Here is a 57,671-nt window from a genome sequence, read left to right on the forward strand (position 1 = left end):
AAGGGTCAGCGTGAGTTCGCCACCACCTATCACTGGATGCTTTCAGCTCGCTCGGCAGCTTGTCCAGATCCCTGTATTTCCTCGCTGTCTTTTCATCCATGCCAGCTTGCAATGCCGAGATTACAAGGCTTTTTCCCGCGCTTAAATTTTTCTTCAATTTCTTCACCTGATTGTCAGTGATCATCCAATGATCCTCCATATCACAACATTGGATAACCGGGTTTGCATTAAGCGGGAATTCTAATTGTCGTCAGGGGGGATTTATAACTGTCGTTGATCACCCTTTGCTTTATTTCAACAATATTGCCTTTTATCCCTGTTTATTCAAAATTCAGGTCGGTATTTATGATGGACTCGCAAAAAGTCTAAAAATAGCTTAAGCGTCATGCCGGACTTGATCCGGCGCCCAGTAATTTCAGCCACTTCCGGATTCCGGCCTGCGCCGGAATGACGGTAATCGGACTTTTTGCGGCCTTGTCATTTATATGTCTCTTACGAGCCGGACATAATTGGTGATGCGGACAGCATCGCCCTGGGGGCCACGACCATTCGGGTAATTGGCCGGGTTGCCCGCCATGATATCCGACTTTTGTGAACCAGCTCCGTGAACGTCAATCCACGATCCATTTACGTATCCAATCGCTCGGCCAAAGGAAATATAAACACCTGAGGGACTTGGGCCTCCGTCGAGCAAGACTGTACCAGTCCAGATATACGGATAGTCTGATTGCCCTGCTTCGTTCGTTATGGCAGTGCTGTTAAAATAATTGATGTCAATGGCCGGGGAATTCGTTGTTGAAGGAGATCTTGTGTAATCCACGATGCTCTGAAGCTCCTTTGCATTGGGAAGTCTCCAGTCATTGTGACCAAGATAGTTTGCCGCGTTTTGTGCCTGCACCCAGGCTAAAGCGTCGGCCCAGTTCATCCCCTGCCTGCTGTCATCCTTAGACCACATGAGTCCTGTAGCCAGATCACTGACGGTAGAATCAGAATTTGCCTGAAAGGAATTTTTGCCATATTCAGGATTCCCCCTGACATAACGGACATATAATAGTTTGCCAACTGTTTCACCGCTGCTTGGCTCATACTTTGGATATCCTTTGATACGGCCATCGGCAAAGTTGACGCCAAATATAGTCGCATTGTTGTGCATTGTGGTGGTTACATAGGCTGTTGCTGACCAGTCCTGGCAATCAATGACCCGCTCAGACCCAATACCGCTTCCATAGACAAACCCGAAGTAATTGGTATCAATAAATGGAGTAAAGCCAGTTGTCACCATATTATCCGGGCCATTAACTCCGCTGAATTTAATGAGCGAGTAAAGCTCTTTGATTGTAGGCATACGCCAGTCGCTATATCCGCCGACGCGGCAAGAAGAAGCGCCTGAAACAGCATCGTCCCAGGAAATTCTATTTCCCCTTTCCTGAACCCATACAAGCCCGGTATTCAAATCAGTTATGGTTCCGTCTCCATTATTCTTGTACGAAGGCTGATTGCCCTGGATCTGGGAATCCTGGCCGGAAAATGCCTGGCCAGCCGCTGGAGGGCTGATTTCAGAAGTATTTCCATAGGTTTTAGTCTGCCCTGTATCCACTATTTTATAATTAACAGAAGATGACTCTGATGCCCCAACAGCAACATTTGTCCCAATTATTGGCAGCGCGGCAGGTTCATTTGCCGGATCTGTTACTGCTCTTGCCACAACAACGTAATTACCTGGATTTGAAAAAGCATGGGAGCAGGTATTGGCAGTTGAATATTCCTGCATGATTTCCCAGGTGCTTGTGGGATATGAGTATGTACCGTAATTACCGCAGCTATAGAATTTATAATATATCTGACTGTTATCAGGGGTGGAGGCATTCAGAAAAAAATTCACGGATTCCCCAGCCTTAAGAGATGGCGTAGCAGAGGAATTGAAATCCGCAATATTCACCTGGCCAGAGTCTCCGCCCACTGAAACAAGCCCGCCAATGATGGGAAGAGCGTCAGGTTCATTTGCAGGATCAGTTACCGCCCTTACCACAACAATATAGTTTCCTGATGACGGCACGGAATAGGCGGCTGTTTTTGCTGTGGAATAATCTTTGACAACAACCCATTCCGAGGTTTCATAATCAGAAGTCCCGTAATTAGGGCAGTAATAAAATTTGTAGTACATTTGTTCAGAATCAGAAGATGAAGCTTCAACGCTGACGCTGAAAGAATCTCCGGGCATTATCGGCGTTACGGAGCTATTAATGATTATTTTTGAGATAGCAATAGTTGTCCCTGCGGATACATTCACAGCCATCACAATGAACAGCAAAAAAGCCACAATTATTAAAAAAAATGATTTTCTGGTCATGGCCATTATTCTCAGGAGTTTATTGCTGCTGTTAATGAAGATGGAGTCGCAAAAAGTCCGGTTCCCGTCATCCCTGCGCAGGCCCAGATCCATAACTTACTAAAAATACTGAATACTTGATCAATCCGGCATGATCACAACGCTTTTATTTGTCTTTTTGCGAGTCCATCAATTTTGTTTTTTAATTTCAAAGTTTAACTGGAAGATAGACTTCTTTCAAAAGGGTTTCCAGAGATCAAATCTGAAATATAAATAATGATCCGTGGAAACCATTGCCCGAAATCACTTCTTTCCGCTCCGGCTGTCAGGCGATGTTATTCTGCCGGAGGCTCTTCCTCCCCCTTTGAAAGCATCCTGTCAGCTTCTTCTTGGGTGATAATTCCGGCTGTGACTCCATTTTGAATCAGTTTTTCCATGATTGCATGGCGACTGCCCTGCTTTTCAAGGGCCTCAAGAATAAGTGTTTCCTGGGCTGCGGTTATGCTGCCATCCTCGACCCTTTTGTGAACAAGGGCTATGAATTTGGGTTTCATGGAAGTCTGAAAAGTTTCTTTTGTTATATTGTATTCCTTTAGTACCTTTGGAAGCCTGTCTTGTTTCAGCTTTGCCGCCACAGTCTCAACCGGCTGGGATGATAGCTCGCTTATGGTCTGGGCAGCCATATTTTCAAACTGGAATCTCCCAAGCATCTCAAGTGGGCCGTTGTGCTTATCAGGATGCTTCTTCATCGCAGCGTCACCCTGTGTTTCCGTGGCAGCTGCGGTTGTGGTGTTCTGGTCACTTTCTTTCTGGGCTGCAAAGGCTGACCCCGAAGCAATGAGTGCCGCCATTAAAAAACCTGCCATAACTCTGTTGAATGCTTTCATGCTTGCTCCCTCCACTGATTTTGTTTGTTCAGTGATTTAATGTTTTCTTTTTTTATCAGACCTGACCCTCAATATATTAATCAGGGTCACCCGTTTTCCTGGCTACAAGATAGTCAAACAATGTGAAGAAAATCTGAAGATAAAATGGAAAGAATGTGTATTCTAATAATTCAAGATGAATTGTGTGGAAAATGTGAAGAAATGCCGGATTCTATGTGAACATCAACCAATCATTTGAAAACACGGCACAAATAACTTATCTTCAACTTAATTACTGATGGACTTCAGTTCATAAACATTTTCAAAAATGTTTTTTCATAAAGGAAACAAATCTGAAACTTAAGCTGTCATATAAACTTCTTGCCGCATTTTTGCTCAGCTCCCTTGGCATCATCATCATGCTGACCGGTGTTACTCTGTTTTTTTCGTTCAAAAATTTCTCGGAATACCTTGGAAACAGGGTACTCGAGAATCAGGACAATCTTATAGCAAGAATCAAGGATGAATACATACGACACTCAGGGTGGGAAAACCTTAAAAAGGACAGAGTCATATGGGAGAAAATGCTTGAAACTGCAAGGCCTTTTGAAGAAGAAAGGCCTGGTGGCCCTAAAATGGGACTTCCTGGAGACCCTCCTCCATTTGGAATCAAGGAGCCTGACCACCCAATGGAAGATGACGATATGCTTCCTCCGCCTGATCACGACCCGTCTTTCCATGATTCTGACAATATAAGGGAAGAACTGGAAAAAAGATTCCCCGAAAGATTCAAAATATGGGAAAAGACGGGCAGGCTGCCATTTATAGAAGAAAGAATCAAAAAAGACCTGGAAAGGCGGGGTTCTCATCCTTTGTTATCGAGGCTGAGCCTTTTTGATGAAAACAGCCAGCCAATTGCTGGCAAAGCAATCTCCATGGACAAGCACGTCCTGAGAAAAATTGAAATCAATGGAAAAACCATCGGATGGCTTGGTATAAAAACGAACAGGATGCCATCCCATCCCCTGGATTCGGACTATATGAAGAGGCAGTCCATAATTTTTCTTTTTGCGGGCATATGCGTACTTGCTCTATCAGGACTTGTTTCATACATGGTCTCAAGACATCTTATAAAACCTGTTAAAGAACTTGCCGAAGCTACAAAAGCACTGACTTCAAGAAATTTCGAAACAAGAATAGATGTAAAATCAGGAGATGAACTTGGGCAGCTTGCCGAAGATTTCAACATGCTTGCCTTTACCCTGAAAAGATATGAAGAACTACGCAGACAATGGCTTTCAGACATTTCCCACGAACTTAGAACCCCGGTTTCAATCCTGAGGGGTGAAATCGAATCCATACAGGATGGAATAAGGGCGTTCACTCCTGAAACAGCCGAATCACTCCATGCTGAAATAATGCGACTTGGCAGACTGATAAACGATCTCCATGATCTTTCGACAGCAGAATCAGGGGCCCTTAAAATCAGCAAGGAGCCTGTGAAACCATTGCAAATACTTAAGGATACGCTTGGAGTATTCAGCAAGAGGCTTATGGATCAAAGAATGAGTGTTTCGGATATGACAACAGGTACTCTGGAGATGGAAATAATGGGTGACCATGACCGTCTTGCCCAGGTTTTTTCCAATCTTCTTGAAAATTCACTTAGATATACGTTCTCACCTGGAAAACTTTTGCTGAACGCCGACGCAAAGGGACGCTTTCTGACCATAAACATCGAGGACAGCGCGCCTTCTGTCCCTTCAGAAGCCCTGCCAAAACTTTTTGACAGGCTTTACAGGGTGGATGAGTCAAGAAGCAGAAAAAATGGCGGAAGCGGCATAGGACTTTCAATATGCAAGCATATAATCGAGATTCACGGCGGCACAATAATGGCAGACGAAAGCGAGGCCGGGGGTGTAAAGATACAAATATGCCTGCCTTTAATTAACACATAAATGAACCGATTTGTAGGCCTGGTTAGAGCGTCCTTTGCCCGTAACCCGACATTATTCCGAATGCCAGAGGGTCGCTTTTTGAGAAAATCTCCGCAAAAAATTTAATAAAAAGGACGTACATGAGTTCAAAACATATTCTAATAGTGGATGATGAAGAAAAAATAGCTTCCTTAGTCTCTGATTACCTGAAAAATGACGGGTACGAAACCTTCATCCTTCACAGGGGAGATCTGGTCATTCCGTCAATCAGAAAAACCCCTCCTGATTTGATTGTCCTTGACATAATGATGCCTGGAATGGATGGAATTTCTGTGTGCAGGGAAATCAGAAAATTTTCCGAAATTCCCATAATAATGCTGACGGCAAAGACAGATGAAATAGACAGGCTCATAGGTCTTGAAATAGGTGCCGATGATTATGTCTGCAAGCCTTTCAGCCCCAGGGAGCTTGTTGCGAGGATAAAGGCTGTTTTAAGAAGAACTGAAAGAAAAACAGAAGAAAAAATCATCACCGAAGGCAACATAAGGCTTGAAACAGAAACAAGGCGTGTTCTTGTGAACGGATCTGAAATCAAGCTGACGCCAAGCGAGTTCGGCCTTCTTGCTTCAATGATGTCCCAGCCTGACAGGGTTTTTTCAAGAAACGACCTGTTAAGACAGGTTCAGGGCTATGAATATGAAGGATATGACCGAACCATAGATACTCACATAAAAAATCTGAGAAAAAAAATAGGTGAAAAAATTGAGGGTGAAAATCCGATAAGCGGAGTTTACGGAGTCGGATACAGATTCAGTATTGCATCAAAATAATTCGATTAAAATCGATCTGATATGCCGGGGCTTTCTCAGATTTGTTTGGCCTTGGGTTATTTATTTTTTATCCTGGACAAATGCATATAATCAAATCCTTCATGTTTTCATGTAATATGCTATCATTACGATATTTTTCTCGTTGTTTAAGATCGATGACCTCGCAAAAAGTCCGGTTTCCGTCATTCCGGCGCAGGCCGAATCCAGAATCAGCTGGAATTACTGGATACCGGATAAAGTCCGGCATGACGCTTAAGCCATTTCTGTATAAAAACCCAATCAAGTTCTTTTTCAACCCCCTCAAAAAAGGACAAAACAATGAAAATACCGAAATACTGGGCAAAAAAATCACTGCGGGTTCACAGCCACCCATCTATTACTGAAACTTCATGCTGGGGATACTCCCTTGAAAGCATGCGAGAAGCTGAAAAAATGGCAGAAGAAAAAGTCATGAAAGCGGCGGAAAGACTGTCCCTGGGGAAAATGCCGGACAGTTATTTCTATTCTGACAGACCAATGAGGGAAGAAATCATCGAAGAAAAAGTTTATCCGGAAAGTGGAGAATCCTATGTCATCACCAGAAACTCTTATGGCGCCCTTGTTCTCAATTCTGCAAAAGTAATGTTTGTTGATATCGACGAAATCAAGAATGAACAGGGATTTATTGAAAAGCTTCTCTCCATTATTGGACTCAAAAAAGCAGAACCCATTGCAGATATATATTCAAGAATAAACTCCCTGCTTTCTGAAAATCCTGGTTGGGGACTAAGGCTTTACGAGACATTCAAGGGCTACAGATTAATCGTAACCCACGATTTATTCGACCCGACAGACAAAAACACTACTTCAAGACTTGAGAAAATCGGTGCAGACAGCCTGTATCTGAAGCTGTGCAATGCCCAGGAAAGCTTCAGGGCAAGGCTTTCCCCCAAACCCTGGAGAATGGGCATGCCTGTTCCTCCTGGAAAATATCCAAGGGAAAGCCATAATCATGAGAATTTTTTATGCAGCTGGCTTCCACAATATGATAAGCTCTCGGCTAATTTTTCCATATGCAGATTTATCGGGGAGTTCGGCGCTAAAAATATGCACAGAGAAGTGGAAAAAATAGTAATGATGCATGACGAGCTGTGCAAAGTGAATTCAGATCTGCCTCTGGCATAATGTCTTAAAGGATAACTCTTTAGAAATCATAAATAGTATTTGCCTGTTTTTCGATGGATATCCTGCTAACAACATAGCCACTAAAACTTGTAATAATCTCAAGGGAAAGAACATGAAAAACAAGAAGAAACTAACCGAACCAGATTCCCAGTCAAGACACTATTTTCTAATAGCTCTTCTTGGAGTAGCGCTATTCGGTTGTTTCAAGATAATTCAGCCTTATCTCGGCCCGATAATACTTGCTCTGATCTTTGCTATTGTCTTTCACCCGATTCATGCACGAATCGAAAAAAAGCTCAAAAACAGAAAAAGCCTCACAGCCACAATTTCATGCGTTTTGCTCATGACAGCATTTGTCATGCCTCTATTCATGATAACCGCTGCGGCTATTCAGCAGGGCATTGAATCAGCGCGATCAATTATAGAATGGGTAAACCAGGGCGGAATAGACATATTAATGCAGAAACCCTTTGTTGCCACACTGATAGAACAATTCCACGAAAGATTCATTCAGTTTCAGAAGTTGTTCCCTGACCTGAAGTTCCAAAAAATGGATATAGCCGCCAAAATGATGGGCTTTTCAAGCTGGATGCTAAGTTTTCTGACTGATCAGGCTACAATAATTATAAAAAACCTGACCCTTATGGTCGGTAATTTCGTTCTTATGCTTTTTGTTTTTTTCTTTCTGATCAAGGATTATGATTCAATTGTTGATGGTATTCTGCATCTTTCCCCACTTTCCACAACCCAGGAACAAAGAATTCTTAACAGGATCAAGGATGTTTCAAGCTCGGCTCTTCTTGGAACTCTTGTAACAGGAGTGGCCCAGGGTGCGGCAGGAGGGTTTGCACTTTGGCTATGCGGTCTTCCTGGGCTTTTCTGGGGAGCAGTCATGGCTTTTGCGTCACTGATTCCAATAGTAGGAACTGCCCTGATATGGATTCCTGCAGCACTTTATCTTGTTATTGCGGGAAGATTGGGAGCAGGATTATTCATAGCCATATGGTGCCTCGTTATAGTCGGGATGATGGACAATGTCGTGCGGCCTCTTTTCATGAAAGGAGGAGCTGACATGAGTACAGCCCTTATTTTTCTTTCCATACTTGGCGGAATCAATCTTTTCGGGATAATGGGAATTCTTTACGGTCCGCTATTATTTGGCATCGCCCTGGTTCTTCTTTATATCTATGAAGCTGAATATGGCGAGTTCCTCAGTCATCAGGACAGAAACTGAATCCTGCTATTCCATTCGCATTCAAGATGAAACCAAGGCGCCAAGGAGGAGACCCGGAGGCGTACGTTGGTTGTTTCTACGTCGAGGACTTGACGACGCAGGCAACACAGGTATCGCTTGAATGCGGATGGAATTGAAAAAAGTATTAAAGAAAACCAAATACCTCTTGACGAAGAAAACCTTATATATAATTTTTAGAATGTTTATTCTTGGAATTTGGAATCTATCTTAATCTAAAGGGAGTCTTAAATGAGCGGGTACGAGTTTTATTCAGTTGAAAAAAAAGGCCAGATAGCATGGGTTTATCTTAACAGACCTGAAAAGAAAAACGCCATGAATCCTCCTGCGTGGATTGAACCTCCAAAAATTTTTGAGGAACTTGACGCTGACCCAGAAATCAGAGCCATCATACTTGCTGGCAAGGGCCCTGCTTTTTCAGCCGGAATAGACCTCATGTCCATGATGAATTTCATACCAGAGATACTTAATCCAGACCAGAAAGGCGGAGTCAAGCCCAAGCTCATAAAAAAAATCATGATGATGCAGGATACCATGACCTGTATTGAAAAATGCAGAAAACCAGTTATTGCAGCTGTTCACGGTTTCTGCATTGGTGCCGGACTTGACATGATAACAGCTTGTGACATAAGACTTTCCACAAAAGAAGCCGTATTTTCCCTGAGAGAGGCGGCAGTTGGCTTTGTTGCAGATGTAGGAGTTCTCCAGAGAATTCAGAATATATGCGGTCAGGGCATCACCCGCGAACTTGCTTACACTGCAAAAAATATAAGCGGAGCGAGGGCAAAGGAAATCCTTCTTGTGAACGAAACCTTCGACACCCAGGAAGAACTTTTTGCAGCAGCAGAAAAAATGGCCCTTGATATTGCAGCCAATTCTCCTCTTGCAGTCGAGGCAACAAAAGATGTACTTAACTTCGGGATAGGCAAGACAGTTGATGACGCACTGAAATATGTAGCGTCCATGAGTGCAAACATTATTCCTTCAAAGGATCTCTATGAAGCGGCTGCGGCCTTTGCTGAAAAGCGCAAGCCAGTCTTCACCGGAGAATAGATTCATACAGGGCCGCTTAATATGGCGGCCCTTTTAGGGAAGTTGATGAAAGTTTACATTGAAACGTTAGGCTGTGTACGCAACAGCGTTGACAGTGAAATCATGGCCGGCAGGCTTGAGTCTGCCGGCCATTTGGTTATTGATGAGCCTGAGGATGCAGATGCCATAGTGGTCAACACTTGCGGCTTTGTTACTTCTGCGGTGGAAGAAGCTATTGATGTGATTATTGATCTGTCTGAGCACAAAAAAACAGGCCGGTGCAAAAGATTAATAGTCGCAGGATGCATGGCAGAGCGTTACAAGGAAAGCCTTGTTGAAGAAATGCCGGAAGCTGATTTTTTCATGGGAACAGGCTGCTATCAGGATATTGTGGAAATAGTTGAAGGCAGAAAAACCGAAAATGGCATAATTCTTTTCCCTGACCCGTTAAAATGCACCCTTCAAAACGCCGACACCCCAAGAATTCTCAGCACCGGCCATATTGGATATCTCAAAATTGCAGAAGGCTGTGACAGACACTGCACTTACTGCATAATTCCAAGACTACGAGGGAAACAGAGAAGCAGGAAAATAAAGGATATACTGTCCGAGGCAGAATCAATGATTCAGGTTGGTGTGAAGGAAATCATCCTCGTAGCCCAGGACACTACTTTCTACGGCAAGGATCTTAATTCTGGAGAAAATCTTGGCAAGCTCCTGACAGAGCTTTCATCCATGAACAAATCCATCTGGATCAGAACCCTTTACGGCAACCCTGACACCCTTGACCTTGATGTTTTAAAGACATTCAAATCCCATGACAACATCTGTCATTATTTTGACCTGCCGATCCAGCATGCATCAGACAGGGTTCTCAAAAGAATGGGCAGACGCTATACCAATGAATTCATGAGCGATCTTTTCAAAAAAATCAGAAAAGAACTGCCGGACGCGGCCCTTAGAACCACTGTAATCACTGGTTTCCCAGGTGAGACAGACGAAGATTTCAAAATTCTTCTTGATTTTATAGAAGAAACAAGGTTCGACCATCTCGGAGCATTCATATATTCAGACGCTGAAGATATACCGTCACACAGGCTGCCTGACCATGTGGCTCCTGAAACAGCATCTTCAAGACATGAACAGATAATGGCGGTTCAGGCGGAAATTTCTTTCAAGAACTACCAAAAATATCTGAATAATACCCTTGAAGTTATGATAGATGATGACGATCCCAACGAGGACGGCCTGTATCATGGTCATACAAAATACCAGGCCCCTGAAGTAGACGGATACACATACGTCGACGGAGAAAACCTTAAATCCGGAGATGTTGTGAAAATAAATATTACTGACACTTTTGACTATGATCTGATCGGTGACCAGATATGACTGATTTGAAAAGACAGCTGGTTTCAAGACTATCTCCAGACCTTGAAAAGATTGAAAAGGCACTTGTGGCCAATCTTGATCCCAACATTGAACTTGTAAAAAAAATAGCGGGACATCTTCTCTTCAGCGGCGGCAAAAGGCTCAGACCCATATTGATGATGCTTTCGGCCCGCTCCTGCGGATATGAAAAAGAAGACGCTTCTGACTTTTCAGTTATTTTTGAATATCTCCACGCAGCGACTCTTCTACATGATGATGTTGTTGACGGAGCCCTTGTCAGAAGAGGGAATCCTGCCGCCCACACATTATGGGACGCGCCCGCAGTTGTTCTCACCGGAGACTTTCTTCTGGCAAAATCACTCGAACTTGCCGCCATGTCGAAAAACCCTGAAATAATAAGGGTAATAGCTTCAATAACCAGGGAAATGGCCCAGGGTGAAATCGACCAGATGACAAGAAAAGGAGATTTTTCACTTTCAGAAGAAGAATACATGTCTGTCATAAAAAGAAAAACAGCCGTATTGATTGAAGGTGCCTTAAAAACAGGCGCGCTTCTCTCGGGAGCAGAAAACGGGAAGACAGAAGCCCTGTCATCGTACGGATATCATCTTGGAATGGCATTTCAGATGGCAGATGATCTGCTTGACTATACGACCGATCTTGAGACCCTTGGAAAGAATCCCGGAGCAGATCTAAGGGAAGGCAAAATGACGCTTCCTGTGATTGAATCTCTTAAGAATGCAAAATATGAAGAAAAGGAGTTCATGCTTTCAATGCTTGGAAGCACCGATTTTTCATCGGATGATTTTGAAAAATTCATATCCCTCGCTGACAAGCACGGAGGCATTTCCTACACAAGGGAAAGAGCAGTATTCCATGTAGCGCAGGCAAAAAAAGCTCTTGAGTCCTTTAAAAGAAACACCGAGATAGAAACGCTTGAAATGTTAGCTGATTATGCATTACTCAGAAAGTCGTAAAAAATCAGGAGGAAAGAAATGAAGCTTATTATTAATCTGATAATATCTGTTTTTTTCACACTTGTCATTGCAGGGAATGCCTTATGCGAGTCAGGCCAGGATATAATCCAGGTTCCTGCTTTCGGTACATCCCAGATACAGAAAACAGACACAATGACAGCACGAAGCGAAGCTGTCAAAAAAGCCCTTTCCAAATCCGTTGAAACAGCTCTTTTTCAGATGATCCCCCATGAAAACCTCGCATCTGATTTCAAGAACATCGAATCAATTCTGACAGGAGATCCCGCAGCATACGTGAGGGATTATAAGGTCATCGGAGAAAACACTGTCGGCAAAGAATACAGGGTAATAGTCAACTCAAATATCATAAAGGCAAAACTTTCTGCCGCAACCCAGGCCAGCGGCATGGAATCTGCGGATTCTTTTCCTAAGGTACTCATACTTTTTTCAGAAAAACTTAATCCGGCAGATCAGGCATCATCTTGGTGGGCCGGAAACGGTGCCGGATCTTCAGTATGCGAGCCAGAAGCGGCAGCTTCCCTTATTTCAAAAAAGCTGAAAGCATCAGATCACTCCCAGCCAGCTCTTGACGAGACTGGAAAATCTGTTGTTATCTCCCCTTCCCCGACCAATGAAGAAGCTTTAAAGCTTGCCAGGGCATACAAAGCCGACATGGTTATTATCGGTCAGATCAGCGTTTCAGAGCCAGCCAACAGCGTTTCAGGAGGCCTTAAATCCTTCCCTGCCAAAGTCGAAGCAAGAATAATAAATGTAGCTGACGGAACAGAAATAGCCTCTGCTTCAGAAACTGCGTCTGCACTTAATGCCGACAGGATCGCAGGGAGCAAGCAGGCTGCAATACAGGCAACCAAACAGACAACTGCTAAACTTGCGACGGCAGCTTCCGCAGCCCTGAAAAAGACTCCCCAGACAGCACCAGCGGCAGCCGCATCAGCAACCGGATTAAAGACAATCCCTGTTTCCATAAATGGACAGGACATTCTGGGTAAAATGATACCTATCAGGACTGCCATGACATCAATCAAAGGAATGAAAGAAGTCAAGACCCTTGAAATGAATTACAGCAATGCAAAGCTTCAAGCATCATATGACGGGGATGCCGCGACCTTGTCCAACGAATTGGCGCTGAAAAATTTTGAAAATTTCAAAATGGAAATCAGCTCCTCCCCTGAATCAGGCATTGTGATAAACATACCTGATCAGAAAATACAGTAATTGAAAGGAAAATAATTTCTGAAAATAGAAAATAACTATTCAGCTTGGCATGTTTATTCTTGGAAAACCCTTTTTGCAAAAAGGGTTTTCCAAACCTTTCCCAAAAACTTTTATATTGTTTAATATCAGTATTCTGGAATCAGATCCAGCGGCCTTTTATAAGCGATATCTGAGTACAAAACGGATAATCCAACAAATCCAAAAGTTTTTTGCTAAGCTTTTTTTCAAAAAAGCGACCTTTAAAAGTTGATGATCTCACAAAAAGTAAAAAAAGGCGTCATGCCTGACTTGATCTGGCATCCAATATTTTCAGACACTTTTGGATTCCGGCCTGCGCCGGAATGACGGTAATCGGACTTTTTAAAACGTTGTCAAAGTTTATTTGCTGAATAATTACAATAGAAAAAATCAAAAGATTAAATGGTGATAAAATGCTGGGCCCTTTACGATTCGACTCCAAATGGAGCGTGCCAAATCTCCTGACAATTTTAAGAATTTTTCTTGTACCTTTTTTCATAATCATGGTCATCGAAAAAAGATTTGCGCCGGCTCTAAGCGCCCTGACAATTGCCGGAATAAGTGATGCCCTCGATGGTTTCATTGCCCGTTACTTCAACCAGAGGACAGAGCTTGGCTCGTATCTAGATCCGATAGCAGACAAGCTCCTTATGGTATCATCCTATGTTTGTCTTGGTTATACCGGAGTTCTTCCGGACTGGCTTTGTGTAATTGTCATAAGCAGGGATGTTCTTCTTCTGCTTGGAATAGGAATCTGTTCCGTTGCAAACATCAAGGTAGAGATAAATCCAAGCAAAATCAGTAAACTAAATACTGTTGCCCAGATTTCGACAGTCTTCTTTATCCTTCTGACAAAGGTTGTTGCCTGGAATATAAATCCGCTTGTTTATGATTTGTTCTTCTATACAACTGCATGGCTCACTTTTCTGTCTGCCTGCCAGTATGCATACAGAGGACTTAGCGTTATAGGGCCGGACAAGTAATCCCAATCATATTTGACAAGGTCGCAAAAAGTCCGATTTCCGTCATTCCGGCGCAAGCCTAAATCCAGAAGTACCTGAAAATACAAAGATGCAGGATCAAGTCCGGCATGACTCTGACGTTCTTTTCTGACTTTTTGCAAGACCATCATGTTTCAAAGAGCAATAGCACCGGGGAATTCTTAAAAAAGTTCCCCGTACTCCATCTATAAAAACATCTTGATAAATTCGTCCAAGGTAGTAATGATAAAAAATCATTCTGGGCTGCCCCTGCAATGATTAAGAATTTAACCAAGAATAATTTCAAAATGAAAATCAAATACAAATCAACTTTTTTCCGAATTGAGAATCCTTATACGGAAGCAGATCAAAAAAAAGTATCGTCAAAAATCCAAAGCCCTGAACCCAGAAGCATCATCAACCAAACCAGTACAGCCATAGCAACTCCATTCTGTTTGAAGGCCCGGCAGTCCACAAGCAAACCTTAATAAAAACGTTATAAGAACCAGGAGATCCCCATGTCCTTAATAAAGGAAGGATCATTTGCTAAAAAAGTTAAAAACATATTTATTGGCAAAGAATTAGACCCAAACGACCATACGGTTTTCCATCGCCTGTCCCTGATAGCCTTTTTTGCCTGGGTCGGACTTGGGGCTGACGGACTTTCATCATCATGCTACGGCCCCCAGGAAGCATTTCTTGCCCTTGGAGAGCATACCTTTCTTGCAGTTTTCGTAGCCCTGGGAACTGCACTTACAATTTTCATAATCTCTGCGGGCTACTCCCAGATAATCGAACTCTTTCCACACGGAGGCGGCGGGTACATTGTCGCAAGCAAGCTGCTTTCACCCAAGATGGGGATGGTATCAGGTTGCGCCCTTCTCATAGATTATGTTCTTACCATAACTCTCTCAGTTGCGAGCGGCGCAGATGCTATATTCAGTTTTCTTCCTGAAACATGGCTCAAATACAAGATCCTGTTGGCCATTTTCGGGGTGGTTCTGCTTACAATCATGAATATGAGGGGGGTCAAGGAGTCAATCATGGCCCTTGTACCTGTCTTCATGGTTTTCATAATCACCCACGCCATTGTCATAATATATGCACTTGTATCCCATTCGAGTCAGATCCCTGAACTCACCGCGCGAATAACGGCAGATGTAGGTCTTGCCAAATCCCAGCTGGGATTCGCAGGCATGGCCCTTCTTGTTCTACGATCCTACAGTATGGGAGCCGGTACTTATACAGGTATCGAAGCGGTCAGTAACGGCCTTCAGATACTCAGGGAACCAAGGGAGGAAACAGGGAAGCGAACCATGCGCTACATGGCAATCTCCCTTTCAATAACAGTTGCGGGACTTATCTTCGCATACCTGCTTTTTAATGTTAAATACGAACACGGTAAAACCCTGAACGCAACGCTCTTTGAAACCATAACCAGCGGATGGGGAAGCTTTGGATATGGATTTATGCTTGTGACCCTCATATCAGAAGCCCTGCTTCTTTTTGTTGCTGCCCAGGCAGGCTTCCTTGACGGCCCCCGCGTTCTCTCAAACATGGCCATTGACAGATGGTTTCCGGCTCGGTTTGCTCTCCTCAGCGACAGGCTGGTGACCCAGAACGGAATCCTTCTGATGGGAGTATCCTCACTTGTACTCATGATTGCGTCAGGTGGTTCCGTAGGCTGGCTCATAGTACTATACAGCATCAACGTGTTCGTTACATTTGTGCTATCCCAGCTTGGAATGGTTATTCACTGGTGGAAAGAAAGAAAAACAGCCTATCACTGGAAAAAAGGACTGGTCATAAATGGGCTGGGACTTCTTCTCACAGGATTCATTCTTATCACCGTCATAATGACAAAATTCTTTGAAGGAGGCTGGATTACAATAGTCATCACCGGATCCCTAGCCTTCCTCGCCCTTATGATCAAAAAGCATTATAAAGAGACTGGGCAGCTCCTAAAAAAACTGGATGTAATAGCAGATGCAACTCTGGAAGAAATCACGAGAAAGGAAAAAAAGGGCTATACAGAAGCAGAATGCGATCCCAAAGGTAGAACCGCTGTTGTCCTTGTAAACGGATTCAACGGATTAGGCCTTCATACGCTCATGAGCGTTCTGAAATATGATATAGCGGCTTTCCATAATTATATCTTCATACAGGTCGGTGTCGTCGATGCCTCTGTTTTCAAGGGAACCGAAGAAATAAAGCGTCTGAGTGACAAAATGGACGAGGATCTTGGCAAATATGTCCGGCTCATGAAGGCAAGGGGCTATCATTCCGAGTCCATGTCCATAATCGGGACGGATCTGGTTGCAGAGGTCATGGAACTGACGCCCCAGATAGTCAAAAAATACCCTAAAGCGATTTTCTTTGGTGGTCAGATAGTTTTCAGGGAAGACTCGATGTTCACGAGATTCCTTCATAATTATGCGGTTTTCGCACTCCAGAGGGAATTTTATAAACTTGGCCTTCCGTTCATGATCATGCCGATTCTTGCGGATAAGGCATAAATGATGGACTCACAAAAAATCAAAAAAGAGCGGCGGCGTCATGGCCGGACTTAATCCGGCATCTTTGTATTCTCAGATGCTTGTGGATTCCGTCCTGCGCTGGAATGATGGGAATTGGACTTTTTGGGATCTTGTCATAAATTTGGTGCCGTACTGCTGTATTTATTAATATTCCAAAACAGACCACGGGATTTACAATGGCATTCACCTTTTTTTTCAGAGATCTTGCTCCACTTGAGCTTGCAGTAAGTGAGTTCTGCCCGAGGACAAGCGGAAGAAGCAGGATAAGGGTATGGGACGCAGGCTGCGCAACAGGCCAGGAACCATATACACTTTCGATGCTGCTTGCGGAAAAAATGGGCAATTTCGCTTTCAGAAATCTTAAAATCTACGCCACAGACTATGACGCACCGCTTTTAAAAACAGTCAGGGAAGCTGTTTATCCTGCAAGCGAGCTTGAAAGAATTCCCCGCGAGTATTTCGAAAAGTATTTTGAACCTGTTGACAGTCAGGGTTTATGCAGGGTTGTGGAAACCATAAGAAACAGCCTGCATATTCAGGAGCACAATCTGCTTTCCTTTGCTCCTGTAAGCGACGGATTCAGCATGATTGTGTGCAAAAATGTACTTCTGCATTTCCAGCATCATGAACGGGTAAAAGTCATTGAGATGTTTCACTCTGCGCTCGAACCGAATGGAATCATCGTGCTTGAACACACGCAGAAAATGCCTGATGAGTGCACCCGCCTTTTCAGCCAGATATCTTCATCGGGACAGGTATTCCAGAAGGTTTAAATTTAAAATGAAAGTTGCAAACATGACGTCAAAGAGCAAGGTATACACTTCAAATGTATTCCTGTGCACAGGTGACTGGAATCGCATTGAGGACAGAAACACCCTGATTGACGTCGGTAACGACCCTTTGATAATTGATTACATTGAGAAGTATCCTTCAGGAATCGGGAAAAAAAGATTGGATCAGGTTATCCTAACCCACAGCCACTCTGATCATTCCGGCATATTGCCCCTGATAAAAAAAATATTCAACCCTGTGGTATATGCATTTTCACCATTCCAGGAAGGCGTGGACAGAACCCTCGGAGACGGGGATTTGATTAAAATTGCGGATCAGATGTTCGAGGTAATTCATATGCCAGGACACAGCGATGATTCCCTATGCTTTTTTTCCCCATCCGACGGGTCGCTTTTTGTGGGTGACGTTCCCGTAATAATAAAATCTTCAGGCGGGACATATGAAAAAGCATTTATTGAAAAGATGAAAATCCTGTCCGGGAAAAACATCAAAACGATATATTTCGGTCATGGAGATCCCCTTACAGAAAACCCGGCCCAGGCTGTCATGAATTCATACAAATACATATTGATGAATAATGCCACTTCCTGAACCAGAGTACCTGAATCAGAGCAATAATATATTCAATTTTTGATGTCAATTTTTGATGTTGCAAAACCCAGCGATAAAGGGTTAATATGTTTGAAATGTTTCAAAAACGCCATGACATTTTGTCATAGTGATCAAATCGCAAATCTTTTTTCTGCACTGTTTTTTCTGAAGCCTGATTTTTAAACGGCTGTTTTCTCCAAAGCACTTTTTATCAAATGACTGCCGTCTGTTTATGTTCCAAGCGGAAGATAAATTGGCAAGGCAATCAGGCTCAAAACAAAACATTTCATTAATCACAAATCAGGAGGCCAATTAAGCTTCATTTTTTCCCACAGAAACTTGCTGATTTTTGCCCCACCCATGATGTCGATATCTGATGAATAGCTCTATTTAATTACCCAAGATAATTATGGAGGAATACATGAGTTCAACAGAAACCATCCAGGCAGCACAATACCTTACATACAGATTAGAAGACGAAGTGTTCGCAGTTGACGTGGCCAAGGTCAGGGAAATACTTGACTACACTCCGGCAACCAAAATTCCGGGAACACCTGATTTTATTAGTGGAATAATCAACGTGAGGGGAAGCGTTATTCCCGTGGTTAACATGCGCATCAAATTCGGACTCCCGAATACAGAAAAAACCGTAAATACCTGCATAGTTGTCATGGAAATAGGAAGTGACGAAGAAAAGACCATACTCGGGGCTCTTGTTGATTCGGTACAGGAAGTATTTGAACTGGAAGCTGCCATGATAGAGCCACCACCTAAAATGGGCACAAGACTAAAAACCGAATATATTAAAGGCATAGGCAAGCGTAACAATGAATTAATTATAATCCTTGACATAGACAGGGTTTTTTCAAACAGCGAGCTTATGATCATAAAAGACAACAATGATATTCAGGACTGATTAAGCGGTCTCTTGCCTCCCAATATTGCTGAATTGATTATTCTCTGTAGGGTGAGTCCTGCCCCTTTCACGCACCATGCTTACTTAATCTGTGCGTGAAAAAAAACGCACCCACCCTTGATTTTGCCATATTTCAACAATATTGGCCTTAACCCAGTATTGATGAAGGAGATAGCATGCTCGCAAACATGAAAATCGGAAACAAGGTAATGATGGCCATGCTCGCCATGGCAGGTCTGTGTTTCGTTATTGGTGTAGTAGGGTATTATTCTACTTCCACGGTCAAAAACTCCATGAATGAGATTTCTGATGTCAGACTTCCGAGTATATTCGGCCTTGAAATCATTAACGAAGCCCAGACCGCTATCCAGAGAGCAGAGAGAAGCCTGATTCTGCCTGAAATATTCAACGACACAAAAGAGAAAGAAGTTCAGATCGCAGGCCTGAACGACGCATGGCAGAGAGTGGACAAAGGATGGAAAATATATGAACCTCTGCCCCAGACAAAAGAGGAGGAAATTCTCTGGAAAAAATTTGTGCCTGCATGGGAAGCCTGGAAAAAAGACAGCAACACAGTGGTAGATCTCATAAAATCAGGAAAAAGAGACGAAGCTTTGAAAATGTCCGTTGGCGAGGCAAGACAAAGCTTCTCTGCTGCTGAGACTTTGCTTGGAGAAATAATAGCGCTCAATGAAAAAGTAGCCAGCGAGGAATCAAAAGCAGCGCATTCCAAAGCTGCAACAATGACCTTGCTCATTGTCATTTTCGGAATATTTGCAATTCTTCTTGCAATCGGATTCGGGTTTATTTTCAAAAAAAATGTTGTTGGCATTATTAACTCCATTCTTGATGAGACAAAAAAACTCGTTGATGCAGCTGTATCAGGAAGACTTGCAACCAGGGCTGATCTTGACAAGGTGAATTTCGAATTCAGAGAAATAGCCATCGGCATAAACGAGACCCTCGATGCAGTTATCGGGCCACTGAATGTTGCGGCAGAATATGTCGACCGCATTGCCAAGGGCGATATCCCGCCCAAAATAACAGACACGTACAAAGGCGATTTCAACGAAATCAAAAACAATCTTAACCAGTGCATTGAAGCCGTTAACAATATGATAGCTGACGCAAATGCGCTTTCAAAGGCAGCAATCGATGGCAAACTTGCAACAAGGACAGATGCGACAAGACACCAGGGGGATTTCCGCAGAATAATAGAAGGAGTCAATGGAACCCTCGACGCTGTCATCGGGCCTCTTAATGTTGCTGCCGAATATGTGGACAGAATAGCAAAGGGCGACATTCCGCCAAGAATCACAGACTCTTACAATGGTGATTTCAATGAGATCAAAAACAATCTTAACCAGTGTATTGGTGCTGTAAACAACATGATATCTGACGCGAACCTCCTTTCAAAGGCCGCCGTTGAAGGCAGGCTTGCCACAAGAGCAGATTCAGCCAAACACCAGGGAGATTTCCGAAAAATTATTGAGGGAGTAAACAGCACGCTTGACGCAGTTATCGGGCCACTTAATGTTGCGGGAGAGTATATTGACAGAATCTCAAAGGGAGACATACCTCCTTCAATAACAGATAATTACAATGGTGATTTCAACACAATCAAAAACAACCTTAATATCCTGATTGAAGCCAACAACGAAATAACAACGGTTGCCGAAGAAATTGCGGGCGGGAACCTGACTGTATCAGCAAGAAGCAGATCAGACAGGGATAAACTGATGTTTGCCCTTGAAAGCATGCTTAAAAAACTCACGGAAGTTGTGGCAAATGTACAGCAGGCGGCAAGCCATGTTGCAAAGGGCTCAGAGGAACTGAGCGTCAAGTCCGAGCAGATATCGCAAGGCTCCACCGAACAGGCTGCGTCGGCCGAAGAAGTATCTGCTTCAATGGAAGAGATGACGGCAAATATTCTGCAAAATGCCGAAAACTCCCAGCAGACTGAAAAAATAGCTACAAAAGCAGCTGAAGACGCGCTCCAGGGAGGATCGGCAGTATCTGAAACTGTAAAAGCAATGCAGGAAATTGCGAGCAAAATTTCAATAATCGAGGAAATAGCCCGCCAGACTAACATGCTGGCTCTTAATGCGGCCATTGAAGCTGCAAGGGCTGGTGAACACGGCAAGGGCTTTGCAGTTGTTGCAGCTGAAGTAAGAAGACTTGCAGAAAGAAGCCAGAACGCGGCAGGAGAAATAAACCGCCTGTCCAGCTCGAGTGTTCAGGTTGCAGAAAAAGCCGGAGAACTGCTTGCGAGCATTGTCCCTGCCATCCAGAAAACCGCCGATCTTGTTCAGGAGATTACGGCGGCAAGCAATGAACAGAGAACAGGCACAGACCAAATCAATAAAGCCATTCAGCAGCTTGATCAGGTTATTCAGCAGAATGCGGCAGGCGCAGAGGAAATGGCATCAACAACAAGTGATCTGAGAGAACAATCGGAACAGCTCCAGGACGCAATAAGCTTTTTCAGGACAGACAGCTCTTCAGGAAGAAGAGTCCGCACAAAAGCTATAGCGCTAAAGCCTTCCCAATCAGGCAAATTTTTTCTTCAGCATGAGAAAGGATCAGGGCCAAAACCCAAAGGCGCCGGTATTGCCATTGACCTGATAGAAAGAGGCAGAAAAGACGACCTAGATTCGGAATTTGAGATTTACTGAAAACAGACTCAATAAGATCAATGATATTAAAGCCTTTCAAATCAACAACAATTCTCTAACCATAGTATACGTGCATTTAACCATTTTTTGATTCATGAAAACGAGGTGCTCTTTATGTTCAAAAATATGAAGCTTGCCACAAAAGTCATATCCGGTTTTATTACGGTCGCGCTGGTTGCCGGAGTAATCGGATTGATCGGCATCTTAAAAATCAAACAGATCAGTGATGCAGACACAATACTGTATGAAAAAGTCGCTAAACCGCTCGAAGAGCTTGCAAGTATATCCATTAATTTCCAGAGAGTCAGAGTCAATTCCCGGGATCTGATAAATGCCACTACAAAAGAGGAACAGGCCAATTTCACCAAGAGGATTACAGATCTTAGAAATGATATAAATGAAATAAGCGCGAGCTTTGAAAAAAGCATTATTTCAGATGAGGCAAAAAAACTCTTTGCAGACTTCAAACAGTCCAGAGCAGAATATGCTACCCAGCTTGACAAGATCGTCAGCTTTGTAAATCAGGGCAAGATTGATGAGGCTAGGGCCGTTCTTAAAGGAGATGCTGCTGTCGCGTCAAGAAACGAGCAAACCATTCTCGAAAAGCTTATGGAGAACAAAGTCAAACAGGGCAAGGAAATATCAGACAGCAATACAAACATTGCGAGCGCGGCATCTTATACCATGATAGCATTCGCGCTCTTCGGAATTCTTGCAGCTGTTGTTTTAGGCGTGTATATTTCCGCAATCATCAAAAAAATCATAAGCTCACTGCTTAATGAAACCAGAAATCTCGTAGATGCCGCTGTTAATGGCAGACTGGCCACAAGAGCCGATACAGACAGAATAAATTTTGAATTCAGAGGCATAGGAACAGGCCTTAATGAAACCCTTGATGCTGTGATCGGGCCTCTCAATGTTGCTGCGGAATATATAGACCGAATTTCCAAAGGCGACGTACCTCCTAAAATCACAGACACCTACAAAGGCGACTTTAACGAGATAAAAAACAATCTGAATCAGTGCATAGACGCGGTCAACAGCATGTCAGGCGATACCAGTTCTCTTGTCAAAGCAGCCGTTGAAGGCAGACTCGCGACACGCGCGGACGCTTCAAGGCACCAGGGAGATTTCCGCAAAATCGTTGAAGGCATTAATGAAACCCTTGATGCTGTCATCGGGCCTCTCAATATTGCTGCCGAATATGTTGACCGTATAAGCAAGGGCGACATACCTCCAAAAATTACTGATACTTACAAAGGCGACTTCAATGAAATCAAAAACAATCTGAATCAGTGCATAGAAAACCTAAATGGGCTCATCAACGAGATGAACAATATGTCAAGACAGCATGATCTTGGAGACATAGATGTCTTGATTGACGGAGGGAAGTTTACCGGCGCTTACAGGGAAATGGGCGAAGGTGTCAACAAGATGGTCACAGGCCATATAGCTGTGAAGAAAAAGGCCATGGCCTGCATTGCTGAGTTCGGAAAAGGCAATTTCGAAGCACCTCTTGAAAAATTCCCTGGCAAAAAAGTATTTATCAATGAAACCATTGAGGAGGTTCGCACCAGACTGAATGCCCTGATAGCAGATGCCAATACGCTATCCAAGGCAGCGGTTGAAGGCAAACTCGCAACAAGGGCAGATGCGACAAGACACCAGGGGGATTTCCGCAGAATAATAGAAGGGGTAAATGGGACCCTCGACGCTGTCATCGGGCCTCTTAATGTTGCTGCCGAATATGTGGACAGAATTGCAAAGGGCGACATTCCGCCAAGAATCACAGACTCTTACAATGGTGATTTCAATGAGATCAAAAACAATCTTAACCAGTGTATTGAGGCAGTAAACAATATGATAGCAGACGCAAATCTCCTTGCAAAGGCGGCAGTTGAAGGCAGGCTTGCCTCAAGAGCAGATTCTGCAAAACACCAGGGAGATTTCCGAAAAATTATTGAGGGAGTAAACAGCACGCTAGACGCAGTTATCGGGCCTCTGAACGTTGCGGGAGAGTATATTGACAGAATCTCAAAGGGAGATATTCCTCCTTCCATCACAGATAATTACAGTGGTGATTTCAACACAATCAAAAACAACCTGAATATCCTGATCGAAGCCAATAACGAGATAACGACGGTCGCAGAAGAAATTGCCGGGGGAAATCTTATGGTTTCCGCCAGAAGCAGGTCTGACAGGGATAAGCTGATGTTTGCCCTTGAAAGCATGCTTAAAAAACTGACTGAAGTTGTGGCAAACGTGCAGCAGGCCGCAAACCACGTTGCAAAGGGCTCAGAGGAACTGAGCGTCAAGTCCGAGCAGATATCGCAAGGCTCCACCGAACAGGCTGCGTCGGCCGAGGAGGTATCTGCTTCAATGGAACAGATGACGGCAAATATCCTGCAAAATGCCGAAAACTCCCAGCAGACCGAAAAAATAGCCACAAAAGCGGCCCAGGACGCGCTCCAGGGTGGCTCGGCAGTGGCGGAAACGGTCAAGGCAATGCAGGACATTGCTAGCAAGATTTCTATAATAGAGGAAATAGCCCGCCAGACTAACATGCTGGCTCTTAATGCGGCCATTGAAGCTGCAAGGGCTGGAGAACACGGCAAGGGCTTTGCAGTTGTTGCCGCTGAAGTAAGAAGACTTGCAGAAAGAAGTCAGAACGCGGCAGGAGAAATAAACCGCCTGTCCAGCTCAAGTGTTCAGGTTGCGGAAAAAGCTGGTGAACTGCTTGCGAGCATTGTTCCTGCCATCCAGAAAACGGCTGACCTTGTTCAGGAGATTACGGCGGCAAGCAATGAACAGAGAACAGGCACAGACCAGATCAATAAAGCCATTCAGCAGCTTGACCAGGTTATTCAGCAAAATGCCGCAGGTGCAGAGGAAATGGCTTCAACCACGAGCGATCTGAGGGAACAATCGGAACAGCTCCAGGACGCAATAAGCTTTTTCAGGACAGACAGCTCTTCAGGAAAAAAATCCCGCAGCTCAGGAGCTTCGAGGGCAATAGCGCCAAAACCGTCCCAGTCAGCCGGCCTCCTTCTTTCTCAAGGGAAAGGAGCAAAGCCTAAAGGAGCAGGGATTGCCATTGACCTTATAGAAAGAGGCAGAAAAGACGATCTTGATTCGGAATTTGAAGTTTACTAATTATATTTAATTACATCAAAGGGGTACGTGCATTGCTTGCACGCGCCTTTTGATGGGTAAATGTTGGGACAGTCACAAAGAATGTGATTAACCCAATCTAAAAGGCTCTGTTCCCGCTAAGTGTGGAATATTTATCATTCCAATAACCAACTAATACTTTTAATAAAAAACGCCTCCGGCGGGTCGCTTTTTGAAAAAAGCTCCGCAAAAACTTTCAGGTAATTAGACAGTGCATGCACAATTTTAGGGCATTTGCGTCTGATCATAATAAAAACATAAAGTTTTTGAGGTGACTTAAGGAACTTTTTACAAAAAGTTCCCCCAAGATCCATAAGTCCAAAAAGGATTATTATTTCGCTTTTCAACTTCTAAGGGGAACATAGCCAGCTAAAAAACCGATTTATGCGAAATTCTGCTCTGAAAGAACTAAATATAATAGCCTGGCGCAACGCTCAATATTGTTGAATTAGGCGTAAGTCGCGCTGCTCGACGTGAGAGGCACCATAAAAATCTTCTTTCTTATGGTGGGCTTCGCTGAAGCTCAGCACAACCTACATTTTTTAATTCAACAGCATTGTGGGACCAAGGGGCTGTTTCACTAATTATGCAACTTATTTCAACATCGGAGGACACACTCTCAACTCAATTATTTCCATGTACTAATTATATTTATGTTTAATTCAAAGAGGTGGATTTATGTTCAAAAATATGAAACTCGGAGGCAAACTGGCTGTTGGCTTTGGATTTTGCATCTTTGTAATAGTTGTTCTTAGTGGAATAACAATTACTCAGCTGAACAAACTGGCTCGTTTGCAGGATGAAGGAGCCAAGCTGGCCAAAGATGCCGTCATCACCATGGGGGCAGCCGGAATAGGAGAAGAAACCTATTCAGTAGTTGCCGACGCGATAATCAACCGAAATATTGCAGAAACAGAAAAAAACTGGGCCGCAATTAAAGAAAAAAACGACAAGGAATTCAAGGACGTCGAAGCAATAGTGGACACCCCGGAAGAAAGGGCTCTGCTGAAAAAGGCCGAGGGCGATTACGCAGAAATGGTAAAGCATTTCGAGAATGATCTTATGCCTCTGCTTAAATCAAATGGAGACGCTAAAAAAATATCGGATGTTGATGGAGAAATCGATCCACATAAAGTGGCCATCCATGAAAGCATGGTTGCCATATCCCAATCCATTGTAAAAGAATCGGAAAAAGGAGATCAGGTTTTTGATACGGCTCGTTCCGAGCTGACATGGCTTCTCATAATCTTTTCCATCATAGGCTCTCTGACAGCAGCTGGCTTTGCCTTTTTCATAACAGGCAACATCAAAAACATTATCAATATGCTTATGTCTGAAACCAAAACCCTTGTAGAAGCAGCTGTTAACGGCAGGCTTGCAACAAGGGCAGACACAGAAAAAATCAATTTTGAATTCAGAGGGATAGCAGATGGCTTTAATGAAACATTAGACGCTGTAATAGGGCCTCTCAATGTTTCAGCCGAATACGTGGACAGGATCGCCAAGGGTGATATTCCTCCGAAGATTACAGACATGTATAAAGGTGACTTCAACGAAATCAAAAACAACCTGAATCTCTGTATAGACGCCATAATAGCAATGATAACCGATGCCAATATGCTGACAAAGGCAGCGGTTGAAGGAAAACTAGCAACTCGAGCAGACGCCACCAAGCATCAGGGCGATTTCCGAAGAATCATTGAAGGCGTTAACAGCACCCTCGATGCAGTTATCGGGCCTCTCAATGTTTCAGCCGAATATGTTGATCGCATCAGCAAGGGCGATATTCCTCCAAAGATAACAGACAACTACAGCGGAGACTTCAAAGAAATAAAAAACAACATCAATGTTCTGATTGACGCAAATATCGATATCACAGCCGCTGCCGAAGCCATTGCAAACGGGGATCTGACCATCGACATACAAAAAAGATCCAACCAGGACAAACTTATGATTGCCCTGGATACAATGCTGAACAGGCTGACAGAAATAATAAATGAGGTTCAGGCCGCAGGGAATCAGGTCGCCCTTGGTTCTGATGACCTCAGCTCCAAATCAGAGCTGATATCCCAGGGAGCAACTGAACAGGCGGCTTCCGCAGAGGAAGTATCCGCATCCATGGAACAGATGACGGCAAACATCATGCAAAATGCCGAAAACTCCCAGCAGACAGAAAGAATAGCTACAAAAGCGGCTGAAGACGCCCTTGAGGGAGGATCTGCGGTTTCAGAAACAGTCAAGGCAATGAAGGATATTGCAAGCAGGATTTCCATAATCGAGGAAATAGCACGTCAGACAAACATGCTGGCCCTAAACGCAGCGATTGAAGCAGCTCGTGCAGACGAACACGGCAAGGGTTTTGCCGTGGTTGCTGCTGAAGTAAGAAGACTGGCGGAAAGAAGCCAGACTGCGGCAGGAGAGATAAACCGTCTGTCAAGCTCCAGTGTTCAGGTGGCTGAAAAAGCGGGCGAACTGCTTGCAAGCATTGTCCCTGCAATTCAGAAAACTGCTGATCTTGTTCAGGAAATAACAGCTGCGAGCAATGAGCAAAAATCAGGCGCTGATCAGATAAATAAAGCCATTCAACAGCTGGATCAGGTAATTCAGCAAAATGCGGCCGGAGCCGAAGAAATGGCAGCTACAACATATAAACTCAAATCCCAGGCAGAGCAGCTTAAAGAAGCGGTCGGTTTTTTCAGTACAGAAAGCACTTCAGGAAGAAAAAAACATGGCCAGCGTGGTTCTAAAGTAATTGCCCAAAGATTGCCTCAATCCAGAAACATCCTTCTTCCCCAGGGAAAAGGAGGCGGGGCAAGAAATTCAGGTTCCGGGACTTCAGGATCAGGGATTGCGCTTGATCTGACAGAAAGAGGCAGACAGGACGATCTTGATTCTGAATTTGAGGTTTATTAGTATTATTCAGCAACTATATGGTGCATGGGAAAAAACCACGCACCATAAGAAAAAATGGCTATGTACTATTTTCAGTATGATTGTCTGGTCTGAAAAAAGTGATTTACAAAAATATCGAAAGTATTGTTTTCCAAGCACCTGACATAATCATAAAGTTTTTGCGGAGCTTTTTACAAAAAGCGACTCGCCGAAGGCGCTCAAGCTAAAAATAAGACAGAGCCAAATAAGGAAATGCCTTATTTAATCACATTGCCAGATATACGCCTGCATTTGACGAATTATAAATACATCAAGGCTTAAGAATGGATTACAGAGATAAATATTCCGGAGGAGATGAAACGACTGAATTCCTGGAAAAAAAAGGCATCAGGACGACTCTTTCGGATTCGGATTTAAAACGGCTTTCTGAGTTTATATATACATATTCAGGGATAAAAATGTCTCCTGAAAAAAAGTCTCTGCTCGAAGGAAGGCTTAAAAAAAGGATCAGACATCTAAAAATAAAATCATACAGTGATTATTGCGATTATGTCTTCAGCAATGAAGGAATGAAGAATGAAATCATTCACATGGTCGATTCGATAACCACAAACAAGACAGATTTTTTCCGGGAGCCAAAGCATTTTGAATATATAACTAAAATCCTTTTGCCTGAAATGATCAAGAATAACAGCAGTCCTGATCTGAATCTTAAAATATGGTGTGCGGCTTGTTCTTCAGGCGAGGAGCCTTATACCCTGGCAATGGTCTTAAGCAGTTTTGCCGAAAAAAGACAGGGACTGGATTATGCGATTCTGGCTTCGGATATTTCCACAAATGTGCTTTATAAGGCTATCATGGGAATCTATGAAGAAGACAAAATATCTCCGATACCCATTTTTTACAAAAAAAAATATCTGATGCGAAGCAAGGATTCACAAAAAAAACAGGTTAGAATTATTCCGGGGCTCAGGGAAAAAATATTGTTCAAAAGAATAAATCTCATGGAGCAAAGTCTGCCTGTTATTAAAACAATGGACATTATTTTCTGCAGAAATGCCATTATATATTTTGACCGTAAGACTCAGGAAAAGGTCATAAATAATCTTTGCAATCATCTGAGGCCGGGCGGATATCTTTTCATGGGGCACTCGGAAACTCTAAACGGCATGAGGGCCCCTCTCGAAAATGTTGGGCACACGATATACAGAAAAATTCTTTAAAAAAGTCCGGTTTAAGTCATTCCGGCAAAGACCTGAATCCAGAACTATCTAAAATTGCTTGATGAGGGATCAAGTCTGGAATGACGCCGACGCCTTCTTTTGACTTTTTGCGGCCTTGTCAACATTTAACTGGAACATAGCCAAAAAGAAAGATCCATATTCAAGACGCTCAAACCTTCCTGGAATGAGACTTACTTGAAGTATGCCTCATTGTGCAGCGCAGAAACCGGACTTTTTGCGAAGCCATCCAAAATAATGATTCGACATTTTTATGTTTTTATCTGCATAGATATCAGATCAAATTGTATTAGCACTTTTTTGGCATTTGAGGCTGCAACATGACAGATATTCAGGCAAACAATAATCAAAAAAAACCTGGAGCCCTGAGGCTAAATCTGCCCGCCGTCTTTTTTATCGCTATTACATGCCTGATAGCGCTTTCAGGACTGATAGGCTGGTTTTCAGACAATTGGCATATGACTACCTTTGGAATAGGCTATGTTCCCATGGCTCCAAGCACGGCTATCCTCCTGTTGCTGCTGGCTTCGGGTGTGATGCTCTCTTCCAATAAGCCTCTCAAAAAGACCGCAAAATCTTTCTCGCTCTTTTCCATGGCAGTAACTGCGGTTGTAAGCCTCATGGTCCTTGGCGCCAATTTTTTTGAGAGTTGGCACTCTCTTCAAACTGCGATGATGGGAGCCCCTGAAACCATTAATAATATACCTGTGGGGAGGATGTCCCCTCTTACAGCCACGGTCTTTATACTGGGCGTAATTTCCATCATGACGAGCCTTAACATTTCAAAAGGAAACAGAATTCTTTCAAGTATCAGCACCATATCCTCTTTTCTGTCCGCATCCATCTGCTTAGCTGTTATTCTGGGATACTCAGTAGGCCTTCCCCTGCTTTACGGAGGAAAAATAATCCCAATGGCTTTGCTGACGGCTATTTCCTTTATTTTTTTTAACCTGGGCATCTTGATGTCTTCAAAATACGGGATCCTGTTTATTTCAGAATTCAGGTCAAAGGCCAAGGCTCCAGACCATTATCCTGATCCACAATGGGCAAAAATTCAGGTTATTTCCTTTCTGCTTATTTCGGCCATAATATTGGCATCAGGTTTTTCCCTGCTTCAAACCCAGATAAAGGACGCAAAAAATAAAATACACCAGGAACTCTCCCTGATCTCTGATTTCAAATCACGCCAGATTTCGGACTGGTATTACGAAAGAAAGGATGACGCAGGGATAATAATGGAAAGCCAGGCTCTACAGACCCAGATGTCCCGCTTTCTGAACGGCCAGGAAGATGATCAAGGATATGAGCAGGACAGACAGGAGCTTCTGAAATGGATGGGAACCATAGAAAAAGAGTCTGATTATGCACAGATTATTCTTTATGACGCAAAGGGTGTGGCTCAACTATGGACCATGAAACCGGATCTGGAGATAATAGGCAAGGATGAAATCAAACCATTCTGGGAGACTCTACACAGCAAAAAAATAGTGATTGGCAATCTGCATAATCATAACCCATCCATTAAAGAAACCCCGGCCCGTATTTACATGAGTATATTCATACCCGTGGGAATCATTTCTGATGCAGAGAAACAGGCTAAGGGCGTCCTTATGCTTCACATAGATCCATTCAGACACCTTTATCCCCTTATTCAGGCATGGCCGACCAACAGCGCAACGGCTGAAACGCTCATAGTCAGCCAGGAAGGCGATAAGGTGGTTTTTCTTAACGAGCTACGCCACATGAAAAATACGGCCCTGAGATTGAGGCTCCCGCTCAAGTCCGACCTCCCAGCGGCGATGGCGTTAAAAGGGATTAAAGGAGTTGTCGAAGGCATTGACTACAGAAACAGGCATGTGCTTTCCGCGCTTAATGACATTCCCGGAACAGGGTGGCATATTGTGTCCAAGATTGACATGGATGAAATTTACGCACCCATCATAAAAAAAATATGGACGGAAATATTTATTATAATTGCCCTCGTACTCATGACCGGCATGTTCTTTTTTATTATTGAGAATCAAAGAAGCGTGAAATTCTACAGAAGCACACTGGAAAAAGAACAGGAAAATCAGAAAACGAAGAATGCCTTAATAGAAAGCCAGCAACACTTCAGAACAATTTTTGACCAAGCTGCCGTGGGTATCTGCTACGTGGATCTAAGCGGAAAATTTCTTAAAGTGAATAACCGCTTTTGTGAAATCACGGCCTACACCGAAGAAGAACTGTACAATATAACTTTCAAGGAAATAACCCATCCTGACGATCTTGGGGCTGATCTTGAAAAGGTGGATGAACTTATTAGCGGGAAAATCCAGACCTATTCCCTCGAAAAAAGATATATTCGCAAGGATAAATCCATAGTATGGATCAATCTGACCGTTTCTCTCGATCGTTTTCCTGACGCCACTCCGAAGTCTTTCATATCTGTGGTCGAGGACATATCTAAAAGGATAAAAGCTCTCTCTGACCTCAAAGAGAGTGAAGACAGGTATGCAAAAACAATCGAAGCCCTCAATGACGGAATGTGGGACTGGAATGTCCCCAGCGGCAAAGCTTATTTCAGCGACCACTATTACACCATGCTCGGATATAAACCGCAGGAATTTACAGCCAATTACACCAAGTGGAAAACCATCGTCCATCCCGAAGACATAGACAGGGTCGAGCAACATCTCAATAACAGTATAATGGCTGACAAAGCATTTAACATAGATCTCAGGATGAAAACAAAAGACGGCGGATGGAAATGGGTTGCGACAAGGGGCAAGGCTGTTGAGCATGACAGCAGCGGCTCTGTGGTACGGATGATGGGAACCCTTAGCGACGTATCCGAGCGCAAGTCAATCGAAAATCAATTAATTGAAGAAAAGGAAAGGCTTCAGGTAACGCTCCGCAGTATTGGAGACGGCGTCATCACGACCGATACCTGCGCGAAAATAACAATGATGAACAAGATAGCCGAAGACCTTACCGGCTGGAAAATAAATGAGGCCGTTGGCAGATCCATAAATGAAATTTTATGTTTATCACATAAATATTCAAAAAAGGAATGTGAAAACCCAGCCCTTAAAGTTCTGGACACAGGAGAGATAATAGACTTTGAAAGCAACACGGTTCTGACAAACAGGAATGGGAAAGAAATAAGCGTGGAAGACAGCGCAGCTCCCATAAAAGACAGCGACAGCAAAACAATCGGGGTAATAATTGTTTTCAGGGATGTCACAGAAAAGCATAAAACAGAGGAAGCCCTTCAAAACGCCCAGAAACTTGAATCCCTCAGCATTCTTGCAGGCGGCATAGCCCACGACTTCAACAATCTTCTCGGGGGAATTTTCGGCTATCTTGACATGGCCCTCGAATTTGCCGGAGACAAGGACTTCAATGGAACCCAGGCAACCATTTCAAGCGCTCTCAGTGTTTTTGAAAGAGCCCGGGATCTGACCCAGCAACTTCTGACCTTTTCCAAGGGCGGAGCGCCTGTAAGAAGAACCGAATCAATATCCAAACTGGTCAGGGAGTCCGTATCTTTTGCACTTACAGGATCCAATGTCGCCATGATTTTTGAGATTCCTGAGAATATCTGGCCGTGCTATTTCGATACAAACCAGATAGGGCAGGTCATGGACAACATAGTAATCAATGCCAGGCAGGCCATGTTATCAGGTGGAATTCTAAAGGTAAATCTGACGAATATTCCACAAGACAAAGCACCGGCGTTATTAAAGCAAAAAAAATACGTCAAAATCTCCTTAAGTGATAATGGGCCTGGAATTCCAAAAGAAAGCCTGTCGCATATTTTTGACCCTTTTTTCACCACAAAGGCCCACGGAAATGGCTTAGGCCTCGCTACATGTTACTCCATACTAAAAAGACACGAAGGTATGATTGAAGTTGAAACAGAAAAAAACAAAGGCACTACTTTTCATATTTATCTTCCTGCTTCAACCGAGGACACAGTGATTATAAAGACAGAAACCAGCTACACCTTCAAAGGGCAGGGGAAAATCCTTGTCATGGACGATGAAGTGGCAATGCTGAAAGTGACATCCGCCATGCTTGGCAGATTCGGATATGAAACCCTAACTGCTGCGGACGGAGACGAGGCGATAAGAATCATCAGACAATCGGTTCTTGAAAATCAAAAAATTTTCGCGGCCATCCTTGATCTTACAGTTCCCGGAGGCAGAGGAGGCAAAGACATTATTAAGGAAATACAGACATTGGATCCGTCAATAAAAGTAATAGCTTCGAGCGGGTATTCAGGAAATTCGGTCATGTCAGACCCTGAAAAATTCGGCTTTGTCGCATGCCTTTCCAAACCTTTCAGAATTTCAGAGCTTGCCAGAATACTCGAAGGGCTATCTGACTCAGATAGAATTTTTGATTTTGAAGAAAACAGTCCAACCTGATGGAAACAGGACTGTCTGCTATACTCATCAATGTCACAGCTTGAACATTTGAAATAAGTCAGGCTGTTTGGATGGCAAGCCTGTTGTTGCATCATTACTGGAAAACCCTTTTGAAAAAGGGTTTTCCAGACCTTTCCCAAAACTTTTATGTTTTTTTATGACGAGTTGATAACATATGTTTTTAAAGCAAAAGAATCCATAACCGAAAAGTTTTTGCCAAGCTTTTTTCAAAAAGCGGCCTTTGACCTTTTATCTAACAGAAGAGTTCAATTTATGACGATGTGAAGTATATCTTTTCAAGGACAGTTTATAACTCTTTACACCGCTCTGTTCGGCCTTTACCACTTTGACATATTGGGCATGGATTCAAAAAGCATTTAACAAGGGGAGAATTTCTGTTATTGTGATTGACTTGTGGCGGAGTATTCAGTTGTCCGCCCCGGATCAGGCTCTTGCAGAAAGGCCTTATCATTTGGCGTTCAGAATAACGCTGGGAATACAGGCACTTAAGGCCATAGGAGTACATTGCTTTACCACTTGAGCTGACACGATGCGCTCAAACCCTGAAAGCAAAACGGGGTAGCGCTTGAATGCGGATTGGAAGTTATTATGATTACAGGGCACGGCGGTGATATCCAGGAAACTGCGGCAAGACTTGGCTGCGCAGTCACAGAACTCGTGGACATGAGCAGCAATCTTAATCCGATTGGCCCTTTACCAGGCCTTGAGGAATTTCTCTGCAAAAACATCAGATCAATCATTACTCTGCCAGACGCCGACACTGATCGGGTTTCAAGTTCGCTGGCAAGGCTGTATGACTTGAGCGCCGAAAACATCTCTGCAGGGAACGGCACTACGCAATTCATCTATAATCTTCCTCTTGCCCTGAAATTCAAAAAGGTTCTCATTTTAGGGCCAGTTTATGCAGACTACGCAGACGCATGCGCAATGCACGGAGCAGAAACGACCCTGTTCATGGCTGACAATGACAAAGGATTCGAATGGGATTACAAAAAGCTCGACCATGAGCTAAAAATTCGCGACGCCGTCTACATATGCAACCCAAACAGCCCGACAGGAAAACTGACAGATGCGGCTGAGATAGCCAAACTTGCCGCCCAAAATCCTGATAAATGGGTGATCGTCGATGAGACCTATCTTCCTTTTCTCAAAAACTGGAAAAAACAATCCCTGCTCTATTCAGACCTGAAGAACCTCATAGTGTTTCACTCCATGTCAAAAATACACAGGCTTCCGGGTCTCAGGATAGGATTCATGAAGGCGGACAAGGATGTGGTGAGCAAATTCATGGATTTTTTCATGCCATGGTCCATAAACAGCCTTGCCCAGTCCGCCGTTTTCCATCTTGCGGAAAGAAAAACCGACGTTGAAAAATTCATTAAGGACTCCGCCAATTACGCGTATGAACAAAAACAGATAATCATGGATGGCCTGAAAGGAACAGGAATCGATTTTTTTGCAAGCAGCTCGGTTTTCATGCTTGGCAAAACTGGCCCAGGACTTCCTGATTCTGCAACGCTTCACAACATGATGCTTGAAAAAAAAATCATGATAAGGGATTGTTCCAATTTCAAAGGACTTTCCGGAAGACATTTCAGAATTTCGCTTCATACACAGGAGAACAATCTGAACTTTGTAAAAGCAATCCGGGAATGTATTGGTCCTAAATAGGCACCGAAAATATTTGTTTATGAGGTTTATATGGAAATAACACCATACTGCATGATAATAACAACCTGCTCCACATATGATGAAGCAGCCCATATAGCGAACGGCCTGATAGGGAACAAGCTGGCCGCCTGCGTTCAGCTTTCCGAAATCAAGAGTTTTTATTCATGGGAAGGCCAGATCCAGCATGAGCCAGAAGTAAGACTGATGATCAAGACAAGAACCTGGCTTTATCCTGAAGTTGAGGATTTTATAAGAAAAAATCATTCATACTCCATTCCTGAGATTATTTCTGTTCCCATAGACCGGGGAGAGCTTAAATATCTCAGCTGGATGGATGAAGTGACAGGGAAGACAATAACAGGCTGATTTAAAAAATTACAAGGCAGGCTGACGTCGGATTACGGGCAAAGGACGCTCTAATCCGTCCTACGAACTAAAAAATAGCCTGAATAACAAATACATTTTAACGACTACACAAACAAGGACTCCTAAGTGTCAAACAGCAGATTCGGAAAAACAGGCAAAAAGTTGACATCCGTTCTGATTATTGCGTGTTTTCTTGGTTTTACTGGCTGCGGTGGAAGCAGCGAGGTTTCATCTCCAAGAATGGGCAAAATCATGGGTGGCAAGATAATTGAAAAAACAGACGCAAATGGCCACATCCTTAAAACAGTTCCGCTTGCAGAGGATATTTCAGGCCTTACATACAGAAGTGGACGCAGAGTGGGCGTGACTGACAAGGATGGCTTTTTTTTCTATAAGCCAGGTGAGACAATAGAATTCGCCATAGACAGAGTTCTTGTGGGCAAGCTTGACATAAGCGAAACCGAAACAGGCTACGCATATACAAGAAAAAATCTGAACACCACGGAATACAAATATTACATACCCACAGCAAGCACGGATGAGGATAGAATCCTTCTGGTTTCCATGAGGGATGTGGCAGCAGGGTGGGATGCCGAGCTTAATGAAGCAAAGGTCATTAATATGATCAGATTCCTTGAAAGCCTGGATGAGGACAAAAATTCCTCAAACGGGATCAAAATCTCAAGCAGCACTGCAACCCTTGTGCAGAATACATGCGATTCCCTCGGAATAACAGAAATTGATTTCTCATCCTCGACCCAGTCAGAAGCAATTATTTCAGGAATGAACTCGGTCGCAGGATCCGGTTCTTATATTCTGAACCCCGATAACGCAAAAATGAAAGACTGTCTCTACTCCGCATATTCCAAATACAGAGCCATGCCGCTCGCCCTTTTCAGCCTTGGAGACGGGTTCATGGCAGGTGCCCAGAGCGGCATCACCAACATCCATGAAGCGACCCAGAACAGAGGAGTTGCAAGAATAACGTCTGATCTTCTGAATGAAGCAGGAGACAACGGCATATGGGTAGCTCCCCTCCTTTCTATGAATGCGGACAGATCTGTCGTAAGAAAAACAGAATATGACACAAATGGCAATGTGGTATTATATATACCGTCCAACGTTTCCGTTCCCACAGCCACAAGTGAAGACATTCTTGCAAAATACACCGGCTCGGGAGACTCTCTGCTTGACGAGCTTCTTAAACCTGTCACATGGGCAGACTGTCTCAATGCCCCGGCAACACAGCTCGATGCAGTTCTTTATTCTGCATCCCAGGATACAGCCAAAGGCAGACTCAAGATATTCACAATCTGGACAGGAATGCAGGACGTTTACAAAAACGTCGTGCCTGGCACATCAGCGAACCTTGACAACGTGACAGCCGGGCTAAGCGATATAGAAACAGTAAAAAGCAGCATTAACCAGACCGTCACAAGAATAAAAAACAAGTATCCTGATGCCAAGATTTTCATAGCCACAATCCCTGATATTGACACCATGGCTGTTTCCCTGTCGTCCGAAGACCTTGCGACATTTGTATCAAACAGCAATCTGAACGCCATAGAGTCGCCTGTCATTATTGGACTTGAGCCCGGCTCAAGAGTTGGCCTCAATGCTTTCATAAACAAAATAGCCCCGACCCTGAATCCTGGGATGACCTTGATCAATGTCAACGCGGCCATTGCCGGCCTTTCTTCCTCGGAAATACTGAGTTCATCCGAGCAGGCCGAGCTAAAAACAAGGTCAGACGCATTGAACTCATACATTTCAAGTCTGGCAGACAGCAAAACCGTATATAAAGTTGATATAAACGGTCTCTTTAAAGACTATAAAAACAATAAATTCGCATATATAGACGAAAAATATTTTGTAAGGGTTCCGGCCGAGGGATTTGAGGATACAACATCATCCATAAGATATATCACTCCTGTGTGGGGAGGCGGTCTTTTCAGCTCCGACGGCTATTACCCGTCACATACAGGAAACGCCCTCATTGCCAACAGCTTTTTTACCCAGATGACAAAAGCGGATCTGGGCTTTGATCCTGAAAATATTCAGAAGCCAACTGCACTTACGCTTAATCACGAAGAAGAATACTGGTACATAAATGTTGAGGCTGCCTGGGACATAGACCCATACAGGGACTTCGACAGGGACGGATTCCCAGGAGGGCCTGGATTGATGCCCCCCACAGATGACCTTACCAACTATATACCTGTGGCATCTCCTGAATTCTCGGCTGTGGAAGACTGCGATGACGCAACAACAACATCCGGCAAGGTAAACAAGCTGCCAAAGGCTGTTACTGGCGTAGACTGCCAATAATATAATGCAAATATAAACAGGAAAGACTGACTGATGAAATTAAAGAACAAGCTGAAAATATACGGAATGGCTTTTGTGTTCCTGACTTTGTCATCAAGCCCTGCATTCTCTGGCGAATACGGCCAGTTTGCCATAGGAGCAAGACTCTACAATTTTGAAACAGGCACAAGCGATATGAATGAAGTCGACATTGCCTTTGATTCGGCTTATCCCATAGACCTCAATCTTACGTGGAAATTCATGGACAATCTATCTCTTGAATTTTCAACTACCCAGTTCAAACAGGAGGTTGATGGTCGAATTGATGATTTTTCAGGTTATATGGGAGAACTCACCCAAACTCCGGTGTTTTTAACCCTGAGATACGAACAGCAGATTCATGAGAGTGACATCAACATGTATTTCGGTGTTGGAGGAGCTTACATAATGAACGATTTCGACTTCAAAAAACGTGAATTTCCGGATTCTTTTTTTGGTGTAAACTATAAGAATGTGGATATTGATGACAGTTTAGCATTAACCCTGAGCATAGGAGCTGAATACAAATTCAGAGAAAATCTTGCTATGTGCGGAGACATCAAGCTCATTCTGAACCAGGCTAATTTCACAGTGGATTATTTTGACAACACAACAGGAGAGGAAGATGTCGGACTGACATCTTCCATGTTCGGTCTCGGCCTGAAGTATTATTTCTGATACAAACACTGATTCGCAGGCAATCCCTGGACTGGCCATCACCTGCCCAGGGATTATTAAACAATTATTCATTTATTGATGAACTCGCAAAAACTCAAAAAAGGCAACGACGTCATGCCGGATTTGATACGGCATCCATTATTTTCAGTAAGTTCTGGAGTCCGGCTTGCGCCGGAATGACGAGAATCGGACTTTTTGCGACCTTGTCATTTATTGATTTCATGCTAAAAACAAAAAGAGTATAGTAAAAATATCTATAAAGTTAGGCCATTCTGACATTAACCATTATCAAGGAGGCCTCGTATGTACAAATCCATAAAAAACATACTTTTTGCCACAGATCTTTCAGATTCTGCCAAAGATGCCCTCAAGTACGCAATCAGCCTTGCTGAAAAACACCAGGCGAAAATAACCGCATTCCATGTACTTCCTGATGTGATGGAAAATTTCTTCTGGGGTGCCGGATTTGAGATGGACATGCATTTTGACGCAGAAGCATGGAAAGAGGTCACAGAAGGAAGGCATGCCACTGCATTAGAAATCATTTCCAAGCATATCGAGGAAGTCAGAAAAGGAATAGAAGAAGCCAAGGACGTATCAGTCAGGGTAAAGGTGGAAATCGGCCACCCTGTTAAAAATCTGCTCGAAGAATCCGAACAGGGCTATGATCTGATCGTCATGGGCACAATGGGTCACAGCAAGTTTGAAGACATGATACTGGGAAGCGTTGCAACAGGTGTTGTCAGAAGATGCAAGATACCGGTCATGGTTGTACCTCTTGCCGATAAAAAGGAATAATGGAGTTAAGGTTTGAAGCTTTTTTCAAAGAAAACAGATACCATGCACTGGGAAAGCGAAGCAGAAGAAGCTGTCGGAAAAGCGCCTTTTTTCATAAGGCCTAAAATAAAAACGAAAATAGAGGAATTCTGCAGGGCCGAAGGCAGTAGTAAAGTAACCCTTGATATAGTCAACAGGGCAAAATCCAGTTTTACCGAAGAGATGCATAAAAACGTCAAGGGTTACCAGATTTCCTCATGTTTTTCATCCAGCGGATGCCCGAACAGAATTTTTTCAACTGAAAACCTTCTGGCAAGGCTCGAAGAAGAATTGAAAAATGCGGACATATTAGGCTTCCTTAAATCAAATATTAAAGACGGACTGAAGTTTCACCATGAATTCAGACTGACCATTGCCGACTGCCCCAACTCATGCTCCCAGCCCCAGATTGCTGATTTTGGAATAATAGCAGCCTCGGTGCCAAATGTTCTCGGAACAAACTGCACCCTCTGCGGGGAATGCACATCTTCCTGTCCTGATAAGGCAATCACCCTCGACCACAATAGTTTAATCCCGATTATTGATTTCAGTCATTGCAGCAAATGTGGCATCTGCTGCAAAAAATGCGGTTTCGGAGAAATAATTGAAGCAAAAAGGGGTTACAGAATACTTCTTGGGGGCAGGCTTGGTCGCCATCCGAGGCTTGGCATGGAACTTTCCGGTATTTTTTCTGAAGCTGAAACACTATCCATTTTTAAATGGAGTGTTGATTTTTATCTAAGAAATAGTAAAGACGGAAAGCGATTCAGCCATATTTTCACGGACAAGGACTTTCAGGAACTTACAAGAAAGATTGACCAAGACAATTTTTCATCATAAAAGACTGGTACATCAGTAATTATGGCAAATGGCTCATTAAAAAACCAATATAGTTTGAAATTTTTCAGCTCGGAGAAACAGTAATGAAAAAGCTTTTTTTTTCGGTTTGCCTGACATTTTTATTAACATCAGGAGTATGTTTTGCTGCTGACCCTTCTTTTGAAGCAGGTGTCAGAGTCAACCACGAGACAGTTGAAGGCAATTTTGACGCTATAATCCCAACAGGCATAGGCTCCATTGTGACAGGTCTCGGAGGCACTTACAATGAGGAGGACTTCAAATATTGGAATGCCAAGTTTGCGGCCAAAAACAGTAATTTTACGCCTGGTCTCCAGTATATTCTCGGATTCAAAGGACTATACGGAATTGCCTATGATAATAAAAAGGGCGGACCTAATAAGGACAGTGATCTGGCGGTAATAGGTTTTCTTTTCGGAGCTGACTATGAGATCCCTGGTAAAATGAATCCTGTCCCAATACCAATAACAACAGGTTTTTCAGTTATTGCAGCCCCCAAACCACTCTGCTTTCAAGATACCGACACTTATTTCGAAATCGGAATGGGCATGAAATTCCATGTGATCAAAAATGCCATGGTAACCCTGGACTACCGTTTTGCTGACATGGAATTCGAAAAGGATAACGGCTATGACTGGGGGAAAGAGCATCATATGTTTCTTGTGGGTTATGCTATGAAGTTCTAAAGGCTTATTTAATGGCCTTTAAGGGGTTAAGAGCGCATTTTTTCTGCGCCCGTTTTTCCGGATTATGTTTTTGATTTGGTTTTTTGCAATCTGTTACCTGTTTTCTCTATTCTGCCTGACATAAAACCACGAGGCGCTCATTTTATAAGCGCCCATAATCTATGAGAGTATAATAAAATGCTTATGAAATTCGACTGCCCCAAATGTCAGAAGCCTTACAAACTCAGCGAGAACTTCTCGCCTCCAAGCCCCAAGGTGATTTTCCCTTGCAGAAAGTGCGGGCATGAGATCATCCTGAATTTTTCAGACTCAACTGAAGCTCCTAGCGATTTCAAACTGGGAGAGGCGGCTAAGGAAGAAAAACCAGACAAACTTGTAGAAAAGATCATTGATCATGTAAAAAAAATCAAACCTCTTCCCAACGTTGTCCTAAAGGCAAGAAAACTCCTCAAAGACGAAGACGCTACACTCTCCGATATATCGACCCTGATTGAAACAGATCCTGCAATGGCAACAAGGGTTCTAAGATTCGCCAACTCAGCCTATTATGGAATGCAGGGCAAGGTAGCTTCACTAAAGCATGCCGCGCACATCCTGGGATTTACCCAGATTGCCCATATGTTCGAAATAGTCGGAAGTGTGGAAATGCTGGGTTCAAAGCTTAAAGGCTATGGCTTTGACGCTATGACCCTATGGAAGCACTCCCTGTTTACGGCATCGGCCGCAAGGCAGATAGCAGAGGCTATAAATCCGGCCCTTGAGGGCGAGGCATTTACCTCCGGACTGATCCACGATGTAGGCAAACTGGTGCTGGATCCTTTTGTCCAGGAACAAAAAGAACTATTCGCGCGGAAACTGGGCGAAAAAAAAGTATCAATGCTAAATGTTGAAAGGGATCTGCTTGGTATTGATCATGCCCAGGCAGGATACGCAGTTTGCAGAACATGGAACCTCCCGAAACTCCTGAGCAATGCAATATTGTATCATCATACACCTGACAGAGACACAAACAGCCCTACCCTGTCCACAATTCTTTCAATTGCAAATATTCTTGCCGTAAAAAGCGGGATGGGACTGGATGAAGAGCACGCCCCTGTCTCAAATGAAGCCATAGACGCCATAGGGCTCGAGCTTGGTGATATGATGAGGATTGCCTCTGATTCAGCATCGTTTGTGCAGGAAGCATCTGAAACTCTGAAGGTTGCATAAATAACTGTCAGGAACGCCGATTATTGAACCAGTCGTCGAGTCTTTCATATGCGGAATTAAGTATCTGCATGATCTGCTTGGATGTTTCCAGCTTTTCAGGATCATGCATGAACCTATCTGAATGATATTTTCTTATTTCCCTGTTTCTGGCCTTTTTAACCTCGTCAAAACTTGACGGAGGCTGGAGTCCGAAGGTTTTCAAATCTTCGACAACCTGCGGCGGATATCCTCCGAAACCAGAACGCCCTCTCTCATATGAAGTATCATGACTGAAATTTTGTCCATCCTCTGACGAATAATGTTCGTCCTCATGGTATTTTTTTCCTGGCCCTTTTTCTCCATAAACTGATTGATCGGCATACCTGTCAATCAAATCGCCAGCCTTTGAACTGGCAATATTTATTATTCTTTTTATTATTCCCGGCACTGTTTTTGCTCCTACAGTTTTCAAGGTGTTATTCCGATTCATAAATTCATACTGAGCCTTTTCAGAGTTTTAACAGTCTGAAACCGACTCCATTCAGAAAGAACGAAAGGAGATAAATTATGGGACACGCCATTGACTTCGCAGCATATGCCAGCAGAAAAAAAGATGAAAACGATGCACTGGAAGCACGGAAAGAAATGTCAGATTTCCGTGAAGCCTGGAGACTTATAAATAATCTTCCCACTTCAAAAATTGTCAGACTATTCCGCCGTGCTCTTAGACTCAGGCTTATCACAATGGCGAATATTCAGGCTGATACAACCGAACCGTAAATATTTTTGAAACATGATTTTTGATTATGGATATTTTCTCCATAATCAAAAATCTAAATTCATCAGTTCGCATTCCAAAATTCGCTTCATTCCTGAATAATCAAGCACCCTTATCTGAACCTATGAGCTATGGGGAATCTGCGTCCGAGTCCAAACGCCTTGGTTGTCACTCTTAAGCCGGGAGGAGCCTGCTGGCGCTTGTATTCGTTATTCATTATCCTGCGCATCACATCTTCGGTAATCTTCCTGTCATAACCAGCTTCAACAATTTCATCAATTCCTTTAAACTCTTCCACCGCAAGCTTCAGGATTTTGTCAAGAAGATCATATTCAGGCAGATCATCCTGATCCTTCTGGTCATGTTTGAGCTCAGCTGAAGGAGCCTTGTCAATTATTCTTTGCGGTATAATCTCCCCATTCTTATTCAGGTCATTGCATATTTCATAAACCTTGGTCTTGAATACGTCTGAGATTACTGCAAGCCCTCCATTCATGTCTCCATACAGAGTGCAGTAGCCGGTCGCCATTTCAGACTTGTTACCTGTTGTCAGAAGAATGCGGTTTTCCTTATTTGAAATTGCCATAAGAATGACGCCCCTGATTCTTGCCTGGAGATTCTGCTCCGTGATCCCCGGATTCTCTGGATCAAGATTTCCGTGGGCTGTCAAAAAGGCCTCAAAAAGCGGCTTAATGGGCATTATCCTTCGCTCTGTCCCAAGATTTGCGGCAAGCTTTTCAGTGTCTTCAAAATTGTCTTTATCAGTATATTCGGAAGGCATGAATACGGTCAGAACATTTTCAGGGCCAAGTGCATCTGCCGCAACCGCAGCTACGATGGCGGAATCGATCCCGCCGGAAAGCCCGATTACAGCTTTTGAAAATCCGCATTTGCGTACATAATCCCGCACTCCGCATGAAAGTGCCTTGAAAACGGATGAAGACTCATTTTCGGATACAGAATGAATTTCACCCTCGCCTGCCGCAAAATCAACGCAAACAATATCCTCCTCAAAATCAGACGCCCTTGACAGCATTCTGCCGGAAACGTCAAAAGCCATGCTCATGCCGTCAAAAAGAAGACTGTCGTTGCCGCCTACCTGGTTTGCATAGACTATGTTCATCCCATATGTTCCTGCAATATTCTTCAGGATTTCCTTTCTCAAGTCTTCTTTGCCTGTATTGTAAGGGGAAGCCGAAATATTTATCATCAGGCTCGCACCGGTTTCCGCAAGCTGGCTTACAGGATTCACGGAGTACATCGAAGTCTGGAAATAATCCTTGTCATTCCATATATCTTCACAAATTGTCAGGCCCATGCTTACGCCTTTATACAAAAATGCCGAATACGGCCCGCCTGAATGAAAATATCTTTTTTCATCAAAGACATCATAATTAGGAAGAAGCTGTTTGTAAGCTTTTTTGATAATTTTGCCGTCTTCAAAAAGAACTGCTGCGTTGAAAAGATCCTTTTCCTTTCTGTCAACAAAACCAAGAACAACTCCGATGCCCTTGATTCTGGACACAAGCTTTTCAAGGGCCTCAATATTGGCATCCACAAAATCAGAGCGCTCCAGAAGATCCCTCGGAGGATATCCGAGAAGAGCCATTTCCGGAAAAACAACGAGGTTGCACCCCATTATCAGAGCTTTTTCAGAAAACTCGACTATCTTTAATGCGTTACCTTTAAAGTCACCGATTGTAGGATTTATCTGGGCTATGGCTATTTTCATGTATCATGTCTCTCTGCTGGGTTGTTCAAGCTGTTCTAATCAGGCAAAGGGATAGCATAAAAGAGGATGGGGTGAAACGGATTTTGATCAGGCCGCAGGAAAAATCCATGCGGCCATTTTAGTCTCTGTTCCACTAAGGGCCCGTAAAATAATTACATGGCCGTTTGTTTGATGAAGGGGATAATGGAATAGTTCCATTCACCATGAAAATCATCACGTTGAATGCGTATTGCCGTAAATTCCTCATCAGTAACTTTGATGCCCTTGGGATAAAGTTTAGAATCGATACTTGCCCTTACTTTTAATCCTTTTTGAGTAGTGGTCGCAGCAATCAAGTTGACGATTACTTCATGGCTAATCAATGGCTGTCCTCGCCAATTCATGCTTATGTGCGAAAACAATCGATGTTCAATCTTGTTCCACTTGCTTGTTCCTGGAGGAAAATGACTAACCCTTATGAGAATGCCAAGTTCATCAGATAATTTTTGCAATTCAAGCTTCCAAAGTCGTACGCGGGAGCCATTGCTGCCGCCTCCATCCGCCATGATTACAAGCTCTTTAGCATCATTATAGAGTGGAGCCCCCATTGCAAACCACCATCTTCGAATAGTTGCCACGGCAAAGCTTGCCGTATCGTGATCCGTGCCGACACTTACCCATCCGGTGTTGTTTGCCAGATCATAAACACCGTATGGATTCGCTCTTCCCAACTCTTTATCCACAAAATCATACACGTTAACTTTTTCTGGATCTCCCTGAGGTCGCCATTCCTTTCCGCCGTTTTTATATTGCCAAACCAGCTCTTTCTTCTTGGTATCAACTGAAATCACCGGCTGGCCATTACTAATCGCCTCTTCCGCAATCGTATTTATATACTCAAATTGTGCGTTGCGATCAGGATGGCTGCTTCCCTCCAGTGTCTTACGATTGCCCTGCAGGCTGTATCCCAGATTTTTAAGCAGATCGCCTATCGATGTGTGGCTGACAATATGTCCTTGCTTCTTCAATTCAGACTCTAACTGTCTCAGACTTTTGCAGGTCCAGCGCAAGGATGAATCAGGATTACCGCGAGTTACAGGTTCCACAAGGCTTTCCAAAGCTGCGGTTAGAGCTGCGTTCACTTTTACGGTAGCTTTTCTACCAGCACCCTCTCGTCTTATTCGCTGGCGCCCGCCACTCTTGTTTTCCAGTCGCTGACATAACTCTTTCAGACCTTGCTTTATCGAGCCTATAGCTACTCCTGTCGCTTTACTTACAAGCGTTATTCCTCCATGGCCAATTGCTTTCGCTTCGGAAGCAGCATGCAAGCGCCTTAATCGCTCATCCAGCGTCCATTCAAGATTCTGAAAACGTTCTCTGATTTTTAATTCACTAGTCATGATCCAATATTAACACATGTTGTTAAAATAGCTATGTTATTATTTTACAATGCCTTAGTTGTTGGAAAACGAAATAATAGACTTTTCTATCGTTCTTGATTTTGGGGAACTTTTTGAAAAAAGTTCCCCAACCCCCTCAAAAACCTAATGTGTTTATGATAGCAATACGTATTGGTACTTTTTCTTATCTCCGCTCTTTCATAATATCTAAAAGTTTTTGCGGAGCTTTTTTCAGAAAGCGGCCCGCCGGCAGATTTAAGTTGAAATATTAGACACTTATTTAAACAATAATATTTCAGTATTTAACAGGAAGATAGCCTTTTATAATGACTGACTCTTTTCAGTTCACAAGCTCTTTCCTGAAAAGCTCTTCATTAAAGCTGCAACCAAGAAAATCCACAATAATCTTCAGATCCTTGTAAGCATTGTCGAGGCAAACAGTACCTCCTGGTGAAGGAGTCATGTTAAAGGTGATACCCTTCCCAGTGTTTATCTTTGCTTCGCCCAAAAGAAGTTCCTTTTTCTTCTTGTCAATAAGCTGTGGCCTCAGACCACCGAAACCCTTTGCAAACTGAAGATCCTTGAGCTTCACCGAAGGCATTATTTTTCTTACATCCTTAAGGAAAAGCCGTCTGTTAACGAATGGAATCTCAAACAGGAAATTCTTGAAAATATAATTTCTGATGTCGCTCACGCTGTAAAGATCCATAAGCACCTTGAACACAGACTTGTCCAGTTTCAGAACCTTGAAAAACTCGACAACTGTGCTGATATTGTAGCGCTCAAGCATTGGAAGCATAAGGGCCGTAGGCCCGATGCGGGTAAGGCCTGGAGTCGTGACATCAGGATCGCCATGAATTGCGGCAAAAGGAAGTTTGTCGTTCTGTACTGTATATACCTTTCCGTTAAGATACTGAGGCGTGAAGTAATAAGAGCCGCCGACAGGAAGGCAGCTGAATTCATGGCCATATCCCATGCTCTGGGCAAAAAGCAGAGAATGTCCGCCAGCAGAGACAACGACGAATCGTGCCTGAAGATCACCTTTTCTGGTCTTTACGACATATTCCCCATTCTTCTCACGGATCGATATGACTGCTTCATTCAGGCGGACATCGACTGTCTTTCCGGTCTCTTTCTTAGCATTCTGAACAAAAGAATGGGCCATGGTATAATAATCCACGGCTGTGTACTCACCCTCAACTCCTATTGCAACAATCTCTTCTTTTCGGCCGTCTACGACTGCAGGCTCGATCCTGGCGATATCTTCCTTTTCCCACAAACGCATATTCGGGAAGTGGGGGCTGAAAAGCTCGAACCTTTTCCTGATAAGATCGCACTCCTTTTTCCCAACTCCAAGAACCATCTTTGAATATTTCGTCATCAACCCGGCTGTATTTTTCTGGGCTTTGGCATAGTTTATAAGCATGCGGGCGGCCTTATTCACATTTATGGCCTTTTCGAGCGAGTAATTAGTCTCGATGTCCCCGCAGTGCAGGGTCTGTGAATTGTTTGTTGCCGCAGAATTGACCTGGGAAAGATCGTCGTACTTTTCAACCAGACCGATTGCCTTGAGGTCCGTATATCTTGCCAGCTCGTAAAGAAGCGAGGTTCCTGAGATACCTCCGCCAATAATCAGAACATCATACCGGGTTGTTGCCATTTTAAGACCCTTTTTATTATTAATCCTTAATTAAAAAAACAGATGCCTTTTATTAAAAAGGTATAAATAGATTTTTTTATCGGGAATTTCAAGCATTCACAGAACTTTAAAATTAAGAATCAGGCTATAACTGAAAGGCACATGGCTTAAAGTGATTTTACAAGCCTTTCTCCTCAAAAATTTTCAAATTTTACGGGGAATAAACTTGTGTTGAACCATGCAAAAGCAACATCCTCGATTATTGACAAAAAGGCATATAAAATCATATATATAACATCAGATCCAATACTTATTAATATCTCCTTATTCTCAAATTAGAATCATTGAATTATCGGTATGATAGTAAAGATTAAACAGACTGACAAACTCGTCAGAATACTTTTAAAATTATAGAAAATTGCATTAAGGTTTTATCTTTTCGAATTTAAATAGGAATTCAGGGCTTTATATCAAATTTAAAAACCAGGGAGGCTTCTATGATTTGTCCAAATTGCGGCGCACAATCACCAACTGATGATTGCATCAAATGCGGGGTAATAATCAGCAAACACATTGCTCTTGAGGCAAAACATCACGAAGGAGAGGAACAGCCGCCCCAGAGAAAAAAAATGGACATTTATGTTGAAGAGAAACCAAGCGCTACAAAAGCGATAGTACTTAATATCCTATTTCTTATTACCTGCCTCGTCGTATATATAGTTGCCTGCCCGTTTCTGACCGTAAACAATCTTAAAAAAGCCGTGGAACAACAGGATACAGCTGAAATGGCTAATTACATTGACTATGATTCACTCCGCGAAAGCCTTAAAAAGCAGTTCGACGACAAAATACTGCAAAGTAAAACAAAGGCAGGGGATCCGACTGCATCCCTGGCTGAAGCCTATGTATCAAAACTGACAGAGCCGATGCTTGATGAAGCTGTCACCCCTGAAGGCATTTTCAAGATGATGACAGGTTACAAACAGTTCAAAAACAAAAAAGTAGATCCGACTCTTGCCGAAGTTGGCGGTGGCGAACAAAAGGCCTTGTCAGGAATATTGATGGAGGCCAGAAGCAACTACGATTCTCTGAATGAATTTTCCATGGTAATTTCAACCGAAAAAGATAATGAAACGAGGATAGTCATGAAAAGATACGGAATTTTTTCGTGGAAAGTCGGTGAAATAATTCTGGGCGCCGAATAATAATACTGGTCATAATTAACTAATCTGGCAGCCAAATATTTGCTGCCAGATTTTCAGACCCTTTGCGCAGCAAGCAGCAAACTCATTTAAAAAGTAGTCCTTCCATGCATAATGATTACAAAACTTCAAACGTCTTTCACCATCCTCACCATTTCATAAATCATGATCACCATTTGGTTCCAATTCCAAATACAAGAGCGTAATTTGTCGTGTATGCCCCCTCTATGCTACCTGCCAAAGGAACATCCTGAACATTGAATCTGCCATCGCCAAACTGCACATAGGTTAAATCAAAGGACAGACTTTTCCCCTTGCCGTATCTGTAATCAAATCCCATGCCTGCTCCCCATATCTGGTCTAAGCGCATGAATACGGTATGGTCTTCTTCATCCATTGGAGCAGAAACATAAAATGCTCCGCTCTGGAGTGTTATCTGGGATGAAAGTCTGTAGTTGACCCCAAGAGTTGCTGCCCACAGATCATTATAATCCGCAGGTCTTGTCGCTATACTGGAATCCCCGATCTCTACCTCTTCAAATCCGAAATCAGAAAAATCAACCCAGGCGACATCAAGAGAGAATGACCAGTCGTTCTGAAATTCATGATAGATGCCCCCGGCAAGAACCTGTGGAGTGCCTGTATCAAAGGAAACATCCTGATTAAGGAGATGTCTCCTTTCTTCGGTTATGCCTGACAGATCCGGGCTTCCGTCCATGCTGACCGAAACCTTTGATCTGTATACAAGGCCTAAGCGAGTCATTTTTGTCGGTTCGTATAGTATTCCAAGATTAACTCCAGCGCCCCATCCGTCTGCTTCAAGCTCAAATGAACCGTCACTGGTGTCTGCGCCATTGAAAATGGCTTTTTCCAGCGAGTACATGGAATACATAAGCGGGATTGAGGCTCCTACGGAAAGCTTGTCGTTCACTCTATATGCGGCCGAAGGTGCAATTCCTGCAAAATTAAGAGACCATTCTTTAAGGAAATAACGGCCAAGCCAGTCGTTGTCGTATGATGCTCCAAGCCCTGCGACCGCGTTCGGCCCAACGCCTATGGCCCATTTCTTATCAATAGGCTGAATATATGAAAAACCAGGAGCCGGAATCACGGACTCATCACTCAATGACTGTTTGCGCCCTGTTTCGGTTTCAGTAATTTTAGTCTCGCTCTTCATATATACAACCATGGGACTTCCGTATCCGCTTGCCTTCTTGAATCTCGTCATTCCGGCAGGATTGGTTACCACCGTTTCAGCAGTATCTGCGTTTGCGGTAACGCCTGCAAAACCAGGGCCTAAGGCGAATGACTCACTTGCTATTAAAGATACAAAAAGAGTAAAACCAGCGACAAAACCCAAAAACTTCATCAGTCCTCCAGGAGCCAGAGCAATTCTTAAAAAAGGCTTCAAAACGATGCGCCAATGACTTTCAATCTGGCCATTTCCGGCAATGCTTGCACAATCAGAATAGTGCTTAACTAAATTAGCCAACAACTATCAGGTTAGCCTCTGTTTTCCATAGACAAACAAACATTATTGAGGATTGCCAGAATTTATTCTGTCACCAGAAGTAAGCAGAGATTCTATCGTATAGTTCACTTTAGGGCGCCCTTTAGAATATTTTTTCAGAAATCTAATATTGCACGCTATATCGCCTGAATCAAGATTTTCTGTCTCGAAGCTGACCTCCGCGCCCACGCAAAAATCAGCTCTGATACAGTCGCTGCTGACTGATGTAGCGTCAAAATAGATTTCTTTACCGCATTCAGCCTCAATATAACCGAAAAGAGGGCGCCTCTTGTTAAACCATGTGATATGGCCGTTTGGCATAATATGGCCTCGCAGACAAAAGAATAGGGCAGATTTAGGAAACTCAGGCTATCAGATTTGAGTCCCCTGTATGAAAAGAGAATAATTTGAAATTTTTTACATCAGCCGTCGCTTAAGGCTGGTAGATTACACACCCAAGTTCCCCTAAAAAATAAAACTCGCCCTCATGAATGTAAAATCCTTCTGATTGAACTGGCCAAAAAGATCGTTGAGCGTTCCTCCGTCATAAAAAAATGCGCCTACTGTAAGCTGGGACCAGCTTGAAGGCTTATAGGAAAGCTCAAGCTGATTCTGTCTGTCGTGGGTTCCGAGATAAGCCATTATTCTCCACATGGCATTAATTTTTGAATCAAATGCCGAATATTTCAATGTAAAGGTAAGGCCCTGGCTGAGTTCTTCGGCATCGAGATAGTCCTTATGCTCCGGGATGAATTCTGCCACATACTGAATGTTCATGAAAAGATTCCTGAACAGAAGATCGTTTTTATCTATTCCAAAAAGAATCTGGCCCTTGTTCATTTCCTCTAAACCTTCAGGAAACCGGGCAAGAAGCATAGGGTCTAAAGCATATTTTACAGGAATGAATGCGCCCTCGCTTTGGTATGCAGCCTCTCCGCGCAGAACAAAATCGCCTGCAACCTTCTCGAAATCAGCGCCAAACACCACCGCAGTCGGATGATTATATGAAAGTTCGATGGGAGTTGGCGGGATTTCCATATAATAAGGAGGCTGGGCAATGGGCATCATGGTGGTAAACTTCGAAACCCTGAAACCAGGGGCCGGATCATGCCCGCGCCAGGCATAAAGCGAAACATCTGCGGTAGATACTGGAAATGCGAATTTCATTCCCATTGATGCATCATTTTTCCATGTCCATTCCTCGTCCTCATCTACAATTCTGCCACCTGCGGCAGAAAATGAGGCAAGGCGCGGAGGCTCAAAGTACCCGCCCTTTTCCGGCATTTTTGAAGGATTGAAAACCGGAGACCAGAATGTTTCGATCCTTACTCCGCCATTAAAGGCGCCTTCGAGGAACAAACCCGGAAGTCCGGTCTTCCGATCATTTTTGTCGTAATAGAGGAATGTTGTCAGATCTTCCGGGGATACGCGGTCAATCGGCCGTATTTCATCGCCTTTACCCCAGTTTACTATTTTTCTGCCAATTGAAAAGGACATGGAATCAGTTCCATTTATATCCATATTAAGCTGGCCATATAGCTCCCTTAAATCAGCAGAAACTTCTTCATCCTGCTCAAGATTCTGATAATCACTCCTGAATCTTCCAAGGAACTTAAAATTCGCGATATTTTTTTCAGCAAGAAGATCGAGCCTGTCGGTTGTTTTGAAATCATGGGGTTCCTTTAGTTCATACCAGACAGAAGGTCTCAGTTCTCCCTCAAACTTGCCGCTGCCGCCTGATTCAATGTTGACCGTCTTTGCCGGTTTTGCATCAGCCTTTGATGTTTTTTCAAGCAAGGCGCCAAAATCTTCTTCATCACCGCCAGGTTCAGCTGCATAAACTGCGCATGGGAGCAAAACAAACAACATTATAAAAAGCAAAACCATCTTAACCGAATTTTTTCTACCATCTACTTCCATGTTTCCCCCATCTTTTCCTTGTCAAAATCCGCAGAATTTATTCCTGAATCAACCTTTACGTCTGAAACTTCTATCAATGTGGAATGATTAGCCCTAAGATCCTTTGCCGCTGTTTTGAATGGAACATTGATTCCCTTAACATTCTTGATGTCTCCGGCCACAAGAACCCTTTCAAGAGTCCCTTCTTTCCCGAAAAATTTCACCTGAAGCGGAACAAACGAATTCTTGTCTATCCAGCTTATCTGCTTGGGATATTTGGCAGAGGCATCCTTTGAAACAGCCTCAACCTTGTAACAGTCTGTTCCGGAAAATGCGACGTCTGCCTTGCGCTCGTAATTATAGTCGTCAATCTTCCTGCCTCCGAGGTCTTCATTGCTGAAGTCCGTATCTTCGAATGCGTTCTGCCTGTCGTTGACGGCAATTTTTCTCGATCTGCCGAGGGAAGGGATATAAAGGTACTGGTCATTATCAGCACCCTGGTTTTCTATTGTCATGAAAGTCACGCCGCGTTTTGTGGAATCCATGAATCTCAATGCATAACGGTCTGTTGCTCCGTAATTTTTCTGGCGGATCACGAGCTGACGTGTGTCGGTCTTTGAACCACCGGACATCAGATTCATAACGGCATTTATGGACAAATCCTGCTTTGGCCTGTTTGTTTCATCAACTTTTTCAGCAATGGCCCTGCCGTCTTCCTTTGCCTTTGCAGCGTCAAACTGCCCTGGTTCTCCCGCAAATACGCAACCAGCCATCAAAATACAAATCATCGCTTCCGCTAAAATTATCCTTCTAAGCATTTTTTTATTATCTCCCTGTTATATTTTTTTATTGAAACCATCAGACTCCATTGGGTCGCTTTTTTGAAAAAAAGCTCCGCAAAAAACTTATGGTTTTTTTGAGCTGTTTTGTTCTATCTTCTCTCTTTTTTTGCCGGGCTTGGTCAGAAAATATGGAAGGAATCCTGACCGTATTGATTCCAAGACCTCTAAATTTGTGGGTAAAAGCCTGAAAGACACCTTTTGCAAATGGTGTCGTTCAAAGATAGCAAACTGCATATTTACGATGGCTTTGATCATCTATTCAGCCACCTGCCCTTCAACGCCTGACATGAATTCTTCATCCTGCGAATCCTTCGCAACCGTCTTTTCGGCAGTATAATGAAGCTTTGATTCCACGAGGCTCAAAAACGCAGGAAGCAGAGTCATCGCAGCAAAAGCCGAGCTGATCATGGTCAGAGAGATAAGGATTCCGAGATTGACAAGGGGAACAAAAGCAGATGCAAGAAGCACTATAAATCCGGCTGCAACCGCCACTGCATTGAAAATTATGGCCTCACCAGAACCCGCAGCTGTTGCAAGGACAGCGGCTCCATGATCAAGTCCCTGTTTCCTGAAATCCCGATAATGGACAAGATAGTGAATTCCGTAATCGACACCTATGCCTATGGCGACGCAGGCTGTTATGGATGTTGCTACATCAAGGGCAATATTGAAAAATCCCATGATCCCGAAATTGATCATTATGGTTACTGTCAGGGGAACAAGGCTGAAAAACCCGTAAATAAATGATCTCATGATCCATGCGACCACAAAAAAGACAAGCACTACTGAAACCACGATTGACCAGAGCTGGCCAGACACAACCAGCCTGTTTGCCTCAAGGTACATGGAGCCCGTGCCTGTGCATCTGAAGGTCATACCCTTGTCCCTGAGGGGCTTTCCCAATGGGCCGGAAAGAATGGACTCTACGTTTGCGGCAACCCTTTCCACGACAGAGCTCGATGAAGTCCTCATCTGGACGGCAACAACCGTCTCTTTTTTTTCATTGTCAATCAGGCTTTTTGTGTCTTTTTTCTGATACTTGTCCATGTATGCTTCGTACTGGGACTGAAGCGCGGCATGGCTTTTTTCACCAGAAAGATCATTTATTACGGGGAGCCTGTAATAAGCCGGATCATTATAAAAAAATGCCTGATTCATTTTCCTGATCAGATCCGCAATGCTTATGATCTTTCCGATTTCAGGATTTTCTTTAATCAATCGATCGGACAATTCTCCGATCACGGATACAATTTGTGGATCAATGGCATCACCAGGCTTTTGACCTGTCATGACAACCGAAAAGCCAACTGTTCCAGCAAATGTGCTGTTCACAAAAGTATCAGCTATTCTGATCGGAGAGTCTTTCTTGAAAAAGGTGATATTGTTCATCTCGACCTTGAGCATGAAAAGCCCGGCTATCGAAATGGCAAGGATTATGGAATAAGCTGCAATGACAGTTTTGGGGCGATTAAAGCAGAATGATGACACAGCATTTACGATCCGGCTGTAAGCTTTTGGTGGAACATCAGCTTTTTTATCCAGATTCTTTATATTTTGGGACTTTTTACCTTCCCCGAATCTGATCATCATGGATGGAACAAGATACATCGTGATCATCAAGGCGAAGACAACTCCCAGGGCCATGAATATTCCGAAATCCCTTAAAGGAACTATCTTGTTTGTGGCAAGAGATGCAAAGCCTGCGACGGTGGTAAGCCCCGCCATCATGACGCCTTTTCCTGAAAGATCAAGGATGCGTTCGGCCTTCTGAATCTGGCTGCAGCCTGTTTCATCATAATGCTGAAAAGAATGGGTAAGATGAATGGCGTAAGCTGTGCCTACGGCAACAAGCAGCACTGGCAGCGCAGAAGCGACAACTGAAACAGGCGCGTCCGCGTATCCCATCGAGCCTGCGCACCATATGAGAGAAATCATGACCGTAAGAAGCGGATAAAACACTCCGGGCAGATTTCTGAACATGATGAAAAGAGAGGCCATCACTATAAGAGTCACGACGGGAAAGAGGCTCCTGATATCTTTGACCATAAGCTCTCCGATTTCATCATCCACAACAGGCTCGCCTGCGATATGATACTTAAAACCTGAATCCTTGAATACAGAACCAAGAATTCTTCTTATTTCGTCAAGCAGAAGAGCCTTGTTTGCCTTGTCGAGATTTGGCGCAGTCTTTACAAGAACAAGGGTGCTTTTTTCGTCTTCCGAGAAAAGCGTTCCCTTAAAAATTGACCAGGAATTAAGCCTTTGTTTGAGGCTCGCCAGAGCATTTTCATCTGACTGAAAAAGCCTTCCCGTCCGTATCTGTTTTGGAGCCTTTTGAATTGTTTCCGAAAGTTCCCGTGCAAAACTTTCGCCTGAATCCAAAGATATGGCGTTTGCAAGATTTGTATAAAAACCGTTTGTTGATCCAGCAGCCACAATTTCATTTCTTTGTGAGAAAATGAATCTTGAAATCGACGCAGGGTCTGCAATCCCTCTTTCAAGAAGAAGGCTGGAAAAGATTCGTGATGAGGAAACATCTTCAAATCCTTTTCCTTTAAAAAAGGCATCAATACTTTCAAATCCGTCAAACTCCGGCCAGACAGTATCTGTCTCCATTAATGACGATATTTGATCAACCCACACGCCTCTGTTAAACCCGCGTTTGTCTGTTGGTGCTGTAACGGCTGCTGCAAGTTTTCCTGCGATCCCAGGATCTTTTTTTATGGCAGAAGATACGGCTTCCGCAGTTTCTGAAACAAGAAGCTCTGTATCTCCAGAAGAAAGATATGACGGCAAAGACTCGGAAAGGGCCTCGGCGAGAGAACCTCTGTCAGACAGACTTGGCGTATCTAACTTGAAAGCTTTCCCCTCTTCCTTTGACCGGTTCCGGAGATATGATGTGAGGACAAGAGCCTGGGTGTCTCCTAATGGAACAAGTTCTTTTATGCTGTTTGCCGGAATCTGCTGATTGGCTCTTAAAATCAGATCCCCGGCAGTTTTTATTCTTTGCAGCAGATCTTTATCGTAAATGCCTTTTTCAGTCTCAATGGCAATAACAACTCCGGTTGATGATCCGAATTTTTCCTGGGCATCAAGAAAAAACGTCTTTGCATCGTTTTCATCAGGCAGCATGAACATTATGTCGTTTTCAATCCTCAAGCGTCCTGTTCCGTAGATCAGAATTCCTGTCAGGACAGCAAAAGCAGTAACAAGAAGCTAGAATCTCCTGGCCAAAGGCACAATCAGGCTGGAAAGTTGTTTTTCTTTCATTCTCATTATCCATTCAAAAGGGTTATGATTATATGACTGACTCATCAGTCATGTACTGCTTCAAAAAAACCGATTCAAATGCATAGCCTGCATAGAACCGGATTAAGTTTGTGGATCTATTCCTATTCTATCTTCTCTATCTTCAGAACCCTTGAGAGAGTTATAGCGCACATCGATATTCCCGCGCTGAAAAGGGCTCCCATTTTTGCAGCTCCCTGGACATCCCCGGTAAAAGCCTGACCAGCGACAAATAGAGCCACAGTAAGTCCTAATGCAGCAACGTTGGCAGCTACAAAAAGCGATCTTGAATCCATTCTGTCCGGCAATGGAAACCCCATGGCCATTCCAATTCTGCCAAGAATAAATATTCCGAACGTCTTTCCTATCAGAAGAGAGCAGAATACAAGCCAGGTCGCAGTGGAAATTCTGGCAAACTCAACACCTGCGTTAGAAATTCCAAAAAACAGGAGGCCGAAATCTACGATTGTTTTCCAGTCATGCTCAAAGCTGGCCATTGTTGAATGATCATCTTTGACTTCTTCGAATATTTCCCCTGTTGATTTCACAGGCCAGGGCATGAAAGGAACTATAAAAACAAGGGCAAGAGCAGGATGCATATGGGCTTTGAAAAGACCTGCCCAAGCTGGCACCCCTCCACAGATAAGATATGCCCAGTAGCTTCTGATATTGAATCTTCTGAGCATATAGGCGATGCAAATTCCCGCCAGAAGCAACAAAAGCCATAAAGGAGCGACAGGGTTATTCAGATCAGGATAGAATATTGCGATGATTAAAAGGCCTATGCCGTCATCAGCGATTGCAAGAAGCAGAAGAAAAGATACGGCTGGATGCCCTGCTCCGAATATGAAACGGGCAAGCAGCCATGCAAGGGCAATATCTGTTGCGGTCGGAATCCCCCATCCATTTGCAAGATCCGATGATCCTATGAAATAATTTAGAGTGACATAAACAATGGCAGGCCCGATAACTCCACCAAACGTCGACATTATGGGATTTATTGCTTTTCTGACCGGATTCAGATTGCCACCGGGAAGAAAGCTTTTGGTGATCTCAATTGCGGCCATGGCAAAGAAAAACACCATAAAAATGTCATTTACTAAAAAATGGAAATCAAGCCCCCAGAGCCATTTACTTTCATTAATATGATGATAGGTATCAGGCGAAACATTGGCCCAGATCAGACCTATTACCACACCTGAAATCAGCGGGATTGAGAACTCCCTTAAAAGATTGATGGTCTTTTGCATTCTGTTCCCTTTGAAAATTTGCGCTCATTTTATGACTGACAGATCAGTCATATACATTATCAAAAAAATAACTGACAAATCAGTCATCAATCATCCTTAAAAAAGATCTTCTATTTTCTGATTGAAAGTCCGTTAAGAATAAAATCCGTCATGTCACTGGCTATTTTTTCCACATCAAGCTCTTTCAAAACAAGCATGAAAAAGAAAAAGCTGCGCTCGACTAGTCCAACAATAAACACAGCCGCTGTTTCGGGATCAGATGCTTCGATCATTCCTCTGCCC

41 protein-coding genes and 1 pseudogene (1 of these 42 running past the window's edge) are annotated in these 57,671 nt (G+C 43.4%); 28 read left to right on the forward strand and 14 right to left on the reverse strand.

Features of this window, described 5'->3' with window-relative positions; translation table 11 throughout:
* The 3 genes and pseudogenes from K245_RS22340 to K245_RS0100015 all read right to left on the reverse strand — a co-directional run.
* Positions 1–184: pseudogene (locus tag K245_RS22340) on the reverse strand (IS21 family transposase); the annotation flags it as partial.
* 297 nt (positions 185–481) lie between these two features.
* Positions 482–2,350, reverse strand: a complete 1,869-nt coding sequence (locus K245_RS0100010; RefSeq protein ID WP_198013777.1) for an Lcl C-terminal domain-containing protein — start codon at positions 2,348–2,350, stop codon at positions 482–484.
* A 314-nt stretch (positions 2,351–2,664) separates the two neighbouring features.
* Positions 2,665–3,216: a hypothetical protein gene (locus K245_RS0100015; protein WP_027357658.1), complete on the reverse strand. Its 552-nt coding sequence runs from the start codon at positions 3,214–3,216 to the stop codon at positions 2,665–2,667.
* Between the two features lie 398 nt (positions 3,217–3,614).
* On the opposite strand from K245_RS0100015, the gene K245_RS22345 reads away from it, so the two are divergent.
* From K245_RS22345 to K245_RS0100180, 26 genes are all read left to right on the forward strand, one after another.
* Entirely contained in the window at positions 3,615–5,153 is a 1,539-nt protein-coding gene (locus tag K245_RS22345; RefSeq protein ID WP_051283711.1) for an ATP-binding protein, read from the forward strand.
* 119 nt (positions 5,154–5,272) lie between these two features.
* Positions 5,273–5,962, forward strand: a complete 690-nt coding sequence (locus K245_RS0100030; protein WP_027357659.1) for a response regulator — start codon at positions 5,273–5,275, stop codon at positions 5,960–5,962.
* Between the two features lie 318 nt (positions 5,963–6,280).
* Entirely contained in the window at positions 6,281–7,126 is an 846-nt protein-coding gene (locus tag K245_RS0100035; protein WP_027357660.1) for a hypothetical protein, read from the forward strand.
* Between the two features lie 112 nt (positions 7,127–7,238).
* Complete coding sequence (locus K245_RS0100040; RefSeq protein WP_027357661.1) at positions 7,239–8,360, forward strand: AI-2E family transporter; 1,122 nt, start codon at positions 7,239–7,241, stop codon at positions 8,358–8,360.
* Between the two features lie 249 nt (positions 8,361–8,609).
* The gene (locus tag K245_RS0100045; protein WP_027357662.1) at positions 8,610–9,431 is read left to right on the forward strand and encodes a crotonase/enoyl-CoA hydratase family protein; all 822 of its coding nucleotides are present in this window, start codon (positions 8,610–8,612) and stop codon (positions 9,429–9,431) included.
* Between the two features lie 45 nt (positions 9,432–9,476).
* Positions 9,477–10,802, forward strand: a complete 1,326-nt coding sequence (gene rimO, locus K245_RS0100050; protein ID WP_035276268.1) for a 30S ribosomal protein S12 methylthiotransferase RimO — start codon at positions 9,477–9,479, stop codon at positions 10,800–10,802.
* On the forward strand, positions 10,799–11,779 hold the full coding sequence (locus tag K245_RS0100055) for a polyprenyl synthetase family protein (RefSeq protein ID WP_027357664.1): 981 nt from the start codon (positions 10,799–10,801) through the stop codon (positions 11,777–11,779). The genes rimO and K245_RS0100055 overlap by 4 nt, the downstream gene beginning before the upstream one ends.
* Before the next feature lie 18 nt (positions 11,780–11,797).
* Positions 11,798–13,015, forward strand: a complete 1,218-nt coding sequence (locus K245_RS0100060; protein WP_027357665.1) for a hypothetical protein — start codon at positions 11,798–11,800, stop codon at positions 13,013–13,015.
* A 431-nt stretch (positions 13,016–13,446) separates the two neighbouring features.
* Positions 13,447–14,016 (forward strand): CDP-alcohol phosphatidyltransferase family protein, encoded by a 570-nt coding sequence (locus tag K245_RS22350; protein ID WP_035276243.1) that lies wholly within the window; start codon positions 13,447–13,449, stop codon positions 14,014–14,016.
* A 515-nt stretch (positions 14,017–14,531) separates the two neighbouring features.
* Positions 14,532–16,529: an APC family permease gene (locus tag K245_RS0100080; protein ID WP_027357668.1), complete on the forward strand. Its 1,998-nt coding sequence runs from the start codon at positions 14,532–14,534 to the stop codon at positions 16,527–16,529.
* Positions 16,530–16,726: 197 nt separating this feature from the next.
* Entirely contained in the window at positions 16,727–17,323 is a 597-nt protein-coding gene (locus K245_RS0100085; RefSeq protein WP_027357669.1) for a CheR family methyltransferase, read from the forward strand.
* A 7-nt stretch (positions 17,324–17,330) separates the two neighbouring features.
* Positions 17,331–17,933 (forward strand): MBL fold metallo-hydrolase, encoded by a 603-nt coding sequence (locus tag K245_RS0100090; protein ID WP_027357670.1) that lies wholly within the window; start codon positions 17,331–17,333, stop codon positions 17,931–17,933.
* A gap of 421 nt (positions 17,934–18,354) precedes the next feature.
* The gene (locus K245_RS0100100; RefSeq protein ID WP_027357672.1) at positions 18,355–18,849 is read left to right on the forward strand and encodes a chemotaxis protein CheW; all 495 of its coding nucleotides are present in this window, start codon (positions 18,355–18,357) and stop codon (positions 18,847–18,849) included.
* A gap of 176 nt (positions 18,850–19,025) precedes the next feature.
* On the forward strand, positions 19,026–21,524 hold the full coding sequence (locus K245_RS0100105; RefSeq protein ID WP_027357673.1) for a methyl-accepting chemotaxis protein: 2,499 nt from the start codon (positions 19,026–19,028) through the stop codon (positions 21,522–21,524).
* Between the two features lie 114 nt (positions 21,525–21,638).
* Positions 21,639–24,677 carry an MCP four helix bundle domain-containing protein gene (locus K245_RS22355; RefSeq protein WP_051283712.1) on the forward strand — a complete coding sequence of 1,013 codons (3,039 nt, stop codon included), beginning with the start codon at positions 21,639–21,641 and terminating at the stop codon, positions 24,675–24,677.
* A gap of 696 nt (positions 24,678–25,373) precedes the next feature.
* A complete protein-coding gene (locus K245_RS22360) occupies positions 25,374–27,608 on the forward strand; it encodes a HAMP domain-containing methyl-accepting chemotaxis protein (protein ID WP_051283713.1) in 2,235 nt (744 codons plus the stop codon).
* 302 nt (positions 27,609–27,910) lie between these two features.
* The gene (locus tag K245_RS0100125) at positions 27,911–28,810 is read left to right on the forward strand and encodes a CheR family methyltransferase (RefSeq protein WP_084156065.1); all 900 of its coding nucleotides are present in this window, start codon (positions 27,911–27,913) and stop codon (positions 28,808–28,810) included.
* 338 nt (positions 28,811–29,148) lie between these two features.
* Positions 29,149–33,240, forward strand: a complete 4,092-nt coding sequence (locus tag K245_RS26080) for a PAS domain S-box protein (protein ID WP_051283714.1) — start codon at positions 29,149–29,151, stop codon at positions 33,238–33,240.
* Positions 33,241–33,849: 609 nt separating this feature from the next.
* Positions 33,850–34,932, forward strand: a complete 1,083-nt coding sequence (locus K245_RS0100145; protein WP_027357677.1) for a pyridoxal phosphate-dependent aminotransferase — start codon at positions 33,850–33,852, stop codon at positions 34,930–34,932.
* A 30-nt stretch (positions 34,933–34,962) separates the two neighbouring features.
* Positions 34,963–35,298 (forward strand): divalent-cation tolerance protein CutA, encoded by a 336-nt coding sequence (gene cutA, locus K245_RS0100150; RefSeq protein WP_027357678.1) that lies wholly within the window; start codon positions 34,963–34,965, stop codon positions 35,296–35,298.
* Between the two features lie 126 nt (positions 35,299–35,424).
* Positions 35,425–37,626, forward strand: a complete 2,202-nt coding sequence (locus K245_RS0100155) for a hypothetical protein (protein ID WP_027357679.1) — start codon at positions 35,425–35,427, stop codon at positions 37,624–37,626.
* 33 nt (positions 37,627–37,659) lie between these two features.
* On the forward strand, positions 37,660–38,322 hold the full coding sequence (locus K245_RS0100160; RefSeq protein ID WP_027357680.1) for an OmpW family outer membrane protein: 663 nt from the start codon (positions 37,660–37,662) through the stop codon (positions 38,320–38,322).
* 303 nt (positions 38,323–38,625) lie between these two features.
* A complete protein-coding gene (locus K245_RS0100165; RefSeq protein WP_027357681.1) occupies positions 38,626–39,120 on the forward strand; it encodes a universal stress protein in 495 nt (164 codons plus the stop codon).
* Positions 39,121–39,132: 12 nt separating this feature from the next.
* Positions 39,133–39,978 carry a hypothetical protein gene (locus K245_RS0100170; protein WP_051283715.1) on the forward strand — a complete coding sequence of 282 codons (846 nt, stop codon included), beginning with the start codon at positions 39,133–39,135 and terminating at the stop codon, positions 39,976–39,978.
* Between the two features lie 83 nt (positions 39,979–40,061).
* On the forward strand, positions 40,062–40,682 hold the full coding sequence (locus K245_RS0100175; protein ID WP_027357683.1) for a hypothetical protein: 621 nt from the start codon (positions 40,062–40,064) through the stop codon (positions 40,680–40,682).
* Between the two features lie 177 nt (positions 40,683–40,859).
* Positions 40,860–41,891: an HDOD domain-containing protein gene (locus K245_RS0100180; RefSeq protein WP_027357684.1), complete on the forward strand. Its 1,032-nt coding sequence runs from the start codon at positions 40,860–40,862 to the stop codon at positions 41,889–41,891.
* 7 nt (positions 41,892–41,898) lie between these two features.
* Here the strand turns inward: K245_RS0100180 and K245_RS0100185 are convergent, their stop codons facing one another.
* Positions 41,899–42,342 carry a J domain-containing protein gene (locus K245_RS0100185; RefSeq protein ID WP_027357685.1) on the reverse strand — a complete coding sequence of 148 codons (444 nt, stop codon included), beginning with the start codon at positions 42,340–42,342 and terminating at the stop codon, positions 41,899–41,901.
* Positions 42,343–42,437: 95 nt separating this feature from the next.
* On the opposite strand from K245_RS0100185, the gene K245_RS0100190 reads away from it, so the two are divergent.
* Positions 42,438–42,650 carry a hypothetical protein gene (locus tag K245_RS0100190; protein WP_027357686.1) on the forward strand — a complete coding sequence of 71 codons (213 nt, stop codon included), beginning with the start codon at positions 42,438–42,440 and terminating at the stop codon, positions 42,648–42,650.
* A gap of 110 nt (positions 42,651–42,760) precedes the next feature.
* On the opposite strand, the gene K245_RS0100195 is transcribed toward K245_RS0100190, so the two are convergent.
* The 3 genes from K245_RS0100195 to K245_RS0100205 all read right to left on the reverse strand — a co-directional run bounded on the left by K245_RS0100195 (position 42,761) and on the right by K245_RS0100205 (position 47,419).
* Positions 42,761–44,380: an NAD+ synthase gene (locus K245_RS0100195; protein ID WP_027357687.1), complete on the reverse strand. Its 1,620-nt coding sequence runs from the start codon at positions 44,378–44,380 to the stop codon at positions 42,761–42,763.
* Positions 44,381–44,532: 152 nt separating this feature from the next.
* A complete protein-coding gene (locus tag K245_RS0100200) occupies positions 44,533–45,759 on the reverse strand; it encodes an ISAzo13 family transposase (protein ID WP_027357688.1) in 1,227 nt (408 codons plus the stop codon).
* A 340-nt stretch (positions 45,760–46,099) separates the two neighbouring features.
* Complete coding sequence (locus K245_RS0100205) at positions 46,100–47,419, reverse strand: FAD-dependent oxidoreductase (RefSeq protein WP_027357689.1); 1,320 nt, start codon at positions 47,417–47,419, stop codon at positions 46,100–46,102.
* A gap of 476 nt (positions 47,420–47,895) precedes the next feature.
* On the opposite strand from K245_RS0100205, the gene K245_RS0100210 reads away from it, so the two are divergent.
* Positions 47,896–48,603: a DUF2939 domain-containing protein gene (locus K245_RS0100210; RefSeq protein ID WP_027357690.1), complete on the forward strand. Its 708-nt coding sequence runs from the start codon at positions 47,896–47,898 to the stop codon at positions 48,601–48,603.
* A gap of 166 nt (positions 48,604–48,769) precedes the next feature.
* On the opposite strand, the gene K245_RS0100215 is transcribed toward K245_RS0100210, so the two are convergent.
* From K245_RS0100215 to K245_RS26085, 7 genes are all read right to left on the reverse strand, one after another.
* A complete protein-coding gene (locus tag K245_RS0100215) occupies positions 48,770–49,969 on the reverse strand; it encodes an OmpP1/FadL family transporter (protein WP_156906657.1) in 1,200 nt (399 codons plus the stop codon).
* A 165-nt stretch (positions 49,970–50,134) separates the two neighbouring features.
* The gene (locus tag K245_RS0100220; protein WP_027357692.1) at positions 50,135–50,431 is read right to left on the reverse strand and encodes a S1 domain-containing protein; all 297 of its coding nucleotides are present in this window, start codon (positions 50,429–50,431) and stop codon (positions 50,135–50,137) included.
* A 144-nt stretch (positions 50,432–50,575) separates the two neighbouring features.
* Positions 50,576–52,030: a DUF1302 family protein gene (locus K245_RS0100225; protein WP_027357693.1), complete on the reverse strand. Its 1,455-nt coding sequence runs from the start codon at positions 52,028–52,030 to the stop codon at positions 50,576–50,578.
* Positions 52,021–52,827, reverse strand: a complete 807-nt coding sequence (locus K245_RS0100230) for an outer membrane lipoprotein-sorting protein (RefSeq protein WP_084156066.1) — start codon at positions 52,825–52,827, stop codon at positions 52,021–52,023. Before K245_RS0100230 ends, K245_RS0100225 begins: the two co-directional genes overlap by 10 nt.
* A 279-nt stretch (positions 52,828–53,106) precedes the next feature.
* Positions 53,107–56,010 (reverse strand): efflux RND transporter permease subunit, encoded by a 2,904-nt coding sequence (locus K245_RS0100240; RefSeq protein WP_027357696.1) that lies wholly within the window; start codon positions 56,008–56,010, stop codon positions 53,107–53,109.
* 233 nt (positions 56,011–56,243) lie between these two features.
* Positions 56,244–57,389, reverse strand: coding sequence for a Na+/H+ antiporter NhaA (locus K245_RS0100250; RefSeq protein WP_027357697.1), 1,146 nt, complete (start codon positions 57,387–57,389; stop codon positions 56,244–56,246).
* Between the two features lie 110 nt (positions 57,390–57,499).
* Positions 57,500–57,671: the end of a TetR/AcrR family transcriptional regulator gene (locus tag K245_RS26085; RefSeq protein WP_198013778.1), read on the reverse strand. Its footprint extends 440 nt past the window's final position; 172 of the gene's 612 nt are visible here — the last part of the coding sequence; the start codon falls outside the window, past its right edge; the stop codon is at positions 57,500–57,502.

Source organism: Desulforegula conservatrix Mb1Pa (assembly GCF_000426225.1).
GTDB lineage: Bacteria > Desulfobacterota > Desulfobacteria > Desulfobacterales > Desulforegulaceae > Desulforegula > Desulforegula conservatrix.

What these genes read in the sequence shown, in the direction of transcription:
- K245_RS0100045 (WP_027357662.1), top strand. Translation starts at nt 8,610, where the DNA reads ATGAGCGGGTACGAGTTTTATTCAGTTGAAAAAAAAGGCCAGATAGCA.
- cutA (WP_027357678.1), top strand. Translation starts at nt 34,963, where the DNA reads ATGGAAATAACACCATACTGCATGATAATAACAACCTGCTCCACATAT.
- K245_RS0100215 (WP_156906657.1), bottom strand. Translation starts at nt 49,969, where the DNA reads ATGAAGTTTTTGGGTTTTGTCGCTGGTTTTACTCTTTTTGTATCTTTA.
- K245_RS0100225 (WP_027357693.1), bottom strand. Translation starts at nt 52,030, where the DNA reads ATGGAAGTAGATGGTAGAAAAAATTCGGTTAAGATGGTTTTGCTTTTT.
- K245_RS0100210 (WP_027357690.1), top strand. Translation starts at nt 47,896, where the DNA reads ATGATTTGTCCAAATTGCGGCGCACAATCACCAACTGATGATTGCATC.
- K245_RS0100060 (WP_027357665.1), top strand. Translation starts at nt 11,798, where the DNA reads ATGAAGCTTATTATTAATCTGATAATATCTGTTTTTTTCACACTTGTC.
- K245_RS0100250 (WP_027357697.1), bottom strand. Translation starts at nt 57,389, where the DNA reads ATGCAAAAGACCATCAATCTTTTAAGGGAGTTCTCAATCCCGCTGATT.
- K245_RS26080 (WP_051283714.1), top strand. Translation starts at nt 29,149, where the DNA reads ATGACAGATATTCAGGCAAACAATAATCAAAAAAAACCTGGAGCCCTG.
- K245_RS0100160 (WP_027357680.1), top strand. Translation starts at nt 37,660, where the DNA reads ATGAAATTAAAGAACAAGCTGAAAATATACGGAATGGCTTTTGTGTTC.
- K245_RS0100100 (WP_027357672.1), top strand. Translation starts at nt 18,355, where the DNA reads ATGAGTTCAACAGAAACCATCCAGGCAGCACAATACCTTACATACAGA.
- K245_RS0100220 (WP_027357692.1), bottom strand. Translation starts at nt 50,431, where the DNA reads ATGCCAAACGGCCATATCACATGGTTTAACAAGAGGCGCCCTCTTTTC.
- rimO (WP_035276268.1), top strand. Translation starts at nt 9,477, where the DNA reads ATGAAAGTTTACATTGAAACGTTAGGCTGTGTACGCAACAGCGTTGAC.
- K245_RS0100195 (WP_027357687.1), bottom strand. Translation starts at nt 44,380, where the DNA reads ATGAAAATAGCCATAGCCCAGATAAATCCTACAATCGGTGACTTTAAA.
- K245_RS0100010 (WP_198013777.1), bottom strand. Translation starts at nt 2,350, where the DNA reads ATGACCAGAAAATCATTTTTTTTAATAATTGTGGCTTTTTTGCTGTTC.
- K245_RS0100125 (WP_084156065.1), top strand. Translation starts at nt 27,911, where the DNA reads ATGGATTACAGAGATAAATATTCCGGAGGAGATGAAACGACTGAATTC.
- K245_RS0100200 (WP_027357688.1), bottom strand. Translation starts at nt 45,759, where the DNA reads ATGACTAGTGAATTAAAAATCAGAGAACGTTTTCAGAATCTTGAATGG.
- K245_RS0100055 (WP_027357664.1), top strand. Translation starts at nt 10,799, where the DNA reads ATGACTGATTTGAAAAGACAGCTGGTTTCAAGACTATCTCCAGACCTT.
- K245_RS0100145 (WP_027357677.1), top strand. Translation starts at nt 33,850, where the DNA reads ATGATTACAGGGCACGGCGGTGATATCCAGGAAACTGCGGCAAGACTT.
- K245_RS0100105 (WP_027357673.1), top strand. Translation starts at nt 19,026, where the DNA reads ATGCTCGCAAACATGAAAATCGGAAACAAGGTAATGATGGCCATGCTC.
- K245_RS0100180 (WP_027357684.1), top strand. Translation starts at nt 40,860, where the DNA reads ATGCTTATGAAATTCGACTGCCCCAAATGTCAGAAGCCTTACAAACTC.
- K245_RS22355 (WP_051283712.1), top strand. Translation starts at nt 21,639, where the DNA reads ATGTTCAAAAATATGAAGCTTGCCACAAAAGTCATATCCGGTTTTATT.
- K245_RS0100080 (WP_027357668.1), top strand. Translation starts at nt 14,532, where the DNA reads ATGTCCTTAATAAAGGAAGGATCATTTGCTAAAAAAGTTAAAAACATA.
- K245_RS0100015 (WP_027357658.1), bottom strand. Translation starts at nt 3,216, where the DNA reads ATGAAAGCATTCAACAGAGTTATGGCAGGTTTTTTAATGGCGGCACTC.
- K245_RS0100030 (WP_027357659.1), top strand. Translation starts at nt 5,273, where the DNA reads ATGAGTTCAAAACATATTCTAATAGTGGATGATGAAGAAAAAATAGCT.
- K245_RS0100165 (WP_027357681.1), top strand. Translation starts at nt 38,626, where the DNA reads ATGTACAAATCCATAAAAAACATACTTTTTGCCACAGATCTTTCAGAT.
- K245_RS0100090 (WP_027357670.1), top strand. Translation starts at nt 17,331, where the DNA reads ATGAAAGTTGCAAACATGACGTCAAAGAGCAAGGTATACACTTCAAAT.
- K245_RS0100040 (WP_027357661.1), top strand. Translation starts at nt 7,239, where the DNA reads ATGAAAAACAAGAAGAAACTAACCGAACCAGATTCCCAGTCAAGACAC.
- K245_RS0100085 (WP_027357669.1), top strand. Translation starts at nt 16,727, where the DNA reads ATGGCATTCACCTTTTTTTTCAGAGATCTTGCTCCACTTGAGCTTGCA.
- K245_RS22350 (WP_035276243.1), top strand. Translation starts at nt 13,447, where the DNA reads ATGCTGGGCCCTTTACGATTCGACTCCAAATGGAGCGTGCCAAATCTC.
- K245_RS0100205 (WP_027357689.1), bottom strand. Translation starts at nt 47,419, where the DNA reads ATGGCAACAACCCGGTATGATGTTCTGATTATTGGCGGAGGTATCTCA.
- K245_RS0100175 (WP_027357683.1), top strand. Translation starts at nt 40,062, where the DNA reads ATGAAAAAGCTTTTTTTTTCGGTTTGCCTGACATTTTTATTAACATCA.
- K245_RS0100190 (WP_027357686.1), top strand. Translation starts at nt 42,438, where the DNA reads ATGGGACACGCCATTGACTTCGCAGCATATGCCAGCAGAAAAAAAGAT.
- K245_RS22345 (WP_051283711.1), top strand. Translation starts at nt 3,615, where the DNA reads ATGCTGACCGGTGTTACTCTGTTTTTTTCGTTCAAAAATTTCTCGGAA.
- K245_RS0100230 (WP_084156066.1), bottom strand. Translation starts at nt 52,827, where the DNA reads ATGCTTAGAAGGATAATTTTAGCGGAAGCGATGATTTGTATTTTGATG.
- K245_RS22360 (WP_051283713.1), top strand. Translation starts at nt 25,374, where the DNA reads ATGTTCAAAAATATGAAACTCGGAGGCAAACTGGCTGTTGGCTTTGGA.
- K245_RS0100035 (WP_027357660.1), top strand. Translation starts at nt 6,281, where the DNA reads ATGAAAATACCGAAATACTGGGCAAAAAAATCACTGCGGGTTCACAGC.